Source organism: Pseudohaliea sp., assembly GCF_054552115.1.
In genome coordinates this window covers 1-55,991 of sequence record NZ_JBTOLW010000014.1, presented here as the reverse complement: position 1 = coordinate 55,991, position 55,991 = coordinate 1, and the positions used below count along the sequence as shown (strand labels likewise).

Annotated in this window: 51 protein-coding genes and 1 tRNA gene (1 of these 52 running past the window's edge); 26 read left to right on the top strand and 26 right to left on the bottom strand. The window is 69.6% G+C overall.

The genetic code is table 11. The annotated features are described in order from the left end of the window. Window positions 1-268, bottom strand: the 5' portion of a protein-coding gene (locus ACX93N_RS08830; protein ID WP_459428045.1) for a potassium channel family protein. Its footprint begins 158 nt before the window's first position; only the first 268 of its 426 coding nucleotides appear in the window; the start codon lies at window positions 266-268; the stop codon falls past the left edge of the window. 161 nt (window positions 269-429) lie between these two features. On the opposite strand from ACX93N_RS08830, the gene ACX93N_RS08825 reads away from it, so the two are divergent. From ACX93N_RS08825 to ACX93N_RS08810, 4 genes are all read left to right on the top strand, one after another. Beyond that, window positions 430-648 (top strand): amphi-Trp domain-containing protein, encoded by a 219-nt coding sequence (locus ACX93N_RS08825; protein WP_459428044.1) that lies wholly within the window; start codon window positions 430-432, stop codon window positions 646-648. Between the two features lie 51 nt (window positions 649-699). Next, the gene (locus ACX93N_RS08820; RefSeq protein ID WP_459428043.1) at window positions 700-1,620 is read left to right on the top strand and encodes a carboxymuconolactone decarboxylase family protein; all 921 of its coding nucleotides are present in this window, start codon (window positions 700-702) and stop codon (window positions 1,618-1,620) included. A gap of 131 nt (window positions 1,621-1,751) precedes the next feature. Further along, the gene (locus ACX93N_RS08815) at window positions 1,752-2,879 is read left to right on the top strand and encodes an aminotransferase (protein ID WP_459428042.1); all 1,128 of its coding nucleotides are present in this window, start codon (window positions 1,752-1,754) and stop codon (window positions 2,877-2,879) included. A 3-nt stretch (window positions 2,880-2,882) separates the two neighbouring features. Further along, window positions 2,883-4,577: a BamA/TamA family outer membrane protein gene (locus tag ACX93N_RS08810; protein ID WP_459428041.1), complete on the top strand. Its 1,695-nt coding sequence runs from the start codon at window positions 2,883-2,885 to the stop codon at window positions 4,575-4,577. Window positions 4,578-4,599: 22 nt separating this feature from the next. Here ACX93N_RS08810 and ACX93N_RS08805 read toward each other — a convergent pair whose 3' ends face one another. Together ACX93N_RS08805 and ACX93N_RS08800 are read right to left on the bottom strand one after the other, a co-directional pair. Beyond that, complete coding sequence (locus tag ACX93N_RS08805; RefSeq protein ID WP_459428040.1) at window positions 4,600-5,154, bottom strand: YaeQ family protein; 555 nt, start codon at window positions 5,152-5,154, stop codon at window positions 4,600-4,602. Window positions 5,155-5,206: 52 nt separating this feature from the next. Next, window positions 5,207-6,199, bottom strand: coding sequence for a threonine dehydratase (locus ACX93N_RS08800; protein WP_459428039.1), 993 nt, complete (start codon window positions 6,197-6,199; stop codon window positions 5,207-5,209). Between the two features lie 245 nt (window positions 6,200-6,444). Between ACX93N_RS08800 and ACX93N_RS08795 the strand changes: the two genes are divergently transcribed. After that, the gene (locus ACX93N_RS08795; RefSeq protein ID WP_459428038.1) at window positions 6,445-7,872 is read left to right on the top strand and encodes an HDOD domain-containing protein; all 1,428 of its coding nucleotides are present in this window, start codon (window positions 6,445-6,447) and stop codon (window positions 7,870-7,872) included. Window positions 7,873-7,903: 31 nt separating this feature from the next. Here the strand turns inward: ACX93N_RS08795 and ACX93N_RS08790 are convergent, their stop codons facing one another. From ACX93N_RS08790 to cuyA, 8 genes are all read right to left on the bottom strand, one after another. Then, the gene (locus tag ACX93N_RS08790) at window positions 7,904-9,130 is read right to left on the bottom strand and encodes a hypothetical protein (protein WP_459428037.1); all 1,227 of its coding nucleotides are present in this window, start codon (window positions 9,128-9,130) and stop codon (window positions 7,904-7,906) included. A 136-nt stretch (window positions 9,131-9,266) separates the two neighbouring features. After that, entirely contained in the window at window positions 9,267-11,297 is a 2,031-nt protein-coding gene (locus ACX93N_RS08785; protein WP_459428036.1) for an ATP-binding protein, read from the bottom strand. 4 nt (window positions 11,298-11,301) lie between these two features. Then, window positions 11,302-12,138, bottom strand: coding sequence for an ABC transporter substrate-binding protein (locus ACX93N_RS08780; RefSeq protein ID WP_459428035.1), 837 nt, complete (start codon window positions 12,136-12,138; stop codon window positions 11,302-11,304). Between the two features lie 176 nt (window positions 12,139-12,314). Beyond that, complete coding sequence (locus ACX93N_RS08775) at window positions 12,315-12,719, bottom strand: GlcG/HbpS family heme-binding protein (RefSeq protein ID WP_459428034.1); 405 nt, start codon at window positions 12,717-12,719, stop codon at window positions 12,315-12,317. 202 nt (window positions 12,720-12,921) lie between these two features. After that, window positions 12,922-12,997: transfer RNA gene (locus ACX93N_RS08770), tRNA-Phe, on the bottom strand. 48 nt (window positions 12,998-13,045) lie between these two features. Continuing rightward, window positions 13,046-13,327 (bottom strand): oxidative damage protection protein, encoded by a 282-nt coding sequence (locus ACX93N_RS08765; RefSeq protein ID WP_459428033.1) that lies wholly within the window; start codon window positions 13,325-13,327, stop codon window positions 13,046-13,048. Window positions 13,328-13,339: 12 nt separating this feature from the next. Then, complete coding sequence (mutY, locus tag ACX93N_RS08760) at window positions 13,340-14,392, bottom strand: A/G-specific adenine glycosylase (RefSeq protein WP_459428032.1); 1,053 nt, start codon at window positions 14,390-14,392, stop codon at window positions 13,340-13,342. Window positions 14,393-14,405: 13 nt separating this feature from the next. After that, window positions 14,406-15,410, bottom strand: a complete 1,005-nt coding sequence (gene cuyA / locus ACX93N_RS08755) for a D-cysteate sulfo-lyase (RefSeq protein ID WP_459428031.1) — start codon at window positions 15,408-15,410, stop codon at window positions 14,406-14,408. A gap of 167 nt (window positions 15,411-15,577) precedes the next feature. Here cuyA and hisB point away from each other — a divergent pair, with 167 nt between their 5' ends. Genes hisB through sfsA form a run of 5 tightly spaced genes read left to right on the top strand, consistent with a single transcriptional unit; the run spans window position 15,578 to window position 19,155 of the window. Beyond that, window positions 15,578-16,171, top strand: a complete 594-nt coding sequence (gene hisB / locus ACX93N_RS08750; RefSeq protein ID WP_459428030.1) for an imidazoleglycerol-phosphate dehydratase HisB — start codon at window positions 15,578-15,580, stop codon at window positions 16,169-16,171. A gap of 5 nt (window positions 16,172-16,176) precedes the next feature. Further along, entirely contained in the window at window positions 16,177-16,827 is a 651-nt protein-coding gene (hisH, locus tag ACX93N_RS08745; protein WP_459428029.1) for an imidazole glycerol phosphate synthase subunit HisH, read from the top strand. Beyond that, window positions 16,821-17,555, top strand: a complete 735-nt coding sequence (gene hisA, locus ACX93N_RS08740) for a 1-(5-phosphoribosyl)-5-[(5-phosphoribosylamino)methylideneamino]imidazole-4-carboxamide isomerase (RefSeq protein ID WP_459428028.1) — start codon at window positions 16,821-16,823, stop codon at window positions 17,553-17,555. The genes hisH and hisA overlap by 7 nt, the downstream gene beginning before the upstream one ends. Continuing rightward, the gene (gene hisF, locus ACX93N_RS08735) at window positions 17,555-18,328 is read left to right on the top strand and encodes an imidazole glycerol phosphate synthase subunit HisF (RefSeq protein ID WP_459428027.1); all 774 of its coding nucleotides are present in this window, start codon (window positions 17,555-17,557) and stop codon (window positions 18,326-18,328) included. Before hisA ends, hisF begins: the two co-directional genes overlap by 1 nt. A 2-nt stretch (window positions 18,329-18,330) precedes the next feature. Next, window positions 18,331-19,155 (top strand): DNA/RNA nuclease SfsA, encoded by an 825-nt coding sequence (gene sfsA / locus ACX93N_RS08730; RefSeq protein ID WP_459428026.1) that lies wholly within the window; start codon window positions 18,331-18,333, stop codon window positions 19,153-19,155. A gap of 7 nt (window positions 19,156-19,162) precedes the next feature. Here sfsA and ACX93N_RS08725 read toward each other — a convergent pair whose 3' ends face one another. The 3 genes from ACX93N_RS08725 to gpmI form a co-directional block, all read right to left on the bottom strand. Further along, on the bottom strand, window positions 19,163-20,506 hold the full coding sequence (locus ACX93N_RS08725) for a S41 family peptidase (protein WP_459428025.1): 1,344 nt from the start codon (window positions 20,504-20,506) through the stop codon (window positions 19,163-19,165). 160 nt (window positions 20,507-20,666) lie between these two features. Next, window positions 20,667-21,875, bottom strand: coding sequence for a murein hydrolase activator EnvC family protein (locus tag ACX93N_RS08720; protein ID WP_459428024.1), 1,209 nt, complete (start codon window positions 21,873-21,875; stop codon window positions 20,667-20,669). Between the two features lie 5 nt (window positions 21,876-21,880). Further along, complete coding sequence (gpmI, locus tag ACX93N_RS08715; protein WP_459428023.1) at window positions 21,881-23,434, bottom strand: 2,3-bisphosphoglycerate-independent phosphoglycerate mutase; 1,554 nt, start codon at window positions 23,432-23,434, stop codon at window positions 21,881-21,883. A 272-nt stretch (window positions 23,435-23,706) separates the two neighbouring features. Here gpmI and ACX93N_RS08710 point away from each other — a divergent pair, with 272 nt between their 5' ends. The 3 genes from ACX93N_RS08710 to secB are packed head-to-tail and all read left to right on the top strand — an operon-like array spanning window position 23,707 to window position 24,949. Then, window positions 23,707-24,126 carry a rhodanese-like domain-containing protein gene (locus ACX93N_RS08710; RefSeq protein ID WP_459428022.1) on the top strand — a complete coding sequence of 140 codons (420 nt, stop codon included), beginning with the start codon at window positions 23,707-23,709 and terminating at the stop codon, window positions 24,124-24,126. A 7-nt stretch (window positions 24,127-24,133) separates the two neighbouring features. After that, window positions 24,134-24,403, top strand: coding sequence for a glutaredoxin 3 (gene grxC / locus ACX93N_RS08705; protein WP_459428021.1), 270 nt, complete (start codon window positions 24,134-24,136; stop codon window positions 24,401-24,403). A gap of 33 nt (window positions 24,404-24,436) precedes the next feature. Beyond that, entirely contained in the window at window positions 24,437-24,949 is a 513-nt protein-coding gene (gene secB / locus ACX93N_RS08700) for a protein-export chaperone SecB (protein ID WP_459428020.1), read from the top strand. Window positions 24,950-24,973: 24 nt separating this feature from the next. Here the strand turns inward: secB and ntrC are convergent, their stop codons facing one another. From ntrC to glnA, 4 genes are all read right to left on the bottom strand, one after another. Next, window positions 24,974-26,380 carry a nitrogen regulation protein NR(I) gene (gene ntrC, locus ACX93N_RS08695; RefSeq protein ID WP_459428019.1) on the bottom strand — a complete coding sequence of 469 codons (1,407 nt, stop codon included), beginning with the start codon at window positions 26,378-26,380 and terminating at the stop codon, window positions 24,974-24,976. Continuing rightward, window positions 26,364-27,428: a nitrogen regulation protein NR(II) gene (gene glnL, locus ACX93N_RS08690; RefSeq protein WP_459428018.1), complete on the bottom strand. Its 1,065-nt coding sequence runs from the start codon at window positions 27,426-27,428 to the stop codon at window positions 26,364-26,366. The genes ntrC and glnL overlap by 17 nt, the downstream gene beginning before the upstream one ends. A gap of 271 nt (window positions 27,429-27,699) precedes the next feature. After that, window positions 27,700-28,257, bottom strand: coding sequence for a DUF4124 domain-containing protein (locus ACX93N_RS08685; protein WP_459428017.1), 558 nt, complete (start codon window positions 28,255-28,257; stop codon window positions 27,700-27,702). 432 nt (window positions 28,258-28,689) lie between these two features. Beyond that, the gene (glnA, locus tag ACX93N_RS08680; protein WP_459428016.1) at window positions 28,690-30,096 is read right to left on the bottom strand and encodes a glutamate--ammonia ligase; all 1,407 of its coding nucleotides are present in this window, start codon (window positions 30,094-30,096) and stop codon (window positions 28,690-28,692) included. Between the two features lie 331 nt (window positions 30,097-30,427). Between glnA and typA the strand changes: the two genes are divergently transcribed. After that, entirely contained in the window at window positions 30,428-32,239 is a 1,812-nt protein-coding gene (gene typA / locus ACX93N_RS08675; protein WP_459428015.1) for a translational GTPase TypA, read from the top strand. 29 nt (window positions 32,240-32,268) lie between these two features. On the opposite strand, the gene ACX93N_RS08670 is transcribed toward typA, so the two are convergent. After that, window positions 32,269-32,736, bottom strand: a complete 468-nt coding sequence (locus ACX93N_RS08670) for a GNAT family N-acetyltransferase (protein WP_459428014.1) — start codon at window positions 32,734-32,736, stop codon at window positions 32,269-32,271. A gap of 199 nt (window positions 32,737-32,935) precedes the next feature. Between ACX93N_RS08670 and ACX93N_RS08665 the strand changes: the two genes are divergently transcribed. Beyond that, window positions 32,936-33,748 carry a Crp/Fnr family transcriptional regulator gene (locus ACX93N_RS08665; RefSeq protein ID WP_459428013.1) on the top strand — a complete coding sequence of 271 codons (813 nt, stop codon included), beginning with the start codon at window positions 32,936-32,938 and terminating at the stop codon, window positions 33,746-33,748. A gap of 73 nt (window positions 33,749-33,821) precedes the next feature. Further along, window positions 33,822-36,068, top strand: coding sequence for a DNA topoisomerase IV subunit A (gene parC / locus ACX93N_RS08660; RefSeq protein ID WP_459428012.1), 2,247 nt, complete (start codon window positions 33,822-33,824; stop codon window positions 36,066-36,068). A 7-nt stretch (window positions 36,069-36,075) separates the two neighbouring features. On the opposite strand, the gene ACX93N_RS08655 is transcribed toward parC, so the two are convergent. Continuing rightward, window positions 36,076-37,329, bottom strand: a complete 1,254-nt coding sequence (locus ACX93N_RS08655; protein WP_459428011.1) for a hypothetical protein — start codon at window positions 37,327-37,329, stop codon at window positions 36,076-36,078. Between the two features lie 118 nt (window positions 37,330-37,447). On the opposite strand from ACX93N_RS08655, the gene serB reads away from it, so the two are divergent. Continuing rightward, window positions 37,448-38,419 (top strand): phosphoserine phosphatase SerB, encoded by a 972-nt coding sequence (serB, locus tag ACX93N_RS08650; RefSeq protein WP_459428010.1) that lies wholly within the window; start codon window positions 37,448-37,450, stop codon window positions 38,417-38,419. On the opposite strand, the gene ACX93N_RS08645 is transcribed toward serB, so the two are convergent. Continuing rightward, window positions 38,399-40,201: a GTPase gene (locus ACX93N_RS08645; protein ID WP_459428009.1), complete on the bottom strand. Its 1,803-nt coding sequence runs from the start codon at window positions 40,199-40,201 to the stop codon at window positions 38,399-38,401. The two genes, serB and ACX93N_RS08645, sit on opposite strands and share 21 nt — an antisense overlap. 208 nt (window positions 40,202-40,409) lie before the next feature. Between ACX93N_RS08645 and efp the strand changes: the two genes are divergently transcribed. Both efp and epmA read left to right on the top strand, forming a co-directional pair. Further along, window positions 40,410-40,982: an elongation factor P gene (efp, locus tag ACX93N_RS08640; RefSeq protein WP_459428008.1), complete on the top strand. Its 573-nt coding sequence runs from the start codon at window positions 40,410-40,412 to the stop codon at window positions 40,980-40,982. A 1-nt stretch (window position 40,983) separates the two neighbouring features. Next, window positions 40,984-41,934, top strand: a complete 951-nt coding sequence (gene epmA / locus ACX93N_RS08635; RefSeq protein ID WP_459428007.1) for an EF-P lysine aminoacylase EpmA — start codon at window positions 40,984-40,986, stop codon at window positions 41,932-41,934. Window positions 41,935-41,969: 35 nt separating this feature from the next. On the opposite strand, the gene ACX93N_RS08630 is transcribed toward epmA, so the two are convergent. Beyond that, entirely contained in the window at window positions 41,970-42,383 is a 414-nt protein-coding gene (locus ACX93N_RS08630) for an acyl-CoA thioesterase (RefSeq protein ID WP_459428006.1), read from the bottom strand. A gap of 2 nt (window positions 42,384-42,385) precedes the next feature. Next, window positions 42,386-43,855 carry a Na+/H+ antiporter NhaC gene (gene nhaC / locus ACX93N_RS08625; protein WP_459428005.1) on the bottom strand — a complete coding sequence of 490 codons (1,470 nt, stop codon included), beginning with the start codon at window positions 43,853-43,855 and terminating at the stop codon, window positions 42,386-42,388. A gap of 174 nt (window positions 43,856-44,029) precedes the next feature. On the opposite strand from nhaC, the gene ACX93N_RS08620 reads away from it, so the two are divergent. Together ACX93N_RS08620 and ACX93N_RS08615 are read left to right on the top strand one after the other, a co-directional pair. Next, entirely contained in the window at window positions 44,030-45,754 is a 1,725-nt protein-coding gene (locus tag ACX93N_RS08620) for a VRR-NUC domain-containing protein (RefSeq protein ID WP_459428004.1), read from the top strand. Beyond that, the gene (locus ACX93N_RS08615) at window positions 45,747-48,053 is read left to right on the top strand and encodes an ATP-dependent DNA helicase (protein ID WP_459428003.1); all 2,307 of its coding nucleotides are present in this window, start codon (window positions 45,747-45,749) and stop codon (window positions 48,051-48,053) included. Before ACX93N_RS08620 ends, ACX93N_RS08615 begins: the two co-directional genes overlap by 8 nt. Here ACX93N_RS08615 and ACX93N_RS08610 read toward each other — a convergent pair. The 3 genes from ACX93N_RS08610 to ACX93N_RS08600 are packed head-to-tail and all read right to left on the bottom strand — an operon-like array spanning window position 48,032 to window position 51,307. Next, window positions 48,032-49,294, bottom strand: coding sequence for a class I SAM-dependent methyltransferase (locus tag ACX93N_RS08610; protein ID WP_459428002.1), 1,263 nt, complete (start codon window positions 49,292-49,294; stop codon window positions 48,032-48,034). The genes ACX93N_RS08615 and ACX93N_RS08610 overlap by 22 nt on opposite strands. A 1-nt stretch (window position 49,295) precedes the next feature. Beyond that, window positions 49,296-50,051 carry a DUF1365 domain-containing protein gene (locus ACX93N_RS08605; protein WP_459428001.1) on the bottom strand — a complete coding sequence of 252 codons (756 nt, stop codon included), beginning with the start codon at window positions 50,049-50,051 and terminating at the stop codon, window positions 49,296-49,298. Further along, window positions 50,048-51,307, bottom strand: a complete 1,260-nt coding sequence (locus ACX93N_RS08600) for an NAD(P)/FAD-dependent oxidoreductase (RefSeq protein WP_459428000.1) — start codon at window positions 51,305-51,307, stop codon at window positions 50,048-50,050. The genes ACX93N_RS08605 and ACX93N_RS08600 overlap by 4 nt, the downstream gene beginning before the upstream one ends. 232 nt (window positions 51,308-51,539) lie before the next feature. Here ACX93N_RS08600 and ACX93N_RS08595 point away from each other — a divergent pair, with 232 nt between their 5' ends. From ACX93N_RS08595 to ACX93N_RS08575, 5 genes are all read left to right on the top strand, one after another. Next, the gene (locus tag ACX93N_RS08595; RefSeq protein ID WP_459427999.1) at window positions 51,540-52,178 is read left to right on the top strand and encodes a sigma-70 family RNA polymerase sigma factor; all 639 of its coding nucleotides are present in this window, start codon (window positions 51,540-51,542) and stop codon (window positions 52,176-52,178) included. 29 nt (window positions 52,179-52,207) lie between these two features. Further along, window positions 52,208-52,858 carry a ChrR family anti-sigma-E factor gene (locus tag ACX93N_RS08590; RefSeq protein ID WP_459427998.1) on the top strand — a complete coding sequence of 217 codons (651 nt, stop codon included), beginning with the start codon at window positions 52,208-52,210 and terminating at the stop codon, window positions 52,856-52,858. A 179-nt stretch (window positions 52,859-53,037) separates the two neighbouring features. Further along, complete coding sequence (locus ACX93N_RS08585; protein ID WP_459427997.1) at window positions 53,038-54,180, top strand: Re/Si-specific NAD(P)(+) transhydrogenase subunit alpha; 1,143 nt, start codon at window positions 53,038-53,040, stop codon at window positions 54,178-54,180. A gap of 1 nt (window position 54,181) precedes the next feature. Then, window positions 54,182-54,463 carry an NAD(P) transhydrogenase subunit alpha part 2 gene (locus ACX93N_RS08580; RefSeq protein WP_459427996.1) on the top strand — a complete coding sequence of 94 codons (282 nt, stop codon included), beginning with the start codon at window positions 54,182-54,184 and terminating at the stop codon, window positions 54,461-54,463. A gap of 2 nt (window positions 54,464-54,465) precedes the next feature. Continuing rightward, window positions 54,466-55,824 (top strand): NAD(P)(+) transhydrogenase (Re/Si-specific) subunit beta, encoded by a 1,359-nt coding sequence (locus ACX93N_RS08575; RefSeq protein ID WP_459427995.1) that lies wholly within the window; start codon window positions 54,466-54,468, stop codon window positions 55,822-55,824. Window positions 55,825-55,991: the final 167 nt, after the last annotated feature.

The following is a 55,991-nucleotide window of genomic DNA, read 5'->3' as shown; positions in this document are numbered from 1 at the left end:
AATAGTACACCGCGTCGAGCAGGGTGCCGCTGTAGTTGCCCAGCAGTTCCCCCCAGTGGTCGCTGCGGTGCATGTAGAGGTAGAGCAGCCCGAAGATCCACACCTCGACGGCATGCGCGATCAGCGCGGCCAGCACGCCGAACACGATGCGGAAGCGATGGCGCACATTGAGGCGCGGCATGATGACCGTGAAGCGGTAGAGAAACTCGTAGTGGATCACCACCACGAGGGCAATCACGCCGCTGAGCAGGAAGAAGACTTTCAGCATGTTGGAGGCACCGGGAGTCTGCCGCCCAGTTTACGCGCGCCGCTTTTCGCGTAAACCCGGTTTCCACGGCATCTTCCTCTGCGCCCGGGCGCGCTGCGGCTGGCGGGCTTTCCCGTCCCGTGCCATGCTCAGGGCCGGGAAAGCGGCCGGGGAACACAGCCATGGAAATCCTGGAAATTGAAGAAAGGCAACTGCTTCAGCGCGAGGCAGCTGCGGCGCGCTTGCGCGCCATCGCCGATGCGCTGGAGCGTCACAACGGCCTCACCCTGGAGCGCAGTGGCAAGCGCATCGAGGTGCGTGTGCCGGACCGCGTCGAGCTTGAACTCGAGGTGGAGGTCGAGGATGGCGGCGGAAAGATCGAGGTTGAGCTGAGCTGGTAAGCTGTCCGCGGCAAGCCCCTCGATCCCTATGCCATGCTAAGGAGAACCGCAATGGTAGAGGTACCCTCCGCGCTGATTGCGCTCCAGCCGGCGACCAGCAGCGCCTACCAGCGCGCGGCCGATACCGTGCTGCCGCTGGTCGACCCGCGCCTTCTCGCGCTCTGCCGCGCACGGCTGCAGGCGACCCAGCAGCGCGCGGTCCGGCAGGCACCGGCCGACTGCACTGATACCGAGCGCCAGGCGCTGGCGCTGGCGGAACAGTTCGCCGTGGACGTGAACGGCATCAGTGAAGCGCAGGTAGCGGCCCTGGGCGAGGCAATGGGTGCCGGCGCGGTCAACGCGCTGGTCAACAGCCTGTACCTGGTTGATATGGCGCTGCGGCTGCAGCAGGTGGCACCGGTCGTGCTCGCGGGCAGCGGTGAGGCCGCAAGGGCCGGTGACGGGATGCCTGCGGCGGAGGCGGCAGGGGACAGCGAGGCGGTGATCGCGGAGGTCATTGCAGGGGTTATCGCGGCTTTCGCCGCCCAGGCGGTGCTCGCCGATGCCGTCGACCCGCTGACCAGCGAGCTTGTCCGCCTTCGCTGTGCCCAGGTACATCACTGCCGGCTCTGCGGCTCCCTTCGCCAGCGCAGTGCGCTGGACAATGGCTTCGAGGAGTCCATGGCAGAGCGCGTCGCCCGCTACGAGCAGGGCGGCTTCACCGATGCGCAGGTCGCAGCGCTGCACCTGGTCGACACGCTGATTCTTGTGCCCGCGGATGCCGGGCCCGCGCTGCGGGAAGAGCTGGAGCGGCACTACTCGCCCGGCGAGATTGCCGAGCTTTGCTTCGACGTGGTGAAGTGGAGCCAGCAGAAGGCGCTGGTGGCAACGCATAGCGATGCGCCGCCGTGGGAGGGCATTCACGTCCTCGATTTCGACGGGGATGGGCACCCGCTGTTCACCGGCCCGGTGGCCGGCGCCACCCGGCCCTAGCCTGCCCCTAGGGTACGGCGTCTGCGCCGGGAGAGCTGCAGCGATGCGTCCGCCCCCGGGAGGTCCCTGCGCCGTGACAGCTTTCGCGGGCCGGCGTCGGCCCGGGCCCCTGTTGCCCGGAGGTAAATACCATGGACATTGAGCCCTTCGGCGTCGAGCAGTGGATGAACCGCTGGGAGAACCACTGCGAGTTCAATCTCGCCGAAACCTGTGTCGACAGCCTGACCGTTGCCGAATTGCTGGCAATCGCCGGCAGCGACTGGGCTGCGGTGGCCGACGACCTCGGCAGCATGAAGCTCACCTACGGGGCGATCACCGGCAGCGAGGCGCTGCGCGGCGCCGTGGCGGCGCTGTACGACCGCCAGGGTCCGGGCAATGTGCTCATCACCCACGGCACCATCGGTGCCAACCACCTGCTGTACAGCGCGCTGGTGGGCGCCGGGGACCACGTGCTGTCGATCACGCCGACCTACCAGCAGCATACCGCCATCCCGCGCGCCCTCGGCGCCGAGGTCACCGAGCTCCCGCTGCGCCCTGAGCACGGCTGGCTCCCCGATCTCGCCGAGCTGGAGCGTGCGTTGCGCCCTGACACACGCCTTATCGCCCTCACCAACCCCAACAATCCGACCGGTGCGCTGATCGAGCGCGACGGCCTCGAGCGCCTCGTGGCCCTGGCGCGGGAACGCGGTGCCTGGCTGCTCTGCGACGAGGTCTACCGCGGCACCGAGCAGGAAGAGCGCGCGCCCTCGATCGCCGACCTCTACGAGCGCGGTATCAGCACCGGCTCGACCTCCAAGGCCTTTTCCCTGGCCGGGCTGCGCCTCGGCTGGATCGTCGGGCCGGGCGACGTGCTGGCGGCGGTCGAGGTCCACCGCGATTACAGCACCATCAGTGTCAGCATGGTCGATGACTACTTCGCCACCCTCGCGCTCAGGCACTCAGACCGGATCCTCGCCCGTTCCCGGGAGATCGTGCGCCGCAACCTGGCGCGGCTTCAGGCCTGGGTGGACGCCGAAGCGCAGGCGCGCCTGGTCACCCCGCGGGCCGGCACCACGGCGCTGGTGGCCATCGACACGGGGCTTTCGAGCCGGGAGTTCTGCGAAAGGCTGCTCCGCGATACCGGCGTGCTGTTCACACCGGGGTCTGCCATGGGCATGGAGGGCTACCTGCGTATCGGCTATGCCGGTGCCACAGCGGATCTCGACGCCGGGCTGGCCCGGGTCTCTGCCTGGCTGCGGGAATCGGTACCGTCGCGGTGAACAGTGCCTGAGCGCGTCCGCCAGTGCCGCCTCGGGATCCTGCTGCTGTGCGTGCTGGCCACGCCGGCGTGGCCGGAGGAAAGCTGCGAGGCGCTGCCCTGGGCCGGGGAGGCCGCAGCGGGCCAGCTTGAGGCGATCCCTGCCGGCATCGGCGGTGAGCTGGCCGGTGGCGGTGTGGTCGGCCGTCTCACCACCCGGCGTGAGCAGGTCTTCGATCTCACGGATCCGACGCAGGACAATGCGCTGTTCCGCCTCGCCAACGGCCTGCACGTGCTTACGCGGGAGCAGACGATCCGCGAGCAGCTGCCCTTCCTGCTGGAGGGCGAGGACTTCGTGCCCCTGGAGCTGGTCGAGGCGGAGCGGGTGCTGCGTTCCGTGGACTGGCTCTACGATGCCCGGGTGGTGCCGGTCCGCCGCTGCGGCGAGCGGGTGGACCTCGCCGTGGTGACCCGGGACGTCTGGACGATCCTGCCCACCGTATCGTTCGATCGCAGCGGCGGCGAATCGAGCTGGTCCCTCGGCATCGAGGACGAGAACCTCGTCGGTCGCGGCGAGACCCTCGGGTTCCTCTTCACCGAGGACGTCGACCGCAGTGGCTACGGCGCCTACTTCTTCGATCCCGCCGTGGCCGGCAGCGCCTGGCGGCTCAATCTCGATGCCGCCGACAACGATGACGGCCACCGCCTGAACCTGCACCTGCGTCATCCCTTCCGCTCCCTCGACGAGCGCCGCAGCCTGGGGCTTCGCCTCACCGTGGACGAGCGGATCCAGCCGCTCTTCGATGCCGGCGACCGGGTCGTGGAGTTTCGCCAGCAGCTGCACAGCGGCGAGCTGCAGTTTGCCGGGTCCACGGGTCGGGTGAACGGCCACGTGCGCCGCTGGGAGGCGGGCCTGGCCTGGTGGGATTATCGCTTCGACCGGGCGCCGGGGCCGCTGCAGCCCGCGGAACTCCCCGATGACCGCAGCGCGGCCTATCCCTTCGTCGGTTTCGAGACCATCGAGGACGATTTCGTCCCGATCCCGAACCTGGCGCTCATCGGCCGCCCGCAGGACGTGCACCTGGGCCGGCGCCTGTCGGGCCGCATCGGTTTATCGCCGGATACGCCGGGGGCGGACGACGGCCGGGTGATCTTCGAGGCAGCCTGGCGCGATGCCATCCGCCCGCGGGAGTCGATCATCCTCTCGGGCGCGGTGTCCGTGAGCGGTGCCGTGACCACCTCCGACGGCGAGGCGGAGAACGTTTTCGCCACCGCCGCGACCGAGTTGCACCATCTGCAGACGGACAGCTGGCGCTTCTACGCCGCCCTCGACGCAACCTGGGCCAGGGGCCTGACGGAAGACGTGCAGCTGCAGCTGGGTGGCGATCTCGGGCTGCGCGGTTACCCGCAACGCTACCAGCAGGGTGACCGGCGCCTGCGGCTGCGCCTGGAGGAGCGCTGGTACGCCTCCGGGGAGCCACTCCGGCTGTTCCGCTGGGGAGCCGCCGCCTTTATCGATGCAGGACGGGCCTGGTTCCCGGATGACCCGGACGATGAGGAGAACGGCTGGCTGGCCAACGCCGGCATCGGCCTGCGGCTCATGCCAACCCGCCTGCCGACGAGCGGCATGATCCACATTGATCTCGCTGCCCCGTTGCGTACCGGCGGGCGCGACGTCGATGACCTGCAGGTCTCGGTGACCCTGCGCAGCAGCTTCTGAGGCGGGCGCCCGGCGGCGCTTCTCAACCGCGGGCGCCCGCGGCCTTGAGAACCGCCGGCGCGACCGTGAGCGAGCCGCGGTCCCAGGTCAGCAGTGCCTCGCCCTCGCTGATGGTGCACTGCAGGGCCATGCCGGGCTGGAGCGCATCGGCGAGGGCCTCGATCGCCTCATCGTCGACCTGCAGCACGGACAGCCTGTCGAGGTGGTCCAGCGCGGTCTGGTGACGGCGCCACCAGACCGGCACGGCCCGCCGGCCGTAGGCATAAAGCACCACCCGTTCCGCCCGCCCGCAGGCCCGCTTCAGCCGGTCGGGTTCCGGTGTGCCCAGCTCGATCCAGCTGTCGATGGTGCCGTCGAGGTTCTTCAGCCAGAGGTCCGGGTCCTCGTCCGTGCTGATGCCCCGGCCGAAGGCGAGCCGCTCATCCGCGTGGAAGGCGAAGGCGAGCACGCGGAGCATCATCCGTGCCCCGGTCTCCGAGGGGTGCCTGGCCAGGGTCAGGGGAAAGTCCTGGTAGCGCTGGCGGTCCAGGTCCGCCAGCTGGAGCCTGAGTCGGCTGATGGAGGATTTCAGGGCCACGGTATGGTGTCGTCTTCAGGCCGGGGTGGAGGTGCGCACGGGGGCGAGGGCGTCAGGCGGGACTGCCGGGACCGCCGGAGGCCCCCTGCAACACGGCGGCGAAAACCGAGGTATCCACGTTGCCGCCACAGAGAATCGCGGCGACTCGCCTGCCCTGCTGCCGTGCCTGCTCCTGTGCCAGGCCTGCCAGGGCGGCAGCGCCGGCGCCCTCGGCGACGTTGTGCGTGTCGGTGAACAGGACGCGCATGGCCTCGGCGATCTCGGCGTCCGTGACCGAGAGGACGCGGGCTGCACCGGCCAGAATGATGTCGAGTGCGCGGCCGTCGGGGTCGCGGCAGGCAACGCCGTCGGCAAAGGTGCGCGCCTGCGCCTGCGGCCGCGGCTCCCCGGCCCGGAAGGATTCCGCGTAGGCCGGCGCGCCGGCGGCGGTGACACCGACCACCTCGGTGTCGAGCCCCAGCAGGTCGCGCACCGTGATCACGGCACAGATGCCCGAGCCCATGCCGATCGGGACGTACACCGTGTCCAGGCCGGCCACCGCGGTGAACAGCTCCAGCGCGTAGCTGGCGACGCCGCGCACCAGGGCCGGGTGGAAGGAGGGCACGAGGGCCAGCCCCCGTTCCCGGGCGAGCGCCGCGGCGAAGGCCCTCGCTTCGTCGAAGTCGCCGCCATGGGTGATGACCTCCGCGCCCCAGCCGCGCATGGCCCGGTTCTTGTCCGCGCTGTTGCCTTCCGGTACCACGACGGTGACGGGAACGCCGTAGCGGGCCGCGGCGAAGGGTATGCTCTGGCCGTGGTTGCCCCGCGTGGCGGTGACCAGCCCCGCGGGCAGCCCGCCGGCGGCCAGTTCCTCGAGATAGGTGAGGCCGCCGCGGACCTTGAAGGCGCCGGTGGGCGTGTGGTTCTCGTGCTTGACCCAGACCTCGCAGCCGTAGCGCTCGCCGAGCAGCGGCCAGCGGTACTGGGGCGTTGGCGGCACGGTGCGGCGCACGGTCTGTGCCGCGGTTTCCAGTTCCTCGAAAGTGAAGAGCGTATCCGCTGTCATCGGCATTATCCCCCGCTGCCGGAGCATACAGGGTCTTGCCGGAGGACACATGCCTTTGCTCATGGAAAAACGGTGCTTCGGCGGCCGGGCGCCGGAGCCGCTGGTGTTAAGATGGCCGCAAAGGAGGCCGGTCCTGTGAAGCAGTCGTTGCATCTCATCGCCGCGCTGGCGCAGCGCGAGTACCGCGAGCGGCCCCGCGCAGCGCCGGCCGTGAGCGGCGTCGATAACGCCCGGGGCCAGGGGTAATGGCGAAGCTGGAACAATGGATCGACGCCATCCAGCGGCAGGAGCTGCCGGTCTTCCGTTTCACCATTCAGGCGATCAACGAGGTCGTCAGCGACGAAGACAGCTCCGCGGCGCGGCTCGCCCGGGTCATCCTGCAGGACTCGTCCCTGACCGCACGCATCCTGCGCATCGCCAACAGCAGCGCCTATAACCCCGGCGGCACCCCGGTCAGTACCATCAGCCGCGCCATCGTGCTGATCGGCTTCGACACGGTCCGCGATCTCAGCCTCACCCTCGCGGTATTCGAGGCCTTGCTCGGCCGCAGGGGCCGGGAGCATGTCGTCCGCCTGATGGCGCGCGCCTTTCACGCAGCGGTCCAGGCGCGGGCCTGCGCCGAGCGGCGCGGCGACGGGGCCGCGGAAGAGGTATTCATCGCTGCCCTGCTCTACCCGCTCGGCGAGATGGCCTTCTGGTGCGTTGCCGAGGGTGAGGGCGATGAAATCCTGGCGCTGGTCGAGGAGCAGGGCATGAGCCCCGAGGCGGCGCAGAAGCAGGTGCTGGGTTTCACCTTCAAGCAATTGACGGTCGCCCTTACCCGGGACTGGCACCTCAGCGACCCGCTGCACAGCGCGATCAACAACCCGTCATCGACGGACCCGCGGGTCCGCGATATCAGCGATGGCCAGGCGCTCGCGGAAGTGGCGGAACAGGGCTGGGACAGCAATGCGGTCCGGGCGCCCGTCGAGCGCATCGCCGACCGGCTGGCCCTGGGCCGGGACGAGGCGGGCGAATGGCTGCGTGACAATGCCGCGGACGCCGCCGAACTGGCCCGGCTGTTCGGTGCCGGGGCCATCACGGGCTACCTGCCCCTGCCCCCGGAGGCGCAGGCGCCTGACGAGGAAGCCCCCCCGGAGGAGAATGCGGAGTACCCGGCGGCCGACCCGCTGCTGCAACTGAGCATCCTGCGTGATCTCTCGCGCATGCTGGAAAAGCAGCCGGGCATCGGCCTGGTCCTGGAGACGGTGCTCGAGGGGATCTACCGGGGCTGCGGCATGGATCGCTGCCTGTTTGCCATCCTGACCCCCGACCGAAGCGCCTTGCGCGCCAAGTACGCGCTGGGCGCCGGCGGCCCGGCGCTGCTCGAGCGTTTCCGCTTCACCCATGCGGACACGCCGTTCTTCAACCGGCTCTATACTCACGCCGACGCGGCGTGGATAGGGGACACGGAACGGGACGCGGCGTCTTTCCAGCTGACCGCCGACCTCCTGGACGTGCTGACCACCCGGAGCTTCTTCGCCTTTCCCCTGGCCATCAACGACAAGGTGATCGGCGTGCTCTACGCGGACCGCGCACCGAGCGGCCGGGACCTCGACGAGGACGGTTTCGAGAGTTTCCGCCACTTCTGCCTGCAGGCAAAGATGGCGCTCGAGTACCTCGCCGCGAAGTAGCGCAGCCTGTTTCCGGGAGCGACCCCGGGGCTCAGCGGTAGACGAGGATGGTGCCGGTTTCCTCCCCGGAGTCGTCGGGCGTGCCCCAGGGGTTGGTGACGAAGGCGCTGTCTCCGGCCTGGGCGACCACGGTGCCGAACTCGCCGTACTCGGCCGGCGCGGGGTTTTCCAGGCGGCCCTCCAGGGTCCAGCCGCCGGGCCCTCGCCGGACGACGTAGACGGCACCGGCATCGCGTCCGTCCGCATCGGCCCGGGGCTGGCCGATGAGCACGCGGTCCCCGAGGACGGAGAGGGAGGCGCCAAAGGTGCGGTCGGTGTCCTCGGGCGCGATGCGCCCGGCGGCTCGCCAGCCTTTGTCGCTGCGCTCGAACAGGAACAGCGCGCGGCCCGCTTCTTCGCCGTCGCCGCCCAGTTTGCCGATCACCGCCAGCGTTTCGCCGTCGCTCGCGACCTGCTCGCCAAAGGTGACCTGCCCGGCGTCGTCGGGTGCCTGGATCATCCCCGCCTGGGTCCAGCCGTCGGCCCCGCGATGAAACACATAGACGGGGCGGGGGCCGTCGAAGGTCCTGCCGCCAACGATCGCCTCGTTGCCGGCGAGCACCAGGCTGGACCCGAAGAAGGAGCCCTCGATCGGCTGGTCCGGGACGAGCTCGCCGTCCGCCACCCAGCTGCCGCCCTCGCGCCGGTAGGCCTGGACCTTGCCGGCATCGGCCGCGCTTCCATCGTGTCCCGGTACGCCCATCAGCGCGAAGTCACCATCAATTGCCACCGATCCACCGCCGAAGTCCGCGCGGTCTGCCGCATTGACCAGGAAGCGGGCCGCCTGCGTCCAGCGCTCGCCGCTTCGCTCATACAGATAGGCGCCCCCCTGGTCTGCGTACAGCCCCGGCGCGCCGACGAGAAGCCGGCCGCCATCGAGAGCGAGGGCGGCGCCGAAGTGTGCTTCGACCTGGCGCTCCGCCTCCGGGGGCGACAGTACTCCGCGGGGTTGCCAGCTGCCACCCACCAGCTCGTAGAAGCGCACGAGGCCGGCTTTCTCCGTTCCGCCGGCGTCGGAGCGCTCAGCCCCGACAGCCAGGAAACGGTCGCTGCCGGCGTAGGCCGAGCCGATCCGGTCGCTCCGCTGCGCGCCAGGCCACTCGAGGAGCTGCACCGGCGCCGGGCTTCCGGCACCGGCCAGGAGGAAAGAAACGGCGAGGAGGCCAGCGGCTCGGGCCAGGGTTGCGCGGGCGGGTGAGAGCGGGCTGGCTGGTGTCATGGTTCGGTTCTCCTCGTTCCCTTCTCCTGGTGAACAGCGGACGCTGTAGCTGCCGGGCTTCGCGCCCGCGGATGCTAGGGAAGGCCCGCCCGAACTGCAAGCAGCGTCCTGGTAACCGGCCCGTGCCCGGCGGGCGCTAGGACGACGGGACGCGTGGCGCCCGCGGTGACGCCGGCAGCAGCTGTTCCAGGCGCTGGTAGAACAGGTTCACATTGAGCGGCTTGACCAGGTAATCCACGAAGCCCGCTGCCCGGCCCGCCTCCAGGTCGTGAGCACTGGCATTGGCGCTGACGGCGATCGCCGGGATGGCGCGCGTGGCCGGGTCGGCGCGAAGGGCGCGCAGCACGTCGAGGCCGTCCATTTCCGGCAGGTGGATGTCCAGCAGGATGAGATCCGGTCGGTAGGCCACCGCCAGGTCGAGGCCGAGGCTGCCCGAGTGGGCCGTCAGTAGCCGGATGTCAGGACGCTTGCGCAGCAGTTTCTCAACCAGGCGTGTGTTGGCGAGATTGTCCTCCACGTAGAGCAGGCTGTAGCGCGGCTCCTCCCCGGTGCCGTCCTGCACCGGGCCGACGACCGGCGCCGCTTCCCGCAGCGGCGCCGGGACCGCGCGGGTCGCCGCGAGGGGCAGTTCCAGCCAGAAGCTGCTGCCCCGGCCCTCCGCGCTGTCCACGCCCACGGACCCCGCCATCAGCTCCACCAGCCTGCGGGTCAGGGCGAGGCCGATGCCGGTACCCTCCACGTGGCTGGCGGGATCGATGCGTTCGAAGGGCTTGAACAGCAGGTGCTGCCTGTCCGGGGGAATGCCCGGGCCATCGTCGGACACCAGCAGGCGCAGGCGGCCGCCGTCCACCGGCTGGCAGCCGATGACCACCTCGCCTCCTTCGTGGCCGTACTTCACGGCGTTGGAGAGGAGGTTGATGAGAGACTGCTTGAGGCGCAGGTAATCGCCGCGAACGATGAAGCCCGCTTCGCGGGCGATGCGGTTGACCAGGCGGGTGCCGCGCCGGGCCGCCAGGGGGGCAAGCAGCGAGACGCATTCCGCCGCCAGGTCCGCCACCTCCACGTCCTCGATGGTCACCTCGAGGCGGTTGTTCTCGATGCGCGCCAGGTCGAGCACCTCGTTGATGAGCGTGAGCAGGTGGTTGCCGGCGCGCAGGATCTCGTCCACCTGTTCGCGCTGTTCCCCGCTCAGGTCGTCGTCGAGGTGGAGCAGCTCGCCGAAGCCGAGGATGGCGTTCAGGGGGGTTCGCAGCTCGTGGCTCATGCGCGAGAGGAAGTCCGATTTCGCGAGGTTGGAACGCTCCGCCTGCTCCCTGGCGGCCGTCATTTCCTTGCGCACCAGCCGGAGATTCACCCGCATCCGTTCGAGGGCGGCCAGCAGGCGGTGCACTTCCGCAGCTGCCCGCCCCACTTCCAGGCGGCGGTCGAGGTCGCCCCGGGCGATGTCCTCGGCGAGGCGTACCCCCTTGTCCATCGGCCTGAGCACCACCCGCTGCAGGAGCAGGTACCACAAGCCCAGGGCCAGGGCCGAGAGCAGCAGCAGCGCGGCGGCCAGGCCCCATTCGAAGGCCCGCAGCCGGGCGGTGATTTCCCCGTAGCGGCGGCCGCGCTGGTCCTCGATGGCGCGGAGCACCCCGGTGATATGCGCGCCGGGCGCAGCGGCCGCTGTCCGGGTGACGGCATCGGCGGCCAGGTGAGGCTCGGCGATACTGTCGTTGTAGGTGCGCAGGGCGCGCCGGTACACGCGGCCCAGCTCGCGGGAGGCCTCCTCGAAGGTATCCAGCTGTTGCGCCGCCGCCGTGCCGGGGTCCAGCCGCGCCCGCAGCGCGCCTGCGGTGGCGCGGATCTCACGCTCCAGGGCGTAGAAACGGGCGAGGTAGCGGTGATAGCTCTCCGGATCCTCCCCGCGCAGGATCACCGAGCGCCAGGCCTGGTCCCGTTCCAGGCTTAGGTAGCGCAGCTGCTCGGCGTCGCGGAGCTGGCGGGCGAAGGCATCGGATACGACCTCGCGCTGATCCAGGGCGTAGCGGTAGGCGATCGCCGCCGCCGCCATGAGCACCAGGAAGAAGAGCGTCCACAGGGTGAACAGCAGGGCGGACAGCCCGCGCAGGCCGAGCCGGCGCCTGCGCGGAGCGTCGGCTCGGCTGCTTTCCGGCCCGGTCGCCACGGCGCTAGGACGCCGCCCGGAAGGGGTGCTCGCCGCCCACGGTGTAGGCGCCGATGATTGCCTGGCCCGGCCCCGAGCTCAGCCACTGGAACAGTCGCCGGGCGGCGGCGCGCACCGCCGTCCCCCGTTCCACCGGGTTCACCAGGATGATGTGGTAGGGGTTGAAGAGCGCCTCGCCCTCGCTCAGCAGGGCCCGCAGGCCCAGCGTCTCGCGGCGCGCCGCCCAGGTTCCCCGGTCCACCAGCACGTAGGCTCCGCGCTGGTCCGCGAGCTCGAGGGTCCTGCCCATGCCGTGGCCGTACTCGAAGTACCACGGGCCGAAGGGTTCGACCCCGGCCTGTGCCCACAGGGCCAGTTCCTTGCGGTGCGTGCCGCTGTCGTCTCCCCGGGAGACGAACAGCGCCTGCGTCCTGGCGATGGCGCGGAAGGCGGGCGCCGCGCCACCGGCCTCGGCAACCCCCGCGGGGTCCCCGGCCGGACCGGCAACCACGAACTCGTTGGTCATGAGCAGTTCCCGGCGCTCGCCGAAGCCGTCGGCCATGAAGCGCTGCTCGGCCTCCGGGAGGTGGGTGATGGTCAGTTCCGCACCGCCCTCCCGCGCGGTGCGCAGAACCCGCCCGCTACCGGATGAGACCAGCGCCACGCGGTAGCCGGTGTCCGCCTCGAAGGCAGGGAGCAGCGCCGCCATGAGACCGGAACTCACGGTCGTGGTGGCTACCGCCAGGCTGACGGGGTCCTCCCGGACCTCCTCGCCGGGGCCGGCCCGGACCGTGCAGGCGAGGAGCAGCAGCGCGAAGCCGGCGATGAGACGGGCGCGGACTCTACCCGGCGGATCCTTCATGGGAGCCGACACCTCGCACTGTCAAGGAACCTGTCAGGTCAAGTCTAGAGTGTGCTCGCCAACGCCACAACGTGCCCACCGGTCGGGCCCCGCGCCGCTCCGCCCGCGAGCCCGCCGGCCCCGGCGCGCTGCCCGCCTCGGCTGGCGTCAGGGAACGCGTTCGCAGCCGGGGGGCGTCAGTCGGCCCCCTGCGTAGCCAGCGCGTGGGTGGCGATCGCCAGATCCTGCTCCGCCGAGCCACCCGAGACGCCGATCGCCCCGAGCAGCCTGCCCTCTTCCATGACCGGCAGGCCGCCGTGAAAGGCCGCGAGCCCGCCGTTGGTAAGCTCCATGCCGGTGAGCTGCTGCCCGGCGACAAGCTGTCCGAAATCACCGGTGGGCAACGGGAAAAGCGCCGCTGTCCGCGCCTTGCGCTGGCTCACGTCAACGGCGCCGGCAAAGGCGCCGTCCATGCGGCTGAAGGCCTTCAGGTGTGCACCGGCATCGACGACGGCAATACAGGCGGCGACGCCGATGTCCGCCGCGCGGTCACAGGCGCGGCGGATGATCTCTTCGGCACGGGTGGTGGTTATGCTGTCCATGGCGGCTTTCCGGGGGGCGATGCCGGCAGGTTACCAGAGTTCGGCGGCAGAGCACCCGGCGCGACGGGGTGCCGCCGGTCGCGGTTGTTGTCGAGGGATGGTGCCCGGAGACAGAATCGAACCGGCCGGCGTCCCGGGGCCGACACGGTGTCGGCTGCCCACGGCGGATCGGGGTGCCGGAGCTGCAGGTGACTGTAAGGGATGGTGCCCGGAGACAGAATCGAACTGCCGACACGGGGATTTTCAATCCCCTGCTCTACCAACTGAGCTATCCGGGCAGGGTAGTGCGGTGAGGCCGCGTATTAGACCTGCTGCCGCGGTGCGCGTCAAGCGCCCTCCTGCCCCGGGGGGACGTAGCCCTCGGCCTGGTCGTAGTCCTCGCCGGACAGGAATTTGTCCATCTCGCCCTGCAGGTACTTGCGCGCTTCCGGGTCGACCAGGCTCAGCTGTTTCTCATTGATCAGCATGGTCTGGTGCGCCTGCCATTCTTCCCAGGCGCGTTTCGAGACTGTCTCGTAAATTTCCTGTCCTTTCGGTCCCGGGTACGGGGGGGCATCGAGGCCTTCGAGTTCCTGCTGGTACTTGCGGCAGAAGACGGTGCGACTCATGGCATGCTCCGCTCAGGGTAGGGTGGTCAGCGTGTCGAGGAGGCGCGCCACCGGGGCGGCAAGGCCGACCCGGGGCGGTGACACGGGATCGTACCAGACACGCCGGCCGTCTTCCTCCACCGCCTCGCCGACGCGGGCGAGGCGCACCACCACGGGTGTGATGTCGAGGTGGTAGTGGCTGAAGGTGTGGCGAAAGGACGCGAGTTCCTCGCTGCCGGCGGGCTCGGCACGGAGCCGTTCGCGGCACCAGCCGTCGGCATCGCCCGCCGCAGCGAGCTCGGGAAAGCACCACAGCCCGCCCCAGATGCCCGAGGGCGGTCGCTTTTCCAGGAGCCAGGCACCGTCCGGATGGCGGGCGAGCAGGAAGGCGGTCTGCCGCTGGGGCAGCTGCCTGCGCGGTTTCCTGCCCGGGTAATCCGCCGGGTTGCCGTCGGCGCGGGCCCGGCAGCCGCCCGCCAGCGGGCACCCGTCGCAGGCGGGCCGGCTCCGGGTGCAGACGGTGGCGCCGAGGTCCATGATGGCCTGCGTGTAGTCCGCCACCCGCTCCTCGGGCGTGTGCGTCTCCGCGTGCTCCCAGAGTGCCTTCAGCACGGCACTCCTTCCCGGCCACCCGGAGACCGCGTGGTAGCGCGCCAGCACGCGCTTGACGTTGCCGTCGAGGATCGGCGCCCGCCCGCCGCAGGCGATGCTGACGACGGCGCCGGCGGTGGAGCGGCCGATGCCGGGGAGGGACTCGAGTTCCGCCACTGTCTCCGGGAACTGTCCCCCGTGCTCCGCCACCACTGCCTGCGCCGCGCGGTGCAGGTTGCGCGCCCGGGCGTAGTAGCCTAGGCCGGTCCAGTGGTGCAGCACGTCGTCGCTATCCGCCGCCGCCAGGGCCTGCACGTCCGGAAAGGCGGCCATGAAGCGCTCGAAGTAGGGAATCACCGTGCTCACCTGGGTCTGCTGCAGCATGATCTCGGACACCCAGACCCGGTAGGGGGTGATGCCCTGCTGCCAGGGCAGGTGCTTGCGACCGTGGCCGTCGTACCAGGCGAGGAGCCGGGCGGCAAAACGATCACTCACGGCGGGTGGCCCCTCAGGCCCCGCCGTCGAAGAAGCCCCGGTAGCCGTAGAGGGCCTGGGCGCCACCGGTGTGCAGGAAGACGATGTTCTCGTCCGGTCCGTAGTGCCCCCGGCGGACGAGGTCTATGAGTCCGGCCATGCCCTTGGCGCTATACACCGGGTCGAGAAAGATACCCTCAAGCTCCGCGAGCAGGCGGATGGCCTCCAGCGCCCCCGCGGTGGGGATACCGTAGCCCTCGCCGATGTAGTCGCAGTTCACCTGCACGTCGTCGTCGGCGATCGCCGTCCGGGAGCCGAGGTAGTCGGCGGTGTCCCGGGCGAGGTCGAGCACCTTCGCGTGCTGTGCCGGGGCCGGGGCGCGCACGCCCACGCCGAGCACGGGGATGCCGCTGCTGGAGGCGGCCAGCCCCGCAACGAGGCCGGCCTGCGTGCCGGCACTGCCGGTGGCGTGGACCAGGCCGTCGATGCGCAGGCCGGCGCCGTTGGCCTGCTGCAGGAGTTCGAGGGCCGCGTTGGCATAGCCCAGGGCACCGACCCGGTTGGAGCCGCCGCCGGGGATGACGTAGGGCTTGCGCCCCTCGGCTTCGAGCCGGCCGGCGACTTCCGCCATGGCCGCATCCATGTCCGTGCCTCCGGGGCGCCCCTCCAGCGTCGCTCCCAGGAGCCGGTCCATGAGCACGTTGCCGTTCTCCCGGTAGTCGGGATCGCTGAAGCCCGTTCGGTCCTCGAGGAGCAGGTGGCAGGGCAGCCCCTCCCGCGCGCAGGCTGCGGCGGCCTGGCGCACGTGGTTCGACTGGGTGGCCCCCTGGGTGATCACGCAGTCGGCTCCCCTTGCCAGCGCGTCGCCCAGCAGGAACTCCAGCTTGCGGGTCTTGTTGCCGCCGCCGGCGAGGCCGGTACAGTCGTCGCGCTTGATCCACAGTGCGGGGCCGCCGAGGGCGTCGCTGAGCCGCGGCAGCGGCTCGAGGGGGGTCGGCAGGTGGGCGTAAGGGCGGCGGGGAAAGCGTGACAGGAGCATGGTGACCATTCCCGGGGAAAGAGTGTGCGCTGAAGCGTGCATGATAACGGGGGACTCACGCCGGGGCACGTGAGCGTGGTGGCGCCTCCTCGCGGACCGCGATTCACGTATAATGCGCCGTTTTCCATCGCAGGCCCGCCGCTTACCGGGCCGGGAGCAGGAGCGACATGGCGAAGCGCAAGGCCTCGGTCACCCGCAATACGCTGGAGACGCAGATCAGCGTCACTCTCGACCTCGACGGCAGCGGGGAGGCGCGCCTGGACACGGGCGTGCCCTTCCTCGAGCACATGCTCGAGCAGATTGCCCGCCACGGCATGATGGATATCGAGATCGACGCCAAGGGCGACCTGCACATCGATGCCCACCACACGGTCGAGGACATCGGCATCACCCTGGGCCAGGCCTTTGCCGCCGCCGTCGGCGACAAGAAGGGCCTTTGCCGCTATGGCCACGCCTACGTGCCCCTGGACGAGGCCCTGTCCCGCGTGGTGGTCGATTTTTCCGGCCGGCCGGGGCTCGTATTCCGCGTCCCCTTCACCCGGGCCGTGATCGGCAGCTTCGATGTCGACCTGTTCCACGAGTTCTTCCAGGGCTTCGTCAACCACGCCCGGGTCACGCTGCACGTCGACAACCTCCGCGGTGAGAACAGCCATCACCAGGCCGAGACGGTCTTCAAGGCCTTCGGCCGGGCCCTGCGCATGGCGCTGGCACCGGACCCGGCCATGGCCGGCGTCACGCCGTCGACCAAGGGTGTCCTCTGACGGCCATGGGCGGTAGCGTTGCCGTCATCGACTACGGCATGGGCAACCTGCACTCCGTGGCCAGCGCCCTGGAGTACGCGGGTGCCGAGGCGGTGCACGTTTCCTGTGACCCGGCGGTGCTGCGCGCGGCGGACCGGGTCGTGTTCCCCGGGGTCGGCGCCATCCGTGACTGCATGGCGGAGATCCGCCGCCTCGGCTGCGACGAACTGCTGCAGACGGCGCTCATGGAGCAGCACAAGCCGGTGCTCGCCATCTGCGTCGGCATGCAGGCGCTCCTCGACAGCTCCGAGGAGAACGGCGGCGTACCCTGCCTCGGCCTCCTCGGCGGCGAGGTGCGCTTCTTCGGCGAGGACCTGCGCGATGCCGAAGGCGGCCGCCTGAAGGTCCCGCACATGGGCTGGAACGAGGTCCGCCAGACCCGCCCGCACCCGCTCTGGGCGGGCATCGACGACGGCGCGCGCTTCTACTTCGTGCACAGTTACTACGTCCATGCGGCGGACCGCGGCCTCGTCGCCGGCAGCGTCGATTACGGCGTTACCATCGATGCCGCCCTCGCCCGCGACAACCTCTTCGCCGTGCAGTTCCACCCGGAGAAAAGCCACACCGCGGGCCTCACGCTCCTCCGCAACTTCCTCACCTGGGACGGCTCATGCTGATCATCCCCGCCATCGATCTCAAGGACGGCCAGTGCGTGCGCCTGCGCCAGGGCGCCATGGACGACAGCACGGTGTTCTCTGACGACCCGGTCGCCATGGCCCGGCGCTGGGTCGATGCCGGCTGCCGGCGCCTGCACCTGGTGGACCTGAACGGGGCCTTCGCCGGCGAGCCGGTGAACGGCGCGGTGGTCGAGGCCATCGCGGCCGCGTACCCGGAGCTGCCGGTGCAGATCGGCGGCGGCATCCGCGACCTCGCAACCATCGAGCATTACCTGCGGGCCGGGGTGAGCTACGTGATCATCGGCACGCAGGCGGTCAAGCAGCCGGCCTTCGTCGCCGAGGCCTGCCGCGCCTTCCCGGGAAAGGTCATTGTCGGCCTCGATGCCCGCGATGGCCGCGTCGCCATCGACGGCTGGGCGGAGGTCAGCGATGTGCAGGCCACGGCGCTGGCCCGCCGTTTCGAGGCCGATGGCGTGTCCGCCATCGTCTACACGGATATCGCCCGGGACGGCATGATGCAGGGCGTGAACGTGGAGGCCACGGTCGCCATGGCCCGGGCCTCGAGCATCCCGGTGATCGCCTCCGGCGGCATCACGGACCTCGCCGACATCCGCGCCCTCCATGCCGTGGCCGGCGAGGGCATCATCGGTGCCATTACCGGCCGCGCCATCTACGAGGGCACGCTGGACGTGGCCGAGGCCCAGCGCCTCTGCGATGGTGACGCCTGATGGGCCTCGCGCGGCGCATCATTCCCTGCCTCGACGTCGAAAATGGCCGCGTGGTGAAGGGCGTGAACTTCGTCGATATCCGCGATGCCGGCGACCCGGTGGAGATCGCCCGCCGCTACAACGAGGCGGGCGCTGACGAGATCACCTTCCTCGACATCACCGCCAGCCACGAGGCGCGGGAAACCACCGTGCACACGGTGGAGGCCATCGCCCGGGAAGTATTCATCCCGCTGACCGTCGGCGGCGGCATCCGCTCCCTGGCGGACATCCGCACCATGCTCAATGCCGGGGCCGACAAGGTGAGCATCAATACCGCCGCGATCCGCGAACCCCAACTGGTCGCCGAGGCCTCGGCCCGCTTCGGCGCCCAGTGCATCGTGGTCGCCATCGATGCCAAGCGGGTGCAGGACCGGGGCGGCGCGCCGCGCTGGGAGATCTTCACCCACGGCGGCCGCCGGCCCACGGGCATCGACGCCGTCGCCTGGGCCCGGCGCATGGCCGAGCTCGGTGCCGGCGAGATCCTGCTTACCAGCATGGACCGGGATGGAACCCGCGACGGCTTCGACCTCGCCCTGACCCGGGCCGTGAGCGACGCGGTCCCGGTGCCGGTGATCGCCTCCGGCGGTGTCGGCAACCTCGAGCACCTCGCCGAAGGCGTGCTCGAGGGCGGCGCCGACGCGGTGCTCGCCGCCAGTATCTTCCACTTCGGTGAGTACAGCATCGCCGAGGCCAAGGCGCACATGGCCGGCCGGGGCATCGAGGTCCGGCGGTAACGATGGCGGCCTGCGCCGCCGGCAGCCTGGTGATCCCCCACGAGCGGCCGCTCCTGCCCTGCCGCTTTCTCGCCCGCTACGACCGTTTCATCGCCAGCGTCGAGCTGGACGGCGAGGTCGTAGACGCCCACTGCGTCAACCCGGGCCGCATGGAGGGGCTGGTGCACCCGGGGGCCCGGGCCTGGGTTTCTGCGGTGCCGCCCGAGAGCAAGCGCAAGCTGCGCTACACGCTGGAACTGCTGGAGATCGACGGCCGCTATGTCGGCGCGAACACTGTGGTGCCCAACCGCCTTGCGGAGATTCTCGTCCGCGAAGGCTGCGTGCCCGGCCTCAAGCGCTTCCGCAGCCTCGCCCGGGAGGTGCGCTACGGCGAGAACTCGCGCATCGACCTGCTGCTGGAGCAGGGCAGCCGCGCGGACCCGGTCCGGCATTACGTGGAGGTGAAGAACTGCCACCTCGTCTACCCGGACGGCGGCGCCTATTTCCCGGACAGCGTCAGCGTCCGCGCCGCGGGGCACCTGCGGGAACTGGCAGCGGTGGTGGCGGCGGGAGACAAGGCGACGGTGCTGTTCACGGTGCAGCGGGAGGATGCCCGCTTCCTGCGTCCGAGCCGGCTGCACGACCCGGCCTTTGCGGCCGCGGCGACGGAGGCCGCAAAGGCCGGGGTGCGCTTCCGCGCGCTGACTATCGCGCCCCGGCCCGACGGGTTCCATTACCTGGGGTTGCTGCCGGTGCGCCTCGGCCCCTACAACCCGGCGCCCCTGGAGCCGTTCCGGGAAGCGCTGGCGCCCTTCTCCGGCTGGCGTCGGCGCGGCGGGCGCGGCTGAACGCCGCCTACTCGGCTGCCGGTTCCTTGGCCGCGACGCTGGCGGCGGGTGCCGGCGCCCCGCGCATGCCGAGGATGCTCACACCCTTGAGCAGGGTCAGCGCCTCGTAGAGCTGGTTGTCGGTGGCGAGAAGGGCGCTTGCGCCGGAGGCTTTCGCCCCGGCGCCGCCGTTGTCGCCGTTGCCGTTATCGAGGTGGCCGACGAGATCCGCCTCGCTGATGCGGCCCTCTTCCGACAGGGCCTCCAGCCGCGCCCGCTCCACCACGATATCGGGGGCGATGCCGGCGGCCTGGATCGAGCGGCCGTTGGGCGTAAAGTACAGCGCCGTGGTCAGCTTGACGGCGCGATCCTCGGAGATCGGCAGCACGGTCTGCACCGAGCCCTTGCCGAAGCTGCCGGTGCCCATGATGATCGCGCGGCCGTGGTCCTGCAGGGCGCCGGCGACGATTTCCGAGGCGCTTGCGGAGCCGCCGTTGATGAGCACGATCAGCGGCACCCCGCCGCTGGCATCCTCCGGCGTCGCGTCATAGCTCTGGGCGGCGTTGGCCAGCCGGCCCTCCGTGTACACCACCTGCCCCCCGGGCAGGAACAGGCCGGCGACGTCGACGCTGGCGCCGAGCACGCCGCCGGGGTTGTTGCGCAGGTCCAGCACGAGGCCCTTGAGGGTTTGCTCTTCCTGCAACCGCTCCAGGGCGGCGCCGACATCATCGCCGGTGCTCTTCTGGAATTGCGAGATGCGGATATAGCCGAAGCCCGGTTCGAGCCAGCGTTCGCGGACACTGGCAACCTTGATGACGTCGCGTACCAGGGTCACCGCGAAGGGGCGGCCCTGGCCGGCGCGGCCGATGGTGAGTTCGATCTCGCTGCCCTTGGGGCCGCGCATCTTCGCCACGGCGTCGCCGAGGCTCATGCCCTTCACGGGCTGGTTGTCCAGCTTGAGGATGATGTCGCCCGGCTGCATGCCTGCCTCCGCGGCCGGTGAGCCGTCGATGGGGGCGATGACCCGTATCAGGCCGTTGTCCATGCCCACCTCGAGGCCGAGCCCGGAGAACTCGCCGCTGGTGGTGGTCTGCAGATCCTCGAAGGCGTCGCGGGTGAGGTAGACCGAGTGCGGGTCCAGCCCGGTGAGCATGCCCTCGATGGCATACTCGAGGAGGGTGCTGTCGTCGATCTCCTCGACGTAGCCCTGGCGGATCTGGCTGAAGACATCGGCGAAGGTGCGCAGCTCGTCGAAAGCCAGCCGGCCCTCATCCGCTTCCATGGCGCCCTGTGCCGTGCCGGCGAGGAGGGCCGTGGCGAGGGCGCCGGCGCGGGCGTGGCGGCGCAGCAGCTGTCGTGGCTCGAGGGGCATGGTGCGTGCCTTTATGGCTGTGGGGTTGGCCGAGCCCGGCGGGCAGCACCCGCGAGCTCAGAGACAGGCAGGGAAGTGTAGCGCAATCCCGCGCGCCCCGGCCAAGGGCCTCCCTTTTCCAAGGCTGGTGCCGCGGCTGGTCCCAGGCTTGAGCCCCCGGTCAGCCCCGGCACCAGCGGGCCGGATCGACCGGTTTGCCGTCGTGCCGGATCTCGAAGTAGAGCGCGGCCCGCTCCCGGCCGCCGCTCGCGCCGACGGTGGCGATGGGCGTGCCGGCGGTCACCCAGTCGCCCACGTCCTTGAGCAGGCTCTGGTTGTGCGCGTAGAGGCTCATGTAGCCCTCACCGTGGTCCAGCACCAGCAGCAGGCCGGAGCCGCGCAGCCAGTCCGCGTAGACCACCCGCCCGTGGTGGATGGCCGTCACGGTGCTGCCGGCCGCGGCGTTGATGGTGACGCCGCGCCAGCGCATCTTGCCCTGGTTCCGCGGCCTGCCGTAGCGGTTCGCATGCTGACCGGCCGCGGGCCAGGGCATGCTGCCCCGCGCCGCCGTGAAGGGCTGGTAGTTCGCCGGGATGGCGAGGTCGCGGATCGCCGCCTCGATCTCGCCGAGGACCTCTTCCAGCGCCTCGGCATCGCGGGCCAGGCGGGCGAGCTCGCTGTCGCGCTCGGCAATGCTGGCGGCCAGGGCCGCTACCGCCTGCCGGCGCCGGTCGCGCGCCGCCGCCAGTTCCTGCTGCCGCGCGATCAGGGCCTCGCGCTCGGCGTCCAGTTCGTCGCGCCGGGCGGCCGCGCTCGCCTCGACAGCCGCGAGTTCCGCCAGGGTCGCGCGGAAGCCGGCCAGGGCCTCGCTGCGCGCGGCGGCGATGTAGCGATAGTAGGCAAGCACCCGGGCAAGGGCGACCGGGTCTTCCTGGTTCAGCAGGAGCTTGAGGCTGCTGTCGCTGCCGCTGGCCCAGGCCCGGCGCAGCTCCTCGGCGACACGGGCCCGCTGGCTGTCCCGGCGGGCGGCGAGGGAGTCCTGTTCCGCGGCGAGTTCCGCAAGACGCGCAACGAGGGCGTCGATGCGGCCCTCGATCGTATTCACCCGCGCGGTGAGGCGGGCGAGGTCCGTCTCCGCCGCGCGAAGCTCCGCCTGCAGCGTATCCCGGGCCGCCTCGTCGCGGCGCTGCTCCGTCTCGATCTTCTCGATGGCACGGTTCAGGGCCTCGAGCTTCGCGCGCGTCGCGCGCTCGTCCTGCACCGCGTCCGCGTTGGCGGCCACCGGCGCCAGGGCGGGGACGAGAGCGGCGGCAAGGGGAAGGCCGGCGGCCAGGGCGGCGGCCCGGACCAGCCCCGCGAGCCCGCGCCCTGCACGGCGCCAGCGGGCCACGGTGCTCAGCGATCCGCGAGGAGGCTGTGGCCGGTCATCTCGGGGGGCCGGGGCATGCCCATGAGGGCCAGCAGCGTTGGCGCGACGTCGGCGAGGATGCCGCCGGCCGGGTCGAGGGTCGCGGGCTCGCGGCCGATGTAGACCAGGGGCACGAGGTCCGTGGTGTGCTGCGTGTGCCGCTGCCCGGACTCGTAGTCGAGCATCTGCTCGCAGTTGCCGTGGTCGGCGGTGATCAGGGCGCGGCCACCGGCTTCGAGTACCGCCGCCTCGACGCGCCCCAGGCAGGCGTCGAGGGCCTCCACGGCGGCCACCGCGGCCTCGTAGCTGCCGGTATGGCCGACCATATCGCCGTTGGCGTAATTGCAGACGATGAGGTCGTAGGCGCCGCTGCCGATAGCCTCGACGAGCTTGTCGGTGACCTCCGGGGCGCTCATCTCCGGCTTGAGATCGTAGGTGGCGACATCCGGAGAGGGCACGAGGATGCGGGTCTCCCCGTCATACTCGTCCTCGCGTCCGCCACTGAAGAAGAAGGTCACGTGGGCGTACTTCTCGGTCTCCGCGATACGCAGCTGCGTGCGGCCGGTGGCGGCGAGGTATTCGCCGAGGCCGTTGCGCGGGGCCTCCGGCGGGAAGGCACAGGGGGCGTTGATGTCGGCCGCGTACTCCGTGGTCTGCACGAAGCCCGCGAGCCGGGGCTGCACCCGGCGCTGGAAACCGTCGAAGGCCGGGTCCGTGAGCGCCCGGGTGAGCTGCCGGGCGCGGTCGGCGCGGAAATTCATGAACAGCACGGTGTCGCCGTCCTCGATGCGCACGGCACTGCCACCGGCGTCGGTGATGACCGTCGGCGCGACGAACTCGTCGCTCTCGTCGCGCTCGTAGGCCGCGGCGAGACCCTCCGCGGCGCTCGTCGCGCGGTGGTCCGCATCCCCCTCGGTGAGCAGGTTGTAGGCCTTTTCCACCCGGTCCCAGCGCTGGTCCCGGTCCATCGCGTAGTAGCGGCCGCAGAGGCTGGCGATGCGCCCGACGCCGAGCTCCTCGAACACGGCCTCGGCTTTCTCGAGAGAAGCCTGCGCGCTGCGCGGCGGCGTGTCGCGGCCGTCGAGGAAAGCGTGCAGGAAGACCTGTTTCGCGCCGCGGGCCGCGGCCAGGCGCAGCGCCGCGAACAGCTGCCGCTCGTGGCTGTGCACACCCCCCGGCGACAGCAGCCCCATCACGTGCACCGCGCCACCGCGGGTCACCGCGGCATCGATGGCCTCCGTGTACACGGGGTTCTCGTCGAAACTGCCGTCGGCAATGGCCTGGTCGATGCGGGTGATGTTCTGGTAGATGATGCGGCCGCTGCCGAGGCTCATGTGGCCTACTTCGGAATTGCCCATCTGCCCTTCGGGCAGGCCGACATCGAGGCCCGAGCCGGAGATGAGCGTGTGCGGGGCCCCGGCCCAGAGCCGGTCCCAGACCGGGGTGTGGGCGTTGGCGATGGCGTTGTCTCGGGTTTCTTCCCGGTAGCCCCAGCCGTCCAGGATGATGAGGACGGTGGGTACTCTGCTGGCGTCAGTCATGCCTGCTCCCTTTGCTGCCGGCCAGGTCCGGCGGGTGGCGAGTGCGCCCGCCGCAGTGCGAGTGAGAAAGCGCGCTATTGTAACCGCTGCCCTGGCACCTGTGGGAGGCGCGGCCCCTTCACCGCCGACGGTCGGCGCAGGGCTCCCGGCCGGGCGGCGGTGGCGGAAGGCCCGCCGGGGCGTGCCTCCGGCAAGCATAACGGGTATACTTCGCGCCTTCTTGCCGAGGCCCGGCGTAACGCCGGGCGCAATACGGACCCGGAAACCGCTCCATGGCCCTCTTCCTAGAGTTCCTGCTCCAGCAATGGATCCTGGTCGCCGCGCTGCTCGTGGCGATCGGCATGCTGCTGTTCCACGAGACCCGCAAGGCGGGCCCCGCGCTGAGCCCGCAGCAGGCCATCGACCTGGTGAATGCCGAGGACGGTATTTTCCTCGACCTGCGCGATGGCGGCGACTACAAGCAGGGGCACATCGTCGATGCCGTGCATATCCCGATGGCGAAGCTCGCGGACCGCAAGGGCGAGCTCGAGGCCTACCGGGACCGGCCGATCATCCTGGTCTGCAAGATGGGCCAGCAGGCCGGGGCTGCCGCCAAGCAGCTGCGCGGCGACGGCTTCGGCAAAGTGTACAAGATGGCCGGCGGCATGCTCGAGTGGAGCAACCTGCAACTGCCCACGGTGGCGAAAAAGTAGCCGCGCCGTGGCCGTTCCCGTCACCGTCTACAGCACCCGCTTCTGCCCCTTCTGCATCGCCGCGCGGCGGCTGCTCAAGGGCAAGGGGGTGGCCTTCGAGGAGATCGCCGTGGACGGCGACGCCGCCCTGCGTGCGAAAATGACGGAGAAAGCCGGCCGCCACACGGTGCCGCAGATCTGGGTTGGCGACCGGCACGTGGGCGGCTTTGATGAACTCGCGGCGCTGGACCGCGAGGGGCGCCTCGATGCGCTTCTCGGCCTGTCCGCGTCCCCCTGACAGACAGAACCATCCGCACGGAGAAAGCAAGCCATGGCCGACGAGCAGGCAGCAGCACAACAGGACGCCCCGCAACAGCAGTTCTCGCTGCAGCGCATCTATTGCAAGGATGTCTCCTTCGAGTCCCCCGCGACCCCGGAGGTCTTCCGCCAGTCCTACCAGCCGAAGGTCAATATCGACCTCAATACGAAGAGCAACGCCATCGACGAGAACGGCAACTTCGAGGTCGTGCTGACCATCACGGTCACCTCGAAGGTCGAGGAAGAGACGGCGTTCCTCGTCGAAGTCCAGCAGGCCGGCATCTTCTACATCACGGGCTTCGAGACGGAGCAGCTGCGCATGGTGCTCGGCACCGCCGCGCCGAACATCCTCTTCCCCTACGCGCGCGAGGCCATCGACGGGCTCGTGGTCAAGGGTGGTTTCCCGGCGCTCATGCTCGCCCCGGTGAACTTCGAGGCGCTCTACCAGCAGGCGATGGCTCGCTCCCAGGCCGAAGGCCAGCAGGGCGCGGCCCAGGGCAACGGCGAGGCACCGGCCGGGGCCTGAGCCCGGGCGGCGGGCCCGCCCCGCCTACAGGTCCAGCTCCTTCATCTTGCGGGTCAGTGTGTTCCGGCCCCAGCCGAGTAGCTCGGCGGCATCCCGCTTGCGGCCCTGCGTGTGCTGCAGGGCCACCTCGATGAGCGTGCGCTCGAAGGCGGGGACGGCGGCGCGGAGGATGTGCTGCTTGCCCTGCACGAGCTCGTTGTTCGCCCATTGCGACAGCAGGTCCCGCCAGTCCGTGCCTTCGCCTGTCGGAGCCATGGCTTCCCGTCGGCCGAGTTCCGGCGGCAGGTCCGACAGGTGTACTTCCCGCCCCGACGCCATGACCGTGATCCAGCGGCAGGTGTTCTCGAGCTGGCGTACGTTCCCGGGCCAGTCGAGCCCGGCCAGGAACCGCTCCGTCTCCGGGAGCAGCACCTTGGTCTCGCCCCCCAGCTCCCGGGCGGCCCGGGCAAAGAAGAACTCCATCAGCTTCGGGATGTCCTCCCGCCGCTCGGCCAGCCGCGGCAGGTGGATGCGGATCACGTTAAGGCGGTGGAACAGGTCCTCGCGGAACTCGCCGCGGTTCACCCGCTCCTCGAGATCCTGGTGGGTAGCGGCGATGATGCGCACATCGACCCGCACCGGGGTGTGCCCGCCCACGCGGTAGAATTCGCCGTCGGCGAGCACCCGCAGGAGGCGCGTCTGGGTCTCCGCCGGCATGTCGCCGATCTCGTCGAGGAACAGGGTGCCGCCGTCGGCCTGCTCGAAGCGTCCCTCGCGGCGCCCGCTCGCCCCGGTGAAGGCCCCTTTTTCGTGGCCGAACAGCTCGGATTCCATGAGGTCCCGGGGGATGGCGGCCATGTTCAGGGCGATGAAGGGCTGGCTGGCCCGAGGGCTGTGCCGGTGCAGCGCCCGCGCGACCAGCTCCTTGCCGGTGCCGGACTCGCCGTTGATGAGCACGGTGATATTGCTGTGGGCGAGGCGGCCGATGGCACGGAAGACCTCCTGCATGGCCGGGGCCTCGCCGATGATTTCCGAGCCCGGTGCCAGGTCCCCGGGGGTGTCCGCCGGGGCCAGGTGCTCCCGGGCGTGGGCCAGGGCCCGCTCCGTCACCGCTACCACCTCGTCGATATCGAAAGGCTTGGGCAGGTATTCGAAGGCGCCCTGCTGGTAGGAGGCCACGGCGCTGTCGAGGTCCGAGTGGGCCGTGGTGATGATCACCGGCAGCCGCGGGTGGCTGGCCGTCAGCCGCTCGAGAAGCTCGAGGCCGTCGGTGCCCGGCATGCGGATGTCACTGATCACGGCGTCCGGCTGCTCGTCGCCGAGGCGGCGGAGCATGCGGTCGCCATTCGAAAAACACTCGCTCTCGATGCCGGCCTGGCCGAGGGCGCGTTCCAGCACCCAGCGGATCGATTGGTCGTCGTCGACAACCCAGACTTTAGGAGGCTTGGGCATAGGATTCTTCCAGCGGTAGATAGAGGCTGAAGCGGGTCTCGCCGGGCTTGCTGTCGCAGGTCAGCAGGCCGCCGTGGCGATTGACGATGGACTGGGAGATGGCCAGCCCGAGGCCGGAGCCGTCGGCGCGGCCGCTGATCATGGGCACGAACAGGGAGTGGCGCAGCTCCTCGGGAATGCCCGGCCCGTTGTCGACGATGTCGACGCGGCAGACCAGCCGGTGCCGGCGGTTGCCGATCGTGAACTGGCGCTGGGAGCGGGTAATGATCGCAAGCGCCCGCAGATCCTGTCCGCTCGTGGCCTGGAGCGCATTGCGGGCGATGTTGAGCACCGCCTGGACGAGCTGGACCCGGTCGCCGAGGATGTCGGGCAGGCTCGGGTCGTAGTCGCGGGTCAGCGTCAGTGCCGCCCCGGCCTCCGCCCGTACGAGCCGGCAGACGTGTTCCAGCACTTCGTGCACGTTGAGGGGCTCCAGCTGCGGCTGCACCTTCGGGCCCAGCAGCCGGTCGACGAGGTCGCGGAGCCGGTCCGCCTCGCGGATGATGATCTCCGTGTACTCCCCTAGCTCACCCTCCGGCAGCGCGCGGGCAAGCAGCTGCGCCGCGCCGCGCACGCCGCCGAGGGGGTTCTTGATCTCGTGGGCGAGGCCCCGGACCAGAGAGTGGGTCGCCTCCTGGGCGTTGAGCAGGCTCTCCTCGCGGCTGATGCGCTGCAGCCGGTCCACCGCCTGCACCTCCACCACGAGTGCCACCGGTCCCTCATCGTGCAGTGGCGTTATCACCAGGTCGACCTGCCCGGAGCCACCGGTCGGCAGCACCAGTTCCACCCCGCGGCGCACGATCGGGTGTTGCTCCCGCAGCGCCTGCTCGAGGTTGCCGAGCCACGCGGGCGGCAGCGAATCGATGTGCCGCGCATGGAGGCCGCAGACGCGCGCCGTGGAAATCGCCAGCTGCGCCTCCGCCGCCGGGTTCAGATAGCAGACGCGGAGTGCCTCGTCGAGGCAGAGCACCCCCGTGCTGATATTGTCGAGAACGTCCGCTTCCAGCATGCCTGCCCTGTTTTCCAGCGCCCTTCGCGTCGCTGCCTCCCGACAAAGCAAGATTGGAGCCACAACGGGGCATTGACCATACGCGGGGGCTGGTGACTATAAAATCCTGCGTTCAAACCAGTGCAAGTGCTCACACATGGCCTGTGGCGTGGAATCTCTGCGCCAAAGTGGCCACCGGCTTCGGCCGCCCCGCCAATACCTGCACCCGCCATGCACCAGTATGGTGCATGTGTGCCGGTTCGACCAGCGCGGGCCGGAGGGAGAGGGGGAGTCAGCGCACCGAGGGGCGCAGCACGTAGACGCGGACGGGGTCGGACTCGGCAATGGTCTCGCCGCTGCTGCTCACGCGCCGGATAACCAGGTCGTGCGGCCCGCGAAGCACACCCTGCAGGCCCCAGCTCGCGCCCGCCTGGGGCGCCCCGACGGCCTCACCATCCATGAGCAGCTGCAACCGCTCCCCGGGGCCCAGCGGCGGCTCCGCACGCCCGCTCACGCTGAAATTCCCGGGCCCCATGGCGATAGTGGTCTCGTCCGGCGGTGAGGTGATGGTGACCGTCGGCGCGGGCGCCGGCTCGGGTGCTTGCCGCCCGGGCGCGGGCCGCGGCAGCGGTTCGGGCGGCGGCGCGGTGTTCAGGTCCCCGAGTTCGACTTCCTCGCCCTCCTGGCCGGGAGCCGGCGGCTGGTCGCTGAAGACGACGTTGCCGTGTTCGTCCACGGTGCGGTAGATCTTTTGTGCCAGGGCGGACCCGGAAACGACACACGCGATAACAAGACCCAAAACGGCGACAAGCTTGCCCATGGTCACCTCCGGCGGCTGGCGTGTATTCATTATGTGCCTTTTTGCTGTGGTAGCGCCAAGGTGCTGTTTACGGCCTTCTCCGGACATGTGCCAGGGGCGGGCGGGAAAGGGACACCGCTCCTTTCCGGGGCGAGCGCGGGATACGTCGCTCAGTCGCTCCCCGTTACACGCTTTGTGAGAGACGTATCCCGCGCTTGCCCCTTCCGCCTCGCGTACTTCCGACGCGGTGGGTTTGCCAGGCGGTAGGGGCGGCTGCTGGCTAAGGCCCCCACAAAGCGTGTATCGGGGAGCGACTGGGGGCCTTAGCCAGCAGCCGCCCCGGGATGCTTCGAGAAGCCAATGTCGCTGTGCGTCCCGGCTTTGCAAGGCTGCCGGTTCGCTTCATCAACGGTTTCGGAGCCTTGCGCGAAACCAAAAAAAAGGCCCGCAATTGCGGGCCGGAAATGTGAGCCGGGTAGAAGCTTACACGGAGTAGTAGAGGTCGAACTCCACCGGGTGGGTGGTCATGTTCAGGCGCTCGATGTCCTCGCGCTTGAGCTCCATGTAGCCGTCGATCATGTCGTCCGTGAAGACGCCGCCGGCGGTGAGGAAGGCGCGGTCCGCGTCGAGGGCGTCCAGGGCCATCTCGAGGCTGGAGGCCACCGTCGGGATCGCCTTGCCCTCCTCCGGGGGCAGGTCGTAGAGATCCTTGTCCGCGGCGTCGCCGGGGTGGATCTTGTTCTGGATGCCGTCGATTCCGGCCATGAGCATGGCGCTGAAGGCCAGGTAGGGGTTGGCCGTCGGGTCCGGGAAGCGGACCTCGATGCGCTTGCCCTTGGGGCTCGGCTCGTAGGGGATGCGGATCGAGGCGGAGCGGTTGCGCGCCGAGTAGGCGAGCATGACCGGCGCTTCGAAGCCCGGCACCAGGCGCTTGTAGGAATTCGTGGCGGCGTTGGTGAAGGCGTTGAGGGCGCGGGCGTGCTTGATGATGCCGCCGATGTAGTAGAGCGCCGTTTCCGAGAGGCCCGCGTAGCCGTCGCCGGCGAAGACATTCTCGCCATCCTTGCTGATCGACTGGTGGACGTGCATGCCGGAGCCGTTGTCACCGACCAGCGGCTTGGGCATGAAGGTGGCCGTCTTGCCGTAGGCGTGGGCGACATTGAGTACGCAGTACTTGAGGATCTGTACCTCGTCCGCCTTGCGCACCAGCGTGTTGAACTTGACGCCGATCTCGCACTGGCCGGCGGTGCCCACTTCGTGGTGGTGTACCTCGACGGGGAGGCCCATCTGCTCCATGGCGTCGCACATGGCGGCGCGGATGTCGTGCAGGGAGTCGACCGGGGGAACGGGGAAATAGCCGCCCTTCACGCGCGGACGGTGGCCGATGTTGCCCTCCTCGAACTTGTGGCTCGAAACCCAGGCCGCTTCCTCGGAGTGGATCGTGTAGCCGGCGCCCGACATGTCCGAGTGCCACTTGATGTCGTCGAAGACGAAGAACTCCGGCTCCGGGCCGAAGAAGGCGGTGTCGCCGATGCCCGTGGACTTGAGGTACTCCTCGGCGCGGTGGGCGACGGAACGCGGGTCGCGCTCGTAGCCCTGCATGGTGGAGGGCTCGACGATGTCACAGCGGAGGTTGACCGTGGGATCGTCGGTGAAGGGGTCGGCGACGGAACTGGAGTCGTCTGGCATGAGGATCATGTCCGACTCGTTGATGCCCTTCCAGCCCGCGATGGAGGAGCCGTCGAACATCTTGCCCTCTTCGAAGAAATCCTCGTCCACTTCCGTGGCCGGGATGGTGACGTGCTGCTCCTTGCCCTTGCTGTCCGTGAAGCGCAGGTCGACCCACTTCGCTTCGCTTTCCTTGATCAGTTCCAGGGTCTTCTCTGACATGGTCAGTCCTCCGTTGGGAATGTCATCGGGTCCTCGGACCCGTTTCTTGCGAGCTGTCGGCGCCACGCACCGCAAAGGGCGCACCGCGTCAGTTCTGGTGCCTCGCGGAATTGCAAGTCCTGTGCCAGCCGGGCCCGGCTACAGGCCATTGAATCAAATAGGCTTTTTTTCCACCCGGCGGCAATCGGGGAAGCCTGCGCCCTTTGTTGGTGCAAGAGGGCACCTAGATAGTGCATTGCTCCCGGAGTGCCTGCAAGCAGGCTGGTGGCCGGCGCCGCGTCAGGTATAATCCTGCGCCTTTTTCGCCGCATCGCGGCCTGCGGAGAATCCCGTGATCGAGTCCCTGCGCAACATCGCCATCATCGCCCACGTCGACCATGGCAAGACCACGCTCGTCGACTGCCTGCTGCAGCAATCGGGTACCCTCGACCGGCGCAGCGCCGGCGCGGAGCGGATCATGGATTCCAACGACCAGGAGCGCGAGCGCGGGATCACGATCCTCGCCAAGAACACGGCGATCCGCTACGGCGATTACCGCATCAACATCGTGGATACGCCCGGGCACGCCGATTTCGGCGGCGAGGTGGAGCGCGTGCTGTCCATGGTGGACTCGGTGCTGCTGCTGGTGGACGCGGTGGACGGACCCATGCCGCAGACCCGTTTCGTCACCGCGAAGGCCTTCGCCCGCGGCCTTCGCCCCATCGTCGTGGTGAACAAGGTCGACCGCCCCGGCGCGCGCCCCGACTGGGTGGTGGACCAGGTCTTCGATCTGTTCGACAACCTCGGCGCGACGGAAGAACAGCTCGATTTCCCGATTGTGTTCGCCTCGGCCATCCAGGGCATCGCCGGCCTCGACCACGAGGCCATGGCCGGCGACATGACGCCGCTCTTCGATGCCATCATCCGCGAGGTGCCGGCGCCGAAGGTGGACGAGCGCGGCCCGCTGCAGCTGCAGGTGAGCGCGCTGGACTACAACAGCTACGTCGGGGTCATCGGCGTCGGCCGCATCACCCGCGGCCGGCTTGCGCCGAACGCGCAGGTCGCCGTGGTCGACAGCGAGGGCGGCCAGCGCAACGGGCGCGTGCTGCAGGTCATGGGTTACCTGGGTCTCGAGCGCGTCGAGGTGGCCGAGGCCAGCGCCGGCGACATCGTCTGCGTGACGGGTATCGACGGCCTCAACATCTCCGATACGCTCTGCGATCCGGCAGCTGTCGAGGCCCTGCCGCCGCTGACGGTGGACGAGCCCACGGTGAGCATGACTTTCCAGGTCAACGACTCGCCCTTCGCCGGCAAGGAGGGCAAGTACGTCACCTCCCGCAACCTCGCCGAGCGCCTCGAGCGCGAGCTGATCCACAACGTGGCGCTGCGGGTGGAACCGGGCGACAGCCCGGACCGCTTCATCGTGTCGGGCCGCGGTGAGCTCCACCTGTCGGTACTGATCGAGACCATGCGCAGGGAAGGCTACGAACTCGGCGTGTCGCGGCCGGAGGTGATCCAGCGGGAGATCGACGGCGAGCTCTGCGAGCCCTACGAGCAGCTCCTGGTCGACTGCGAAGAGGCGCACCAGGGGGCGGTCATGGAGGCCCTCGGCGAGCGCCGGGCGGAGCTCTCGAACATGGTGCCGGACGGCAAGGGCCGGGTGCGCCTCGAGTTCATCGTGCCCGCCCGCGGCCTTATCGGCTTCCGCTCCCTGTTCCTGACGCTGACCTCCGGGAGCGGTATCCTGACGCACGTCTTCGACCATTACGGCCCGGTGCGCAGCGGGATGCTGGCACAGCGCAACAACGGCGTGCTCATCTCCATGGTGACCGGCAAGACCCTCGCCTACGCGCTCTACAACCTGCAGGATCGCGGCCGGCTCTTCGTGAAGCCGAACGTGGAGGTTTACGAAGGGCAGATTATCGGCCTGCACAGCCGCGGCAATGACCTGACGGTCAACCCCACCAAGGCGAAGCAGCTCACCAACATCCGCGCCGCCGGCACGGACGAGGCGCTGGTCCTCACCCCGGCGGTGGAGCACAGCCTGGAGCAGGCACTGGAATTCATCGCCGATGACGAGCTGGTGGAGGTGACGCCGGCCAGCATCCGCCTGCGCAAGAAGTTTCTCAAGGAGCACGAGCGCAAGCGCGCCTCGCGCGGCTAGCGTTCCTGCCGGACCGGCAGGGGCTACGCTCAGCCGACGGCGAGCACCATGTGCACGTGCTCGATGCCGTCCTCGTCGTAGCTGTCACCGTCGATGATGAAGCCCAGGCTCTCGTAGAATGCCGTCAGGCGCGCCTGGGCGCCGATGCGGATGGCATGGCCGGGCCAGCGCTCGCGGTTGAAGGCGATGCCCCGGCGCACCAGTTCCCTGCCGAGGCCCCGGCCGCGCCCCGCCTCGGGGACGATGATGCGTCCGATGGAGCTCTCCCGGTAGGGCGTCCCGGGCGGGAGGCAGCGCTGGTAGGCGAGGAGCGTGTCGCCGCGCCGGCAGAATACGTGCCAGGCGGCCCCGTCCAGGCCGTCGCAGTCCAGGTAGGGGCAATCCTGCTCGACCACGAACACGGCCTGGCGCAGGGCAAGGATGTCGTAGAGCCGCTGCACACCCAGCGCGTGAAAGGGCAGCGCCTCCCAGGCATCCCCGCGTTCGTTTCCCGTCACCGTGCCTGCTCCCTGCCAGTTTCTCGCGTTCATCGGGGGCGGGCATGCTAGCGCGCCGGGGCGGGCGGCGCCAGCGCGGGTTTCGCAAATTGCAATCGCGCGGTCGCTGAGAACTTGCTATGATCGCGCTGAGACAGCGGTGCAGGGCCAAGCCGTCTCCCCGGGTGCCCGGGCAGGCCTCCCAACCGGATGCAGGTGAATGCTCGCGAGTGTAGATCTTCCCGATGATTTCACGGCCCTGAACCGCCAGTTCCGGGAGCTTGTCCAGACCCTCCTCGATGATGTCGACCTGCCCCCGGGCCGGGTCGAGGTCACGGCGACGCGCAGCGGCAATTTCCGCGGCTTCGACGGCGGCAAGTTCTACCTCGTCGAGAGCGGCACGATCACGGCACGCTACCGCGACCGCTCGGTCTTCCTCCTCGAGGAGGGCGACCTCCTGCTGCCGGACATCGCCGGTCTCGGTGACCCGGACGCCGCCGTCTACTATGGCAGTGAGGCCGGCGCGAGCCTGCACAGCTACCCGGCGCTGGAGTTCATGCGCCAGGTATTCTCGCGCTCCTCGACGACCAAGCTCTGGACCCGCCTGCTGGTCACCTACTCGGGCATGATGGTGCGCCTCGCCGCCGCCAACAGCAGCATGGATGTTGTCACCACCCCGGGTTTCGAAGTCTACGAGCCGGACGATATCATCATCCGCCAGGGTGACCGGGCCGAGTATGTCTACCACATGACCTCGGGCGTGGCCGATGTTCTCGTCGACGACGTGCTGGTCGGCCGCATCGGCTCCGGGGAGATCTTCGGCGCCATGGCCGCGCTCACCCGCGCCGATCGCAGCGCCACGGTGCGCGCGCGCAGCGCCTGCTCGGTCGTCAAGGTGCCCACGCACCAGTTCTCGGACCTGATAAAGAGCAACCCGGCGACCATCCACGCCCTGCTCTCCGACATGGCAAACTCCATCGCCAGCCTGAACGAGCAGGTGGTGCGCCTGCAGGGAAGCAGCGAGGACGCCTGAGTACGGCGCCGGTGCCCCGCGGCCCCCGACCATTCATCCACCCCCCGACCGGAGCGAGTGACGAGACAATCGCATGGCTGACACGCAAGTGAACGAAGGCGACGGCACCGAGCAGGTTTCCCTGCGCCAGTACGCCGAGAAAGCCTACCTCGACTACTCCATGTACGTGATCCTGGACCGGGCCCTGCCGCACGTCGGCGACGGCCTCAAGCCGGTGCAGCGGCGCATCGTTTACGCCATGAGCGAACTCGGGCTCAAGGCGACCGCCAAGTACAAGAAGTCCGCGCGTACGGTCGGCGACGTGATCGGCAAGTTCCACCCGCACGGCGACAGTGCCGCCTACGAAGCCATGGTGCTGATGGCCCAGGACTTCAGCTACCGCTACCCGCTGGTGGACGGCCAGGGCAACTGGGGCTCGCCGGACGATCCGAAATCCTTTGCTGCCATGCGCTACACCGAGTCGCGGCTTGCGCGCTACGCCGAGGTACTGCTCGAGGAGGTGGGCCAGGGCACGGTGGACTGGGTGCCGAACTTCGACGGCACGCTGCGGGAGCCGGCGATCCTCCCGGCCCGGGTACCCAACGTGCTGCTCAACGGCACCACCGGCATCGCCGTGGGCATGGCCACGGACATCCCGCCGCACAACCTGCGCGAAGTCGTCGATGCCGCCGTGTACCTGCTGGAAAATCCGAAGGCCACCGTCGCGGACCTGTGCGCCTGCGTTCGTGGCCCGGACTTTCCCACCGATGCCGAGATCATCACCCCCGAGGACGAGCTGCGAACGATCTACGAGACGGGCCGTGGCAGCCTGCGCATGCGCGCCGTCTGGGAGCGGGAGAACGGCGATATCGTCGTCCACGCGCTGCCCTACCAGGCCTCCGGGGCCCGGGTGCTGGAACAGATCGCCCAGCAGATGCAGGCGCGCAAGCTGCCCATGGTCGCAGACCTGCGCGACGAGTCGGACCACGAGAGCCCCACGCGCCTGGTGATCGTGCCGCGCTCGAACCGCGTCGACTGCGAGGCGCTCATGAGCCACCTGTTCGCCACCACGGACCTCGAGCGCAGCTACCGCGTCAACCTGAACGTGATCGGCATCGACGGCCGCCCGGGCGTGCGCAATCTCGAGAAGATGCTAAGGGAGTGGCTCGAGTTCCGCCGCACCACGGTGCGCCGCCGCCTCGAGCACCGCCTGGAGAAGGTGCAGAAGCGCCTCCATGTGCTCGCCGGCTACCTCATCGCCTACCTCAACATCGATGAGGTGATACACATCATCCGCACCGAGGACGAGCCCAAGGCCGCGCTCATGGCGCGCTTCGGCCTGAGCGACGTGCAGGCGGAAGCGATCCTCGAACTGAAGCTGCGCAACCTCGCCAGGCTCGAGGAAATGAAGATCCGTACGGAGCAGGACGAGCTCGAGAAGGAGCGTGACCAGCTGGAGAAAACCCTCGGCTCGGACGCGCGCCTGAAGACCCTGATCAAGAAGGAGCTGCGCGCCGTTGCCGAGAGCTACGGCGACGACCGGCGCTCCCCCATCGTCGCCCGGGAAGACGCGCAGGCCTTCAGCGAGCTGGACCTCATGAGTGCCGACCCGATCACCGTGGTCCTCTCGGAAAAGGGCTGGATCCGGGCCGCCAAGGGCCACGAGATCGCCCCGTCGACGCTCAGCTACAAGTCCGGCGACGCCTTCAAGCTCGCCGCCCGCGGCCGCAGCAACCAGCCGGCGGTGCTGCTCGACTCCACGGGCCGCGCCTACACGGTTTCCACCCACAACCTGCCCTCGGCCCGGGGCCAGGGCGAACCGGTGACCGGGCGTATCAGCCCGCCGTCCGGCGCCGTCTTCAACGGCCTTCTCATGGGCGATGCAGACCAGCGCTGCCTGCTGGCGAGTGACGCCGGCTACGGTTTCGTGGGCCGCCTCGGCGACCTGCAGGCCAAGAACCGCGCCGGCAAGGCGGTACTGACGCTGCCGAAGGGGGCCCGGGTGCTGGCTCCGACACCGGTACCGGAAGGTGCCACCCGGGTCGCCGCGGTATCGAACGAGGGCCGGCTGCTGGTGTTCTCCCTCGAGGACCTGCCGGCCCTCGCCCGGGGCAAGGGCAACAAGATCATCGCTATCCCGTCGGCGCGGGTGCAGGCCCGGGAAGAGTTCGTGGTCGGCGTGCTCGCGCTCGGCGACGACGAGTCGCTGGTCGTCCATGCCGGCAAGCGTCACCTGACCCTGAAGCCCGCGGAGCTGGAGCACTATCGCGGCGAGCGGGGCCGGCGCGGCAACAAGCTGCCGCGGGGCTTCCAGCGGGTGGAGCGCCTGGAGCGCGGCTGAGCGCGGCTCAGGCAGCGGCCTCCCGCCGGCTCCGGAGCCGGGCGAGAAGCAGTGCCGACTGCCGCTCCAGCAGCAGCTGCTGGACATCGGTGAAGCCGGCGAGGCGCTTGAAGCCCGGCTTCTCCGGGCGCAGTTCCGCGCGTGCGCAGACGTCCGCGTCGGCGGCGGCATCCTCGGTCACCAGCACGTGCTCGCGGTCGTGCAGGCAGGCATCACGCAGTTCATCGAGCACCCCCTGCAGGTAGAGCCCCGGGTAGATGTCCGCGGCGTCGCCGGGGCCGAGTTCGCTCCGGCCCACGGCCATGCCCATGCCCAGGGAGAGAGACATGCCGGCCTCCAGCGTGCCGGCGACTTCCCGAATCAGCGCCGCGCAGGCCACGGCGCGCAGCGTCGCGCTCCCGGTTCCCTGGCCCTCCGCGAAGCAAAGGGCGAGGCCAAAGGGGCGCGCGACCTGCAGCGAGCCGCCGTAGCAGGCCGCCGACGCGTAGATGATGCGGTGCAGCCGGTCCGTGTAGCGGTGCAGGTTGCGCTCGTTGAGCGTGTTCACGTAGCCGGCCAGGCTCGCGAGATGCAGGTAGAGCACGGTATTCGTGCGGTAGTGCTCGCCGCTCGGCGCGCCGGCGTCCCGCGGCCGCAGGAGCTCCAGCGGCAGCGCGTCGACCCGCGCCTCCAGCAGCGCGAGTTCGCTGGTGCCGGCGGCTGGCGGCGTCGCCCCGTCCAGGGCCAGGCGCCCGGCCGCGGCGGCGATGCGGCCGACCAGGCGCGCCGCGCCGTAGCGGGCCACCAGGAAGACGAGCAGGCTGAGGACGACGGCCAGGGCGCTGAGGCTGAGCAGGAAGCGCTGCCTGGACTCGCGCGCGCTGTCCGTGGCGAGGGCGATGCGCACCCGGCCGGCGGTGTCCGGGCCGATGCGCACCGGCGCCTCGTAGTGGGCCTCGCCGGGGCGGTCGCCCCCCCCTGCGCGGCCGAGCGCCTGGCCCTCGACATCGTAGATTTCCACCACCGTGGCCGGAGAGCTCTCCACGAAGCGCTGGAGGGACGCGGCAACGCTGAGCAGATCGCCGCTTTCCAGGGCGGTGCTGATCCGCCGGGCGATCTGCTGGGCGAGGGCGTTGCCGTATTCCGCCTGCTGTGTCTCCAGCAGATAGCGGCTGGAAGTGGCGGCGAGCGTGACCAGGGCAAGGGCCACGGCCAGGCTCAGCGCCGCGGCGGCCAGGGGCAGCTGCAGGCCGAGGCTGAGGTTCCGGAGCGGGGCTTTCACGGTGCGGTGGCGGTCCTCCCGATGCGGCGGCGCCAGTATAGCGCGCCGCGGCGAGGCACCGTGAATCGGCGCGCCATCCGGGCTAGAATGCGCCACCCCCCCGAAAGGACCTGCACCCGTGTTGCCCCCGCCCCTGATGGACCTTTTTGCCGCACGGCCAGAGCCGCCGAGCCACGTGGCCACGCTCGTCGGCCGGCCCCTGGGCCGGGACGCCGTGGCCGCCTTTGCGGAACTCCTCGCCGGCCATGGGTGGCGGGTACTTGGCGGCGAGTGGCTGTCACTGCCGGGTTCGCCGCGGGGTTGCCTGGAGGTCGCCCTCGCCGGTGACGGGGCGTCCCTGCCATCGCTGCGCGAGGCCTCCCTGGCGCTTGCCGCCGAACGGTCCCTGGATATCTGCCTGCAGGCCGAGAGCCTGCTGCGGCGACACCGGCGCCTGGCGGTCTTCGATATGGATTCCACGCTCATCGAGGCGGAGGTCATCGACGAGCTCGCCGGGGCGGCCGGCGTCCGCGAGGCCGTGAGTGCGGTGACCGAGCGGACGATGCGCGGCGAGATCGATTTTCGCGAGAGCTTCCGCGCCCGCCTCGGCACTCTCCGCGGCCTCGACGCCGCCTGTCTCGACGGCATCGCCTCGGGTCTCGAGCTGGTGGCCGGCGCCCGGCAGCTGGTGGCGACGCTGCGCGCCCTCGGCGTGCACACGGCGATTCTCTCCGGCGGCTTCGATTACTTCGCCCGCACTGTGCAGGCGCGCCTCGGCATCCACGAGGTGCACGCGAACCGGCTGGCGCTGGAGGGCGGGAGGCTCACCGGCGAGGCCGTGGAGCCGATCGTCGATGGCGCGCGCAAGGCCGCGCTGCTCCGTGAACTCGCGGCCCGCGAGGGGCTGACTCCCGCGCACGTGCTGGCGGTCGGGGACGGCGCCAACGACCTGCCGATGCTCGGCGAGGCGGGTCTCGGCGTGGCCTTCCGCGCCAAGCCCGTGGTGCGGGCCGCGGCGCAGCAGGCCATCAGCCACTTCGGCCTCGACTGCGTGCTGTTCCTGCTCGGCGTGCCGGAGCGGCACTGGGTCTCAGAGATCGTCCCAGACTGATTCGAACTGGTTGGCTGCGAGGGCATCGTGCCCGCCGTCAATGTCCTCGTCGAGCTGGCGCCGGTACTCGAAATCGAACTGGCCGAAGGCCGCCGTCGAGGCGATCTGCCGCTTGAGCTTGACCAGGAATGTTTCATCCTTGCGGGCGAGGATGATCTTCTGGTTCTCCTTGAACACCAGCCGCGGGGCGAGCAGCGTATGCGGCTGGCCGACGAGGGCGATCTCCGGCAGGAGGATGACGCGGATGGGTCGCGAGTAACCGCCGTCCGGGAGCCGTACCTGGGCGGCGTAGGCCGTTCCCCGGGGGCTCAGCAGCTCGAGGCCGAGGAGCGTCGGCGCCTTCTTCACCTGGCTGATCCAGCGGATCACGGCGATGGACCAGTCGCCCTCGCCATGCTGCTGCTCGCGCAGGCAGACCACGTCGCCGATGCTGATCCCCTCCGGCAGGCCGGTCCACTCAACGCAGTAGCCGCCCGGGCTGACGTTGGTGGATTCCACGGTGAAGACCGTGTAGCGGCGGGGCGGGCCGTCCAGCTCCAGCACGGCCAGGGAACCCGCATCCACGGCCAGGTCGCGTTCGCTGTGGTCGCTGTGTTCCTCGAAGTCTTCCTCGGGATTGGCCTGCTGCCACCGGTCGCCGCCCCCGGAGGCCTTCAGGAAGGGGTTCTGCGCCAGCTGCTCCGTGACCGGTGGCTCGTAGTCATCGCCGTGGAGTACCTTTTCGAGGCCGCGTTCGCCGGCGACGTAGTAGTGCACCGCAGTCAGCCCCGTGGCGATCCAGAGCTGGTGCCGTGCCGGCTGGCGGTTGAAGTGACGCTGGGAGATTTCGCCGAGAGCCCGGCCCAGGTGCGCGCACAGGTGGCCGTCGAGGCGGATCTCCCGGTCCAGGCTGTAACCGCCCTCTTCGCTCCGCTCCCGGAGCTCGGCGAGGTGCCGGACCAGCGGCCTCGTGTTCAGGTAGCGCTGGCTGCCACCGAGGGGCTGCGGCTGCAGCGCGCTGTAGCCGGGCGGGCGATCGCTGCCGAGGTCGATGAAGAACAGGCCCTCGCCCACCGCCGGGTCCTCAATGCGGGCGAGGCCTCGCCACTGCTGGAGGGCGCGGAAGGTGGTGAGGATATCCTGCTGCCGGAGCTGATTGCTGTTGCAGCAGGCGAGCAGGACGCAGGGCAGGTACTCGCCGGCGACGGTGGCTTCGCCGCCCGTGAGCGGGTCCGTGACGGGCAGGTTGGCCAGCTGCTGGCGCTCCGCCAGGGCGTAGAGGTGATGCAGCATCGCCCAGTGGTTGAGCGGCACGGGGCGGTAGAGCAGGTAGTACTGGAGCAGTTCCTGGCTGCGGAAGGCCACGGCGCGCTGCAGGGCCTCGCAGGCGAGGCGCGCCGGGTTCTGGCCGTCGATGGCGTCCGGCTTGCGGATGGTGTCCACCGCGACCAGGGCGTAGCCCGCCGCGCCGAGCTCGCAGAGGTCCGACGCCAGCTCCGAGCGCTGCTGGGCGTGCTCGGAGATCACTGTGCTGTCGGAGATGAAAGCCTGGGTGAGGGCGTCCGTGACCTGCCTGAGCGGCGCGCGCAGGGCCTCGAGGATCTCGAAGCGCCGCGCCGGGGGGAGTGACACCCGGTTCAGCGAGGACAGGGCGTCGCGAAGCGCCGAGGCGCCCTTGGCCGGGTTGCCCCCCGGGAGCCGGGTTGCCCAGCTCTCGGCGGCCGCCGGCGTGAGCTCAAAGAGGTCAAAGGACGCGAGGTCCTGCTGCGGCAAACGGAGGATGCCCGTGCTGCTTTCCGGCATGATCGCCACCCTCCCCGGGGCACTCATCGGAAGTGGGCAGTTTATCGCATGGCGGCCCGCCCGGCGCAATGTATCACTGAAGGTGTCATTGAAGGTGTCATTGAAGGTGTCATTGAAGGTGTGACTGAATGCGTCAGTGAAGGTGTCACTGACTTTAAGCGCACACCTGCGCTATGATGCGCGGCTTTTCCGGTACAGGTGGTCATCCATGGCTAACTACTCTACCAATGAATTCCGCTCGGGCCTCAAGGTGATGCTCGACGGTGAACCCTGCAGCATCCTCGAGAACGAGTTCGTGAAGCCCGGCAAGGGCCAGGCCTTCAACCGCGTCAAGCTGCGCAACCTGAAGACCGGCCGGGTCTGGGAGCGCACCTTCAAGTCCGGCGATTCCCTGGAGGGGGCGGATGTGATGGACGTGACCATGGAGTACCTCTATACGGACGGCGAGTTCTGGTACTTCATGGAGCCGAAGAGCTTCGAACAGCACCAGGCCGACGCGGCCGCCGTGGGCGACGCGAAACAGTGGCTCAAGGAACAGGAACCGGTGGAGGTCACGCTCTACAACGGTACCCCGCTGTCGGTAGCTGCGCCGAACTTCGTCGAGCTCGAAATCGTCGAGACAGACCCGGGGCTGAAGGGTGATACGGCACAGGGCGGCAGCAAGCCGGCGACGCTGAGCACCGGCGCGGTCGTCCGCGTGCCCCTGTTCATCTCCCAGGGCGAAGTGATCCGCGTCGACACCCGCACCGGGGAGTACGTGGCCCGCGCCAGCAAGTCCTGAGATGGACGACTGGCGGCCCGCCGCCAGCCCCGCGGCGCTCGCGCGCCGCGCCGAACTCCTGGCCGCCGTGCGCGATTTCTTCTCCCGCCGTGGCGTTCTCGAGGTCGAGACGCCGCTCCTCGCCCGCCATGGAGTGACTGACCCCGCCATCGAGCCGCTGGTGGTGCAGGGCGGGGCCTCGCTCTCTGCCCCGCGCTACCTTCAGAGCTCGCCCGAGTACGCCATGAAGCGGCTGCTGGCGGCCGGCAGCGGCCCCATCTACCAGCTTGGCAAGGCCTTTCGTGATGGCGAGGCGGGGCGGCGGCACAACCCGGAGTTCACGCTGCTCGAGTGGTACCGGCCGGGTTTCGATCACCATGCCCTCATGGGCGAGGTCGCCGAGCTCCTCGAGCACTGCCTGGGCCCGACCGGCTGGCGCAAGGTGACCTATGGTGACCTGTTCCAGGCTCACCTCGGCCTCGACCCGCACAGTGCCGACACGGAGACCCTGGCGGCCGCCGCCCGGGCGGAGCTGGCTGCCGGTGACCTCGAACTGGACCGTGACGGCTGGCTCGACCTGCTGCTGTCCCACCGGATCGAGCCCGCGCTGGAAGGGGTCGTCTGCATCCACGCCTATCCCGTTTCCCAGGCGGCGCTGGCCCGCATCGATGAGAGCGGGCCGGTACCCGTGGCGGAGCGCTTCGAGTTCTACGTCGACGGCCTCGAGCTGGCCAACGGCTACCATGAGCTGGCCGACCCGGCGGAGCAGGCGCGGCGCTTTGCCGCCGACAACGCCCGGCGGCGGCAACTGGGGCTGGCCGAACGCGCGCCGGACGCGCGGCTGCTGGCAGCGCTGGAAGCCGGCCTGCCGGCCTGCAGCGGCGTGGCCCTGGGCTTCGATCGCCTGTTGATGGTGGCTACCGGTGCGGGGAGCCTCGACGAAGTGCTCGCCTTTCCCTGGGGGCAGTCCTAGGCACGGCCCTCCCCGGGCTCGATGATCGCCGGGCCTTAGACCTCGAGGAACACCCCCGGCATGCGCCGGGGCCTGCCGGTCGAGATCTCGATGCAGGCGAAGGCCATCCTGCCGCGCAGCAGGGTGACGCCGTCCCCTTCCCGGCATACCTGGAAGACCCGGCTCATGGTCAGGCGCCGGTCCCAGCCCGTGATCCAGGTGGCAATGGCGACCCGGTCGCCGAGGCGGGAGGCGGCGAGGTAGTCGTACTCCCCGTGAATCACCGCCATGGCCCGGTCCAGGGCGCGGTAACCCGCGAGATCCATGCCCAGCGCCTCCGTGTGCGCCCAGGCCGCCTGCTCGCACCACTGCACGTAGACGGCGTTGTTGGTGTGCTCGAGGCCATCGATGTCGCTCTCGCCCACGGTGCGCTCGATGACGAAGGGGGCCGGATGGTCCCAGGCGAGCACGTTCACGCCTCCCCGGGAAGGCGCCCGTCCCCGCTCTCGAGGGGCTTCTGGGCAAAGTGCAGGAAGCCGTAGGCGATGGCGATCAGCGGGCAGGCGAGGTTGAAGAACGCGAACGGCGCGTAGCTTGCCGTCGCCACGCCGAGGGTGGCGCTCATGTAGGCCCCGCAGGTGTTCCAGGGGATCAGCGCAGAGGTGATGGTCGCCGAGTCTTCCAGCGTGCGCGAAAGATTGAGCGGCGACAGGCCCCGGGCGAGGTAGGCGCGCCGGAACATGCGCCCGGGCAGGGCGACGGAGATGAACTGGTCCGCCGCGAGCACATTGGTGGCGAAGCAGGTGGCCACGGTGGTCGCCACCAGTGAACCGGTGCTGCGCACGCCGCGCAGGGCGACCTCGAGCCAGTAGTTGAGTACGCCGGTGCGTTCCAGCACGCCGCCAAAGCCCAGGGCGCAGAGGATCAGCCAGACGGTATTGAGCATGCTGCTCATGCCGCCCTTGCTGAGCAGGGCATCGAGGTCGGCGTTGCCGCTGTCGGACCGGTAGCCGTCTGCCAGGGCCATCCACAGCCCCTTGCCGTGGGCGGCGATGCTGCCGCCGGGCGTTTCCCCGGCGAGACGCAGCACCTGCTCCGGCTGGAAAAGGAGCGCCACGAGCCCGCCGGCAAGGGCCGAGAGGACAATGGCCGGATAGGCGGGGAAGCGCCGGTAAACCAGGTAGAGCATCAGCACCAGGGGAAGCAGCAGGTGCGGGCCGATGGCGAACTCCCGCTGCAGGCTGTCGGTGAGCCGGGCGATCTGCGCCGGCTCCGACGCGTCCCCGCTGCCGAGGAACGCGAAGATGACCAGTGCCAGGCAGAAGGCGGGGGCCGTGGTCCAGACCATGTGGCGGATGTGCTCGAAGAGGTCGACGCCCCCGGAGGCCGCCGCCAGGTTGGTGGTATCGGACATGGGCGACATCTTGTCGCCGAAGTACGCGCCGGAGATGATCGCCCCGGCGGTGATCGCCGGCGACAGGTCGAAGGTGCCGGCAATGCCCATGAGGCCGATGCCCAGGGTGCCGGCGACGGTCCAGGAGCTGCCGATGCTCAGGGCGACGACGGCGCAGAGCACCGCACTCGCTGCGTAGAACACCCGCGGGTCGAGGATCTGCACGCCGTAGTAGATCATCGCCGGCACCGTGCCGCCGAGAATCCAGGTACCGATGAGCATGCCGACGGCGAGGAGGATCAGCGTCGGGCCCAGGCCCACGCCGATGCCGTCCACCATGCCGGCCTGCGCCGCGTCCCAGCCGAGCCCCGTGCGGTAGCCGATCAGGGCCGCGACGCAGGTGGCGAGGACGAGGGCGATCTGGTTCGGGCCGTAGGAGGCGTCGGAGCCGAAGAGGAAGACGGAGCAGGCGAGGAGGGCGACGAGGAAAACGATCGGCGCTGCGGCCAGCGGCAGGGTCAGTCGGTCGTTGGCGTGTTCACTGGTCAAGGCCTGTCCCCGTTGCTTGCCGGCTTGCCCGGCTCCCGCCGGCTCACCGGGCGAAGGATGCCGGAAAAGCACCGCGCGGTACAGGCGGCCTTCGACAGGCGGTCTGTGACGGGCGGTCTGTGACGGGCGGTCTGTGACGGGCGGACTCTGACAGGGGCGCGCCGCTGGCGTACCATGAGCGGGTTGATCGACCCCCGGGGCAGCGAAGCGTTGAAACCCCAGCCCGCCAAAGCCGCGCCGCCAACCCTGCCGCCGCGTTACTACCTCGACAATTTCCAGCGCCTGCGGGAGGCGGTCGAGCTGCGCTACGCGGACCTGCTCACGGATGACGAGCAGGCCGTGCTCGCCGCCTTCGATGCGCTGCCGGCGCCGGCGCGCTGCCTCTACCTGCGGCTCCTGTCCCGCGTGGGCCCCTGGTTCCGTGCTTCCCGCCTCGACTACGCGGAGATCGGGCCGCCGGGGCCTGCCGTCGATGCGCTCGTGGGCGCCGGGCTCGCCGTGGAGCCGGAAACCCTGTCCGTGGAGCAGCTCGGCCAGCTGTTCACCCGGCCGGAGATAGCCGCCCTCTACGCCGGGGTGCTGCCGGGCGCCGGGCGGCTGGCCAAGGGGCCGCTGCTGGAGGCGGTGGCCGCGCTGGGCGAGGACGACGATGCCCGCTGGGCACGGCTGCAGGCGCGGGCGCCGGAACGCGTGGTGGCGCCCCTTGCCATGGAAGTGCTGGAGGTGCTGCAGCTGCTTTTCTTCGGCAACCGGCGCCAGGGTCTCCTCGATTTCGTGCTCAGCGACCTCGGGGTGGCCCGCTACTATCCTTACGCCCTCGACCGGGAGACGCGCCTGTTCCCGGACCGGGCCGGCCTGGAGGCGGTGCGGGCCGTCGGCGGGCTGTCGGACCTTTACTGGCAGTGGCGCGAGGACCCGGAGCCCGATGCCGCCGTGCTGCCGGCCCTGGCAGAGGCGGCGCTGGCGCTCGAGGTCAGCGGGGAGGCGGCGCAGAGGCCCTGGTGGCGTCTGCTCAATCGCCTCGGGCGCGATTGCGAACGCCGGGGCGGCGGCGAGCTGGCGCTCGCGCTTTACGCGGCCAGCGGCCGCCACCCGGCGCGGGAGCGGCGTGCCCGGGTGCTCGAGGCCAGCGGCGAGGACGCGGCGGCCCTGGAGGCGGTGGAAGCCATGCTCGCCGCGCCCTGGTGCGAGGCGGAGGCCGCCGCGGCGGAGCGCATGGCCCGGCGGCTGCGCCGGCGTGTCCACGGCCGGCCCCAGCCCCGGCCCCGGGATCGCTTCGCCGTCGCCAGCCTCGCGGTGGAGCGGGTGACCGGCAGCGTGGAGCGCGACAGCGCCGCCGCCCTCGAGGCCCGGCACGGGCGGCCCGTGTACTACCTGGAGAACACGCTGTTCCCGGGCCTGTTCGGCCTCGCCTTCTGGGAGCAGCTGTTCGCACCGGTGCCCGGCGCCTTCCACCATCCCTACCAGGCGGGCCCTGCCGATGCGTTCAGCGCGTCCTTCCGCGAGCGCCGCCGCGCCGCCATCGACCGGCGCCTCGAAGAGCTGGCGGCAGCGGATCTTCCCGCGCTCCTCGCCGCGGCATGGCGGCGCTACCACGGTTACCAGTGCCACTGGGTGGACTGGCGCGTCCTCGACGAGGCGCTGGTACATCGCGCCGCCCGCTGCATTCCCTTCGACCACCTCGCCGGCACCTGGGAGCGCCTGCTCTTCGACCCCGCCGACAATCGCCGGGGTTTCCCGGACCTCGTCGCGCTCGGCGAGGCTCCCGGCGACTATGCCCTCTACGAGGTGAAGGGGCCCGGCGATGCGCTGCAGGAGCACCAGCGTCGCTGGCTCAACCATTTTGCTTGCCTGGGCATGCCGGCCTCGGTGCTCCAGGTGAGCTGGGCCGATGGCTGAGATCCCGGTTGCAGTCCGCGAACTGGTGGCCTTCTGCCACCGCAGCGGCGACATCGACCAGCGCTTCCAGGCCTCGCCGACCGCGGCCGATGGTCAGCGCGGTCACCGGGAGCTCGCCGCACGACGCCCGGCGCCCTGGGAGGCGGAGGTCGCCCTCAGCCATCGCTGGACCGATGGCCGCCGGGCACTGCTGCTCCGGGGCCGCGCCGACGGCGTGGACCGCAGCGCCGCCCTGGTGGAGGAAATCAAGACCTGCCGGGTGGATCCGGCGCGCATGCCGGCGGCGCACAGCCGCCAGCACCTGGCCCAGGGACGCCTCTACGCGGCGATGCTGGCGCAGGCGGAGGACCTCCCGGCGGTGACCGTTCGCCTCACCTGGTACCAGCTGGACAGCGGCGAGGAGCACACCCTGGAACAGCACTACGAGGCCGCCGAGCTCGCGACCTTCCTCGAGGAGAGCCTCGCCCGCTACGCTCACTGGCTGGACACCCTCGACGCCCTGGCGGCGGAGCGCGATGCCACGATCGCCGCCCTGGCCTTTCCCCACCGGGACTTCCGCGCGGGCCAGCGCAGCGCGGCGGAGCTGGTCTACCGCTGCATCGACCGCGGCGGGCAGCTGTTGCTGGAGGCACCCACGGGGATCGGCAAGACCCTGGCGGTGCTCTACCCCGCCCTCAAGGCGCTCGCCACGGAGAAGCACGACAAGCTGCTGTTCTGCACGGCACGGCACACGGGACGGCGGGCGGCGGAGCAGACCCTGGCGCGGCTCGAGGAGGGCGGTCTCGCGGCCACGCGGCTCACGCTGACTGCCAAGGAGCGCATCTGCTTTTCGCCGGGGAAGGCCTGCCGCCCGGAGGCGTGCGCCTACGCCCGGGGCTACTACGACAAGCTGCCGGCGGCGCGTGCCGAGGGCGTGGCGCTACGCCGCCTCGACCAGCCTGCCCTGGAGGCCCTCGCCCGGCGGCACGCGCTCTGTCCGTACCAGCTCGCCCTGGACCTGCTGCCCTGGTGCGATGTGATCGTCGCCGACCAGCACTATGCCTTTGCCCTCGCCGGTACCCTGGGCCAGCTGGCCCGGGAGCGGGGGGAGCGCTGGTCACTGCTCATCGATGAGGCCCACAACCTGCCCGCGCGGGCCCGGGACATGTACAGCGCGTCCCTGGACCGGGGCCTGCTGCGCCGCGCGGGACGCGCCGCCCGCGGTCGCTTGCGACGCGCGCTGGTCGCCGCCGATGCGGCGCTCGGGGCGCTGGCGCCGGTGGACCTGCCCGCCGGGGGGCGGGTTTGCGGGCTCGATCGGCCGCCGGCCTCCGTGACCGGGGCGCTGGAGGATGTCGTGGCGGCAGCCGCGGCGCTGCTGGTCGATCGTCCGGAGGTGCTTGCGGCGCCCGGCCCGCTCAAGGACGCGTGGTTTGATGCCCTGGCCTACCTGCGGGTCGGCGAGGAGTGGGGGGAGGATTACACCTGCGACCTGCACGTCGATGAAGCGGGGGAGCCCGCGACCCTGGTGCTGAACTGCCTCGATCCCGGGCGCCTCCTGGCCGGGCGGCACGACGCCGGCCATGCCAGCGTCGCCTTTTCCGCCACGCTGGCGCCGCCTTCATGGATGGGACAGCGTCTCGGTTTCCGCCCCGACGCGGTCTGGCACCGCTGCCCGTCACCCTTCCGGCCAGCGCAGCTGGCGGTCACCCTGGAGCCGGCCATCGATACCCGCTACGCCGCGCGCGCGGCGAGCCGCGATGCCCTGGTGGCGCGCCTGCTGGCCTGGGCCGCGGAGCACCCGGGCAACTGCCTGGTGTTCTTCCCGTCCCATCGCTACCTCGCCGACTGCCGCGAAGCCATCGCGGCCGGCCTCGCCGGCCGGCAGCTCTGGGTGCAGCCGGCGCCGGGGGAAGCGTCGGCGGAGGACCTGGTCGCCCTCCTGGGCACGGAGCGGGACGTGCTCGGCCTCTGCGTGCTGGGCAGCGGCTACAGCGAGGGCGTCGACCTGCCGGGCGATCAGCTGCGTTCCGTGGTCGTGGTCGGCCCCGGTCTGCCACAGCTGTCCCACGACACCCGCGCCCTCGAGAGCTGGTTCGCGGCCCGGGGGCACGACGGCTTTGCCTGCGCCTGTCTCTACCCGGCGCTACAGCGCGTGAACCAGGCCCTCGGCCGCGTGATCCGCGGGGAGGCGGACCGCGGCGCGGCCCTGCTCATCGATCCGCGCTTCCTGCGCGCGCCCTACCGCGGCCTGCTGGCGCCGCACTGGGACTACCGGCTCGCGGGCGGGGAGGACGCTCAGCCCTCGGGCGGGCGGTAGCCGGGCTTGGCAAAGGCGAGCTGCGCGGTGCCGATGATGCGCTCGCGGAAGCCGCCCTCGCAGTAGCAGAGGTAGAACTCCCACATGCGGATGAAGCGCTCGTCGAAGCCCAGCTTGCGCACGCTGTCGAGGTTGGCGAGAAAGCGCTCGCGCCAGTGGGCCAGGGTGCGCGCGTAGTCGCGGGTGATGTCGCGCAGGTGCACGAGCTGCATGTCGGTGTCGTCGGCGATGTGCCGGCCGATCACGGCCAGCGAGGGCAGGCAGCCGCCGGGGAAGATGTAGCGCTTGATGTAGTCCACGGAGCGCCGGGCGCGATCGTAGCGCTGGTCCGGGATGGTGATGGCCTGGATGACCATCTTGCCGTGGGCCTTGAGCAGCTTCGAGCAGCACTGGAAGTAGCTGCGGTAGAAGTCGTGGCCCACGGCCTCGATCATCTCGATGGATACCAGCTTGTCGTATTCCCCGGTGAGCTGCCGGTAGTCCTCGCAGAGTACCGTCACCCGGTCCGCGAGGCCCAGGCGCTCCACCTCTGCCCGGGCGTGCTCGTACTGCTCGCGCGAGATGGTGGTGGTGGTGACCCGGCAGCCATAGCGGGTGGCGGCGTGGATGGCCATGCCGCCCCAGCCGGTGCCGATCTCCAGCAGGTGGTCGTCCGCGGAGAGCTCGAGCTGGCGGCAGATCTCCTCGAGCTTGGCGACCGCCGCGGTCTCGAGGCTGTCCGCCGGGTCGGCGAAGATCGCCGAGGAGTACATCATGGTCGGGTCGAGGAACAGGCGGAAGAAGTCGTTACCGAGGTCGTAGTGGGCCGAGATGTTGCGCCGGGAGCCCGCGTGCGTGTTGCGGTTCATGGTGTGGGCAACGGCGAGGCCGGCGCGGACGTACCAGTGCTGCTTCGCCTGCAGGGTCTCCAGGGCGGCCATGTTGGCGCTGAACAGGCGGGTCACTTCCGTGGGGTCCGGGGACGACCAGTCGCCCTCGATGTAGGCCTCGCCGGAGGCGATGGTGCCGCCGGTGAGCACCTTCCGGTAGGCCTCGCGGTCGTGGACCACGATTTCCGCCTGCGGCTCGCCGGGCGCGCCGCGCTTGCCGAAGTGGAAGGTGTCGTCGCCGTCCCGCAGCGTCAGGCTCCCGGTGCTGATCTTCTCCAGCACGCCCAGCATGAGCTTGCGCGCGAGGTTGCCGCCAAGCAGGCTTCGGGCCTGCGGTAACAGCCGGATCCGGCTGACGCTCAGGTCGTTCATGTCACACTCCAGACGGTTTGCTTCTCTCGGGGTGGGGGTAGAAGGGCACACGCTTGGCGAACAGCTTCAGTGCCTCGAAGTAGATGGCGGCCGCGACCTTCGCAGTCATGAAGGGGTAGCGCAGCAGCATGCGGTTGAGATTGCGCGCGGTCAACGGCTCTGCCGTCAGTGCCAGCGTGGCGTCGAACACGAGGTCGCCGCCCTCGCTGTTGGCCAGGTGGATGCCGAGGCGCCGCCCGGGGGTATTGCTGCGCCAGTGATAGCGCTGCGCCATCGGGTTGAAAGGGGAGACGTGCAAGGCCTTGTCGAAGTCGCAGGACAGGCGCTCTTTCCCCTCGGCGCAGAGGACGTAACTGTGGCGCTCGTTCCAGGGCGTGTTGGTGACTTCCGCCACCAGGTACTCGAGGCGGGCTTCGTCCTCGCTGTAGCAGTAGTAGCAGCAGATGGGGTTCATCTGGATGCCGAAGTAACGCAGGTTCGCCAGCAGGTAGATCGGCCCGCGGTGCACCTGCCCGGTCTCCTCGCGGATCCGCCGGCGGACCTCGTCGGCCAGGGACTCGCCGGGGTCGCCGAGGAAGTCCTCGCGGCGGAAGCGGCCGGGCGCCGGGCGCCGGGCGGACCAGAGGGGCATATCGTCGAAGAGCCCGGGCAGTTCGTCCAGGCAGAGATAGGGCATGAAGACCCGGTAGCTGAAGGCGTGCTCGCGGGGACGGTGCCTGCGGTGCCGCAGCAGCCCGGTGTAAAGCCGCGATTTCATGCCGCGGCTTGCTCGCTCCCGGCGAGGGCCCGGGCCACCCGCAGCGCGCTGACCACACCGTCCTCGTGAAAGCCGTTGTGCCAGTAGGCGCCGCAGTACCAGGTGCGGCGCTGGCCGTTGATGTCACCCCAGCGCTCCTGCGCGCGGACGCCGGCAGTGGAGAACACGGGGTGGGCGTAGCTGAAGCGGCCGAGGATCCTGTGCGGATTGATGGCGCTGGTGTTATTGAGCGTCACGCAGAATGTCTCCGGTGCCTCAAGCCCCTGCAGGATGTTCATATTATAGGTCACCACCGCACGCTCCTCGTCCACGCCGAGGCGGTAGTTCCAGCTCGACCAGGTGTCCCGGTTTTCCGGCAGCAGGCGCACGTCCGTATGCAGGACGACGTCGTTCTCCTGGTAGGGCAGCGCGCCGAGGACGGCCTGCTCGGCGTCGCTCGGGTCCGCGAGCATGGCCAGGGCCTGGTCCGAGTGGGTGGCGATGACCACCTGGTCGAACTGCCGCTGCTCGCCGCTGGCGAGGGTCAGCGTCACCCGGTCCGGCTGGCGCCGCACCGCGGTCACGGCGCAGCCGGTGTGGATGCGGTCCTCGAAGCGCTGGCAGAGGGGGCGCAGGTACTCCCGGGAGCCGCCCTCGATGACATGCCACTGAGGGCGTTCACGGATCGACAGCAGGCCGTGGTTGCGGAAGAAGCGCAGAAAGAACTGCAGCGGGAAGTCGAGGATCGAAGCGCAGTCGGCGGACCAGATCGCCGAGGCCATGGCGACGAGGTACTGGCGCCGGAAGGCCTTCCCGTAGCGGTGCCGGTCCAGGTACTCGCCGAGCGTGGTGGCGTCGTCCACGCGGCCGGCGTCCAGATCCTCGATGGCCTCGCGGTTGAAGCGCAGGATGTCCCGCACCATGCCGAGGAAGCGCGGGGAAAAGAGGTTGCGCCGCTGGGCGAAGAGGCCGTTGAGACCGCTGCCGCAATACTCGAGCCCGGTCGCCTCGTCGTGCACCGAGAAGCCCATGGACGTAGGCCGGCTGCTCACCCCGAGCTGGTCGAGGAGGGCGATGAAATTCGGGTAGGTCCAGTCGTTGTAGACAATGAATCCCGTGTCTACGGCGTAGCGGCGGGTGCCGAGCTGGACGTCCACGGTCGCCGTGTGCCCGCCGACCTGGCCATTCGCCTCGAAGACCTCGACCCGGTGGTCATCGCTCAGATAGTGAGCGCATGCTAACCCGGAGATACCAGAACCAATGACTGCAATGTGCAAAGCGATGACCTCAATGAGTACGTGGGGATTACGCCACCCCGGTGTCGCCGGATCAACCCGCCGGGCGCCGTGCGCGGAAGCGGTCAGGGAGCGGCAGGCAATACGCGGCGGGTGCCGGGCGGCTTGCCCAGAAAAACCACGACAAGTCATGGTCAAAAGCTGGTCACAGCGGGGCGGGAGCTTTGCCGCGTGGTAGCGTATGCTGTTCAGTCGAGAGCCTGGAGGCGATCTCATGGAACACAGTGCAGAGCAGCAGGACGTCGAAGCACGGAGTGACGGGAAGGTCGTGCGCTGGCCCCAGGCGGGGCGCCGCACCGACGAGTGGAGTGAGTGCCTGGTCAAGATTGCCAGGGACCAGGACCGCGCAGCCTTCACCCGGCTCTTCCGGCATTTCGCGCCGCTCATCAAAGCCTTTGCCCTCTCCGGCTCGACCCTGTCGGCGAACCACGCCGATGAACTGGTGCAGGAGGTCATGCTCAAGGTCTGGCAGAAAGCGGGCGCCTTCAATCCGGAAAAGGCGGCGGCCAGCACCTGGGTGTACACGATCGCGCGCAACTGCCGTACGGACCTTTTCCGGCGGCTGCAGAAGTTCGACACGCCCCTGGCCGCAGAGGACTTTGCCCCCGAACACGAAGAAAATCAGGAACCGTTCGCCCAATTGCAGTCCAAACGCAGCGGTGAGCGTATAAGAGAAGTGATGGCGGGGCTGCCACCGGATCAGTTGCAGATCCTCGCCAAGGTGTACATGGAGGGTAAATCGCACGCCGAAGCCGCTGCAGAACTCGACCTGCCCCTGGGAACGGTGAAGTCCCGGGTCAGGCTGGCGATGCAGAAAATGCAGGTCCACTTCGAGCGTGCCGAACAGAGCTAGAGAAAATGGCAACGCATCATCACCCATCAGTGGAGCTTTTAACCGAGTACGCGGCAGGCACCCTGTCTCTTGCCCAGCTGGCCTGTATGTCGGCGCACTTCAACTACTGCGACGACTGCCGGCGCACGACGGAGCAGCTGCAGGACGTGGGCGCTGCCCTGTTCGAGACGCAGGATCCGGTCCCGGTGGGCGACGCCCTGCTGAATACCGTGCTGGCCCGCCTCGATGAGGCGCCGCCCCTGTCCTACAGCAGGCCGCAGCGGAGCCAGGGCGGGGGACGCAGCGAGAACGGTGTACCGGCGCTACTCCAGCGCCTGATGGGCGGCGATTTTTCCGATCTGTCCTGGCGGAAGATCACCTCTGCCCTGAGCATTGCCTACCTGAAGACCGGCGACTCGAACTACGAGTTCGCCCTCTACCAGATCAAGGCGGGGGGATCGATCCCGGACCACGACCACCGTGGCAGCGAGATGACCCTCGTCCTCGAGGGGGGCTTCAGTGACGACCGCGGAACCTACCATCCGGGGGATTTCACCTACCGGCAGGCCAGCGAGGCGCATGCACCCAGGGCGTTGCAAGGGCAGGACTGCATCTGCCTGGCGGTGCTCGACGCGCCCCTGCGCTTCACGGGCTGGAAGCACCGCTGGATGAACCCCTTCCTCACGCTGCACGCCGGCTGACGCGCCGCTGCGGAGGGCTCCCTCCGCGGATGCCGCTCCGCTTTTCCTGTGCTACAGTCAGCGCCCCCGTGAGCCTGCGCCCCGTCGGCAGCGGGCGCCCCGGGCGCTGCACCATCGATCAACGCAGGCGCACCCGAACGCCTGTACGGGCTACGACATGGTAGAGAGGGGATGAAAACATGCTCTTAGGTGTGCCAAGAGAAACCCACCCGGGGGAAAACCGCGTTCCCATCACCCCGGAATCCGCGAAGAAGCTCGTGCGGCTCGGCGCCGACCTCCAGGTGGAAGCCGGCATGGGTGCCGGTGCCGGCTTCGAGGACGCCGAGTACACGGAGGCCGGTGCGACCGTCGTCACCGACCGGGATAAGCTGCTCGCCGAGGCCGACGTGCTGCTGCGCCTGCGCAAGCCGGCCGTCGAGGAAATCGGCGCCATGAAGGAAGGCTGTATCCACATCAGCTACCTCGACCCGTTCAACGAGCACGAACTGGTGCAGGCCTTCCGCGACCGCAAGATCAGCGCCATCAGCATGGAGATGATCCCGCGCACCACCCGCAGCCAGAAGATGGATGCACTCTCCTCCCAGGCCAACCTCGCCGGCTATGTCATGGTGATCCAGGCCGCAGCGCACCTGCCGCGTATCTTCCCGATGATGATGACGCCCGCGGGCACGCTGAAGCCGGCCAAGGTCTTTATCATCGGCGCCGGTGTGGCTGGCCTGCAGGCGATCGCCACCGCCAAGCGCCTCGGTGCCCGGGTCACGGCCTTCGACACGCGTCCCGTGGTGGCGGAGCAGGTTCGCTCGCTGGGCGGCACGTTCCTGGAGATCGACCTCGGGGAGACGGGCGAGACCGCCGGGGGCTACGCGAAGGAACTCACGCCGGAGCAGATCGAGAAGCAGCGAGAGGCCCAGAAAGCGGTTATTGCCGAGTCCGACGTGGTCATTACCACGGCGCAGGTGTTCGGCCGGAAGCCGCCGGTGATCGTGACCCGCGACATGGTCGAGGGCATGCAGCCCGGCTCCGTGGTCGTGGACATGGCCGCGGAAACCGGTGGCAACGTCGAGGGCTCCGTGCCCAACGAGGTGGTGGAGATCAACGGCGTCACCGTGATCGGTAAGGGCAACCTGCCGAACCACGTGTGCCGCGATGCCAGCGTCATGTACTCCAACAACCTGTTCAACCTGGTTGACGATGCCTGGAACGAGGAAGAGGGCAAGCTGCTCATCGACCTCGAGCACGACATCCTCTCCGGCTGCGTGATCACCCACGGTGGTGAGGTCGTCAACGAAACCATCAAGAACCTGCTGGCGGGAGGGGAGTGATATGGAAGCCGTATTCCTGACGTTCATCCTGATGCTGTCGATCTTCGTCGGCTTCGAACTCATCAACAAGGTACCGGCAACGCTGCACACGCCGCTCATGTCCGGTGCCAATGCCATCTCGGGCATCACCGTGGTCGGCGCCGTCGCGCTGGCCGGCACGGGCCGGGGTGATCTTGCCAACTGGCTCGGCGCCCTGGCCGTGGCCCTGGCCTCGATCAACGTGGTCGGCGGTTACATGGTCACGGACCGCATGCTGGCCATGTTCAAGAAGCGGGAGGGTTGAGCATGGCGAACGAACAGATCGGTATCCAGCTGGCCTACGTCGTCGCGGCGGCGCTGTTCATTTTCGGCCTGAAGTTCCTCGGCTCGCCGGCGACGGCGCGGCGCGGCAACCAGATCTCGGCGGTCGGTATGCTGCTGGCGGTGGTCGCCGCGCTCATGGATCAGGGCATCGTCGACTACAGCTACATCCTGGCCGGCTTCATCATCGGCGGCGCCATCGGCGCCACGGCGTCGCGCCTCGTGCAGATGACCGCGATGCCGGAAATGGTGGCGCTGTTCAACGGCTTCGGCGGCCTCGCCAGCCTCTGCGTCGGCATTGCCGCGGTGGGCGCGAGCGCGAGTACCTTCACGGTGTTCACGGTCGTGCTGTCGATCCTCATCGGCGGCGTCACCTTCACCGGCTCGATTATCGCCTGGGGCAAGCTGAGCGAGAAGCTCGGCAACCTGAAGGCCCTGCCGAACCAGAAACTGGTGAGTTTCGCCGTGGTCGGCGGCATCGTGGCCTCCTCGCTCCTGTTCCTGGCTTTCCCGGGCGGCGAGTTCTGGCTGCTGCTGCTCGTCGTGCTGGCGCTGGTCTTCGGCGTACTGCTGGTGATTCCCATCGGCGGTGCCGACATGCCGGTGGTCATCTCGCTGCTCAACTCCTACTCGGGGCTGGCCGCCTGCGCCGCAGGTTTCGCGATCAACAACAATATTCTTATCGTCGCCGGCTCCCTCGTGGGCGCCTCCGGCATTATTCTCACGCAGATCATGTGCAAGGCCATGAATCGCTCTCTCAGCAATGTGCTGTTCAGCGGTTTCGCCGACCCGGTCGAGGCGGCCGCCGCCATCGAGGGTGAGGTCAAGCCGCTCTCCGTGGAGGATGCCTTCTATGTGCTCGAGGCGGCCACCAGCGTCGCCGTCATCCCGGGCTACGGCATGGCCGTCGCCCAGGCCCAGCACGTGGTCAACGAGCTGCGCGAACTCCTCGAGAAGAACGGCGCCGAGGTGGTTTTCGGCATCCACCCGGTGGCCGGGCGCATGCCCGGGCACATGAACGTGCTCCTTGCCGAGGCGGACGTGCCCTACGATCTCCTGCTGGAGATGGACGAGATCAATCCGCGCATGGACACGGTGGACGTGGCGATCGTCATCGGCGCCAACGACGTCGTGAACCCGGCCGCGCGGGAGGTGGAGTCCTCGCCGATCTACGGCATGCCGGTGATCAACGTGGACAACGCGCGCACGGTCTTCGTGCTCAAGCGCTCCATGGCTTCGGGCTTCGCCGGCATCGACAATCCGCTGTTCTTCAAGGACAACACGCGGATGATCTTCGGCGACGCCAAGGAAACTATCACCGGCCTGATCCGCGAGTTCGACTGACCCGCGGCAGCGCTCTTCCGAACGCCGGCCTTCGGGTCGGCGTTTTTTTTTGGCAAATCGGAGCGTTTCGGGGTTGCCGGTGATTTCCGGTGCGGCTGCTGGGGGATGCCCCCAGTCGACCCCCCGTTTCCGATTTGTGGGGGCATCCTCCAACAGCCACCCCCCCC

Excerpts from the sequence above, each read along its gene's own strand:
- gpmI (WP_459428023.1), bottom strand. The coding sequence starts at position 23,434 with ATGACTGACGCCAGCAGAGTACCCACCGTCCTCATCATCCTGGACGGC.
- secB (WP_459428020.1), top strand. The coding sequence starts at position 24,437 with ATGGCCGACGAGCAGGCAGCAGCACAACAGGACGCCCCGCAACAGCAG.
- ACX93N_RS08580 (WP_459427996.1), top strand. The coding sequence starts at position 54,182 with ATGGAAGCCGTATTCCTGACGTTCATCCTGATGCTGTCGATCTTCGTC.
- ACX93N_RS08790 (WP_459428037.1), bottom strand. The coding sequence starts at position 9,130 with ATGACACCAGCCAGCCCGCTCTCACCCGCCCGCGCAACCCTGGCCCGA.
- ACX93N_RS08775 (WP_459428034.1), bottom strand. The coding sequence starts at position 12,719 with ATGGACAGCATAACCACCACCCGTGCCGAAGAGATCATCCGCCGCGCC.
- efp (WP_459428008.1), top strand. The coding sequence starts at position 40,410 with ATGGCTAACTACTCTACCAATGAATTCCGCTCGGGCCTCAAGGTGATG.
- ACX93N_RS08605 (WP_459428001.1), bottom strand. The coding sequence starts at position 50,051 with ATGAAATCGCGGCTTTACACCGGGCTGCTGCGGCACCGCAGGCACCGT.
- epmA (WP_459428007.1), top strand. The coding sequence starts at position 40,984 with ATGGACGACTGGCGGCCCGCCGCCAGCCCCGCGGCGCTCGCGCGCCGC.
- ACX93N_RS08645 (WP_459428009.1), bottom strand. The coding sequence starts at position 40,201 with ATGCCGGAAAGCAGCACGGGCATCCTCCGTTTGCCGCAGCAGGACCTC.
- hisH (WP_459428029.1), top strand. The coding sequence starts at position 16,177 with ATGGGCGGTAGCGTTGCCGTCATCGACTACGGCATGGGCAACCTGCAC.
- ACX93N_RS08610 (WP_459428002.1), bottom strand. The coding sequence starts at position 49,294 with ATGAACGACCTGAGCGTCAGCCGGATCCGGCTGTTACCGCAGGCCCGA.
- hisF (WP_459428027.1), top strand. The coding sequence starts at position 17,555 with ATGGGCCTCGCGCGGCGCATCATTCCCTGCCTCGACGTCGAAAATGGC.
- glnA (WP_459428016.1), bottom strand. The coding sequence starts at position 30,096 with ATGTCAGAGAAGACCCTGGAACTGATCAAGGAAAGCGAAGCGAAGTGG.
- hisA (WP_459428028.1), top strand. The coding sequence starts at position 16,821 with ATGCTGATCATCCCCGCCATCGATCTCAAGGACGGCCAGTGCGTGCGC.
- parC (WP_459428012.1), top strand. The coding sequence starts at position 33,822 with ATGGCTGACACGCAAGTGAACGAAGGCGACGGCACCGAGCAGGTTTCC.
- ACX93N_RS08685 (WP_459428017.1), bottom strand. The coding sequence starts at position 28,257 with ATGAATACACGCCAGCCGCCGGAGGTGACCATGGGCAAGCTTGTCGCC.
- ACX93N_RS08825 (WP_459428044.1), top strand. The coding sequence starts at position 430 with ATGGAAATCCTGGAAATTGAAGAAAGGCAACTGCTTCAGCGCGAGGCA.
- ACX93N_RS08765 (WP_459428033.1), bottom strand. The coding sequence starts at position 13,327 with ATGAGTCGCACCGTCTTCTGCCGCAAGTACCAGCAGGAACTCGAAGGC.
- ACX93N_RS08780 (WP_459428035.1), bottom strand. The coding sequence starts at position 12,138 with ATGAAGGATCCGCCGGGTAGAGTCCGCGCCCGTCTCATCGCCGGCTTC.
- ACX93N_RS08710 (WP_459428022.1), top strand. The coding sequence starts at position 23,707 with ATGGCCCTCTTCCTAGAGTTCCTGCTCCAGCAATGGATCCTGGTCGCC.
- ACX93N_RS08815 (WP_459428042.1), top strand. The coding sequence starts at position 1,752 with ATGGACATTGAGCCCTTCGGCGTCGAGCAGTGGATGAACCGCTGGGAG.
- hisB (WP_459428030.1), top strand. The coding sequence starts at position 15,578 with ATGGCGAAGCGCAAGGCCTCGGTCACCCGCAATACGCTGGAGACGCAG.
- glnL (WP_459428018.1), bottom strand. The coding sequence starts at position 27,428 with ATGCTGGAAGCGGACGTTCTCGACAATATCAGCACGGGGGTGCTCTGC.
- ACX93N_RS08620 (WP_459428004.1), top strand. The coding sequence starts at position 44,030 with ATGAGCGGGTTGATCGACCCCCGGGGCAGCGAAGCGTTGAAACCCCAG.
- ACX93N_RS08665 (WP_459428013.1), top strand. The coding sequence starts at position 32,936 with ATGCTCGCGAGTGTAGATCTTCCCGATGATTTCACGGCCCTGAACCGC.
- ACX93N_RS08585 (WP_459427997.1), top strand. The coding sequence starts at position 53,038 with ATGCTCTTAGGTGTGCCAAGAGAAACCCACCCGGGGGAAAACCGCGTT.
- ACX93N_RS08820 (WP_459428043.1), top strand. The coding sequence starts at position 700 with ATGGTAGAGGTACCCTCCGCGCTGATTGCGCTCCAGCCGGCGACCAGC.
- ntrC (WP_459428019.1), bottom strand. The coding sequence starts at position 26,380 with ATGCCCAAGCCTCCTAAAGTCTGGGTTGTCGACGACGACCAATCGATC.
- ACX93N_RS08595 (WP_459427999.1), top strand. The coding sequence starts at position 51,540 with ATGGAACACAGTGCAGAGCAGCAGGACGTCGAAGCACGGAGTGACGGG.
- sfsA (WP_459428026.1), top strand. The coding sequence starts at position 18,331 with ATGGCGGCCTGCGCCGCCGGCAGCCTGGTGATCCCCCACGAGCGGCCG.
- ACX93N_RS08725 (WP_459428025.1), bottom strand. The coding sequence starts at position 20,506 with ATGCCCCTCGAGCCACGACAGCTGCTGCGCCGCCACGCCCGCGCCGGC.
- ACX93N_RS08800 (WP_459428039.1), bottom strand. The coding sequence starts at position 6,199 with ATGACAGCGGATACGCTCTTCACTTTCGAGGAACTGGAAACCGCGGCA.
- cuyA (WP_459428031.1), bottom strand. The coding sequence starts at position 15,410 with ATGCTCCTGTCACGCTTTCCCCGCCGCCCTTACGCCCACCTGCCGACC.
- ACX93N_RS08575 (WP_459427995.1), top strand. The coding sequence starts at position 54,466 with ATGGCGAACGAACAGATCGGTATCCAGCTGGCCTACGTCGTCGCGGCG.
- ACX93N_RS08615 (WP_459428003.1), top strand. The coding sequence starts at position 45,747 with ATGGCTGAGATCCCGGTTGCAGTCCGCGAACTGGTGGCCTTCTGCCAC.
- ACX93N_RS08795 (WP_459428038.1), top strand. The coding sequence starts at position 6,445 with ATGGCGAAGCTGGAACAATGGATCGACGCCATCCAGCGGCAGGAGCTG.